This window comes from Williamwhitmania taraxaci (assembly GCF_900096565.1).
GTDB classification, from domain to species: Bacteria; Bacteroidota; Bacteroidia; order Bacteroidales; family Williamwhitmaniaceae; genus Williamwhitmania; species Williamwhitmania taraxaci.
Genome location: NZ_FMYP01000019.1, coordinates 1 through 56366, shown reverse-complemented (window position 1 = coordinate 56366; position 56366 = coordinate 1). Strand labels below are relative to the sequence as shown.

The following is a 56366-nucleotide window of genomic DNA, read 5'->3' as shown; positions in this document are numbered from 1 at the left end:
AGCTCTGAGCGCAGGTGTTCGGTAATATCCTCGGCGCATTCGCCGCCGCATAAAACCAGCATGAGGTAGGATCGAAACAAATCACTGTAGGAATACTGTGCCTTAACTCCCCGAATGCCAAGCGTTTGGTCTATGGTGTCGTAAATAGAGGCCTCCCGGATAATTTTGTCTGCAAAATTTATTCCGCCAAAAGAGTTGATGGTGTCGCTAGAATATGTAATTTTCATCCGCTACGATGTTTTCACCTAAGTAGGTGAAAATATTTTAATCGGGAAAGCCTTGTGATGATTATTATTACAGGGGTTCCCGATTATTTTATGCTTTTATGTTGCGGATATAAGGTTATACAAGATGACTTTGCATACCGTGGATAACAATTTACGTCATAAAATTTTAAGATCATTTCATCTGACGAATTTGTATCGCTAATTAATCTGATACAAACATAACCCTAGATGCTGCTCAATGCAAAAGCGATCAATGAATAGGAGGGTTGTCTAATCTAAATGGGTGATTTTATCTGTGAAAAAATGGAGGCGGTTGGGTAATATGTCAAAGAGCAGATGCTATAATGAGAGTTGTGCGGTTTTATCGATTTGCCTGAATCCCTGCATCGGTGGGGAGGCGATACTTTTGCCTACAAATAAAATTGTAAGAATGGAATTGTATTTTGCCATTAATTGCCTTCGCGCTATCTTTGAAACTTATAAATCCGAGATGTTCAATAAGCTCAGGCAACAATTAGAGTGTGAAATTACTGTGTCGGCTGAACTTATGCTGCAGTTAGAGGCGCGTGGGGTTATTCTAAGGTTTCATAAAAACGAATACGTCTTGCAGGCAGGTGAGGTATGCGATTTTAGTTGTTTTATCCAGTATGGTTGTTTTATTCATTTGCACATAAATGCTGATGGGAAGGAAAGTATTATTGGCTTTGCTGTCGATGAGGCATATAGTTTTTTTTCCTCGCCAGAGAGCTATTTTACGCGACAGCCCTCTGTTTGTGGTATTCGTGCACTGGAGGATAGTATGGTGATTCGCTATTCTCGAACCGATTTGGACGAGCTGTGTATTACCTTTCCCGAGTTTAGTACTTTTTACTACAAAATTATTGCCGATGGATTTCTTACTCTATACAAGTTCAATACGCTGCGCCTTACGCTTACCTCTACGGAGTTTCTTAAATATTTGCTTACAAAGCAGCCCATTTATCTGCAGCGTATTCCTGATAAATATATCGCCCTCTTTATGGGGATAAGTAAGGAATGGCTTTGCAAGCTAAAAACGAAGATCTTACGAAGTTGAACTAATTCAACTTTCTTTCGATGATGAGCTCGTAGCTTTGCTTTATCAATCGTTCGTCTTACTGAGATGGAGGAGGTGATCATCTTCCTGTTCTTCATTCAGTAAATGTATACACCGAATAGTTGCTCAGCAAAATATTGTTTCATTAATCAAAAGATAGGAGATTTCGCTATGTTTTTCTTTGAACAGATTACTTGGTATTCGGGTCTTATGTGGTTTGTGGTTGTCGCAGGCTTAATACTCGTGAATGAGTTGACACGGGCCAATAAATGGTTTTCCCTTTTTGTTTATCTAGCATTGCCGCTTACCCTTACTTACACTGTGTGGGTATATACTGCAGTTCCTGGTACAAGTGTAGGAACTTGGTTTGCGTGGACAAAGGTTTATTCAGCGTTAGCTGGGTGTTTAGGCTTCATGGCCTTACGCTATTTTAAAGGTTGGGCTCAGAATAAGTATTTACTTCTTTTTCCGCCACTAATTCTGTCTGTAAATATACTAGAAGCCGTTGTTCGCGATTTTCAATGCTACAGCTATAATGGTTTTGTCGATGGCATGATGATCGTAGGTGGCTCATGGAATATTATGAACGGAATAGCTGGGATTTTGAATATTATCACCATTTCAGGTTGGATTGGGATTTTTATTGGTAAGGATAAATACAAGGATATGCTTTGGCCCGATATGCTTTGGTTCTGGATTATTGCCTACGATCTGTGGAACTTTGCCTATGTCTATAATTGTGTTCCCGACCATGCCTTTTATGCGGGTGCAGCCCTGCTGGTATCCTGTACCATCCCGGCATTTTTCATCAAGAAGGGAGCCTGGCTCCAGCACCGCGCTCAAACATTGGCCATATGGGTGATGTTCGCCATGTCGTTCCCGGCATTTATCGACACCTCTCGATTTGCTGTAAAATCGTCGCACAACACTACGGCCTTATGGATGCTTAGTTTCATAGCTTTAGCTGCCAACATCGGCGTGTTTGTTTATAACATCTATAAGATTCGTAAATACAAGCGTAATCCGCTTAGAGATGAATTGCATTCCGATTTATCTGGTTATAACGAAGTGGCGGCAAACAAATAGTTGCGTTCACTGATAATACTTATGCAAAATGGGGCTCTCTGAATGCCCCATTTTGCTTTATAAGCATTTCACTCGTTTATTTCCCTCCGCGAAGCTTAATTTCAGTGGTTTTGCCGTTGTAGGTAATGGTGGCTAAGTTGTCACAAGTGCCAGAGCCGTAATCGAGTATAACTGTTTTCTCATTTACAAGCATCTCAACTGTTCCCGAAACAATGAATCGGCAAGCTCTTTCAACGCGTAGCGGGTTCATTATAGTGTGGGTATATACATATCCGTTTCGGTTGATTCCGGTTGCGCCACCTGTAACTTCAAACACATCGTCCCAGACGTTGTATGGGGTGTCAAAACCATCAACCCAAGTGCGGGTGCGGGTAAAGGTGCGGGTGTATGTTTTACCGTCGGTGAAGGTAATCTTGCCATTGTCACAGGTTGCAGTGAATTGGTTTGCAGCGGTCTTGGTAATCATCTTGGTTCCCTCAATGCGGTTGCCGTTTATCGTGAAGTTCTCGAAGGTTATGGTGCGCATGAAGACGTCTTCTATTGGGCGACCCACAACATTGATGATGATCTTACCATTCTTTACTATGTTTTGGTTGCCTTTAGGATTGGTCCAATTAGTGAATGTGATCGTCTTGGTTATGGAGTTGTCGGCATTCACTATCGTAGTTACTGTCCGCCCGTTGTCTGCTACAATATCCATTTCGCTGGAAGCAAGGGAACGAGTAGGAGCCTCCATGGTTACTTCATCGGCTTCGTTATCAACATCGTCGTAGTAGTTCGTGGCCAAATCATCTTCCTGAATGGTGGTAACCATCGGATCGGTAGTTTCATCGTCTTTTTGGCAGGAAGCGAAAAGCATTGCACCGGCGGCAAACATTAAAATTGAAATTCTTTTCATGGCTGTAATTATTAAGTTAAACGTGTAAATGTTTTTATTTTTTTATACACCTAATACCCTTAACAAAAAAAATACCCTACTGTTTTTTGAATTATTTCTATTTGGACGGTGTTTTTAGTTGTTGATTATTGTAAATGAGAAAGTTGTATGATGTGCCGGTAGGGCTGCCTTTACCGCGATTCTTCAACGTTTTAAATACGATCGGTTATCAAATGCAAAGGCCGTCTTCGGAGGGGGAGACGGCCTTTAGGTGTTTATGTTTCGTGAAAGTTTATTCTGAAAGTACAATCTTATGCTCTTCAATTAGTTTGCGGAGATTTATTAGAGCGTAGCGCATACGGCCAAGTGCAGTGTTTATACTTACGTTAGTGGTTTCAGCAATCTCCTTAAAGCTAAGGTCCATATAGTGTCGCATCATTACCACTTCGCGCTGCTCTTCAGGTAGGTAAGCGAGAAGCCCTTTTACATCCTTAAGAATTTGGTCGTAAACCATATCTTGCTCAATGGTCTGTTCCGAGAAGCGATGAGAGTTAAATACATCCCACTCGAACGACCCAGCATTGGTTGTGCCGAGCTGCTTCTCCCTTCGGTAGTGATCGATGATGAGGTTATGAGCAATACGAACCACCCAGGAAACAAACTTCCCGTTCTCAAAGTATTTACCCTCTTTTAGCGATTTGATTACCTTGATAAAAGTCTCCTGAAAAATATCGTCGGCTAGGGCTTTATCCCTAACGGATACCATGATGTAGGAGTAAACTTTTTGTTTGTGTCTTTTTAGAAGTACTTCAAACGAAGCGTGACTGCCATCCACGAACTGTGTAACCAATTCCTGGTCCGAAACGATTAATTGTTCCAATTCTACCTCCTTTTTTAGTTCAGTGTAGAATACAATCTATAGGCAGTAGGATTTTTAGGTTTGTTTGGGACCAAAAGTAGGAATATTTCTGAATATGGTTCATTTTCAATGGTCAAAAAGTGTTAAAAGAGAAAAAATAGAAGTTCAACGGTAGTTAGTATGATGTTATACTGTAGTTAATCGGAAGAGGAAAATGCCTGAATACACAAGGAGTTTCACTAACCTTATTGTTGACTAGTATGAAGGACTCAGAAGAAAAATGTCAGAAGACAGAAAACAAGATATGCGAAAGCCGTTAACGCCTTGATACTTCATTTTTTTCTGTCTTTTAACATTTCACCTTTAACTGCTATTTACAACGTTTGCGGAGAATTCCGATGCAAAGAATATGTGTAATGTACCATGGCCTTGCTTGTTTGGGTATATTTGCTAAAACGAATGGCACTAATTATTTTTGTTATGAGATATAATGTCCATAAACTCTTACTTACCATACTGTTTGGCGTAGGAGTTCTTTCTGTCATGGCTTCTGTGAAAAAGTTGGAGGTTACCTCTCCATCGGGAGGCATTAAGGTTGAGTTCTTCCTTCAGGGAAAGGGCGAGGCGGCCTACCGGGTGCTCTATAACGCCAAGCCGGTAATTGAAACCTCCACCCTTGGTTTCGATTTTCAGGGAGAGCCTTCGATAAAGGAGGGGCTCGCAATTACGAGCAGCGCCATTACCGAGTTTAACGAAACCTGGGAGATGCCCTGGGGTGAGCAACTAAAGGTGGTGAACCACTACAAACAGCTAAAGGTTACCCTTGCCGAGAAAGCAGGAAAGAAGCGAACATTTAGCCTAGTCTTTCGCGTTTTCGACGATGGCATTGGCTTTCGATACGAGTTCCCCAAGCAGGCATCCATGGGCAAGGTGGTAATCACCGATGAGAACACACAGTTTAAGCTAACCGGCAACCACCTAGTTTGGTGGCAACCCGGCGATTGGGATATTTACGAGCACCTCTACAATACTACCCGCTTTACCGATATTGATGCTATCAGCAAGCGTAACCATCCAAACTTAGCGCAAACATATATTCCAGAAAACGCTGTGAACACGCCGGTTACCATGAAAACCGACGATGGGGTTTACCTTAGCTTTCACGAGGCGGCACTCTACAACTATGCAGGCATTACGCTGAAGGTGGATACCACGAATTTAATGATGCAGAGCGAGTTGGTAGGAAATAGCAAAAACATAAAGGTGGTTACCGCTACCCCTTTTAACACGCCTTGGCGCACCATTCAAATTACCGATAGGGCAGGCGAACTTATTGAGTCGAAGTTGATTTTAAACCTGAACGAGCCCAATAAACTGGGCGATGTCTCCTATGTGAAGCCTACCAAGTATGTGGGTATTTGGTGGGAGATGCACCTTGGTAAAGCCAGCTGGGATATGGCCAGCGGTAAGCACGGCGCTACTACCGAAAACGCTAAGAAGTATATCGATTTTGCTGCCAAGAACAACATTCATGGACTATTGGTCGAAGGTTGGAATGCCGGATGGGAGCACTGGATTGGCTTTGAGGATAGGGAAGGGGTCTTCGATTTTGTTACCCCATACCCCGATTACGACATTAATGAAGTTATTCGTTATGGTAAGGAGAAAGGTGTTGCGCTAATTATGCACCACGAAACTTCTGCGGCCACTCAAACCTACGATAAGCAGCTCGACACGGCCTTTGCGTTTATGCAGAAGTTGGATGTTCATGCCGTGAAGACGGGATACGTGGGCAAGATTCTTCCCAAGGGCGAATACCATCACGGACAGTATATGGTGAACCACTACCAGCGGGTTCTTGATATGGGAGCTAAGTATAAGGTGGCCATCAATGCACATGAGCCAATTATGGCAACAGGCATTCGTCGCACCTATCCAAACTTTATTGCCCGTGAGGGGTTGCGCGGACAGGAGTTCAACGCTTGGGCTTCCGATGGAGGAAATATGCCGGAGCACCTTACCATTGTTCCGTTTACCCGCATGCTGGCCGGACCCATCGATTACACTCCCGGTATATTCGATATCAAGTTAAAGCCTTGGAAACCCAACAACCAGGTAAATAATACCTTGGCTCAGCAGCTGGCGCTCTACGTTGTTTTGTATAGTCCGGTTCAAATGGCGGCCGATCTTCCCGAGAACTACGAGGGCAACCCTGCTTTTCAATTTATTCGCGATGTGGCAGTAGATTGGCAGGAATCGAAGGTGTTGAATGGCGAAATTGGCGACTATGTAACCATTGCCCGCAAGGAGCGCAATGGCAATCGCTGGTTTGTGGGTAGCGTAACCGACGAGAACGCGCGAACCTTAACCATTAATCTCGACTTTTTGGATGCCGGGAAAAAGTATACGGCTACGGTTTATGCCGATGGCAAGGATGCCGATTGGGATAAAAACCCCATCTCCTTCAAAATCGAAAACTTTACTGTAGATAGTTCATCGGTGCTGAATTTGAACCTCGCTCCTGGCGGTGGTGCAGCGATAAGCATAGTGCCGGTAAAATAGCGGTAAGATATTTATTATGGAACGGGGCTGCTCTGAAAGGGCAGCCTTTTTTGTGCAGTAATATCTTGTTTTATGTTAAGCGACAGGAAATTGCTTAAGATGCAATGTAAACGCTAATGGCCTCTTTGATGTTGTCTGTATTTAATTTCTTGACAATATTTTTCTTGTAATACTTCACCGTATTGGATGAAATAAAGAGCAATTCGGCAATGTGACTTTCTGTAAATCCCGATGCCAACATTTGGAGTATTTCTACCTCTCTGGAGTTGAGGTTTGGCTTCAACTTCTTTTCAAATGTTTTGCTGCTTTGGTTATACTCGTAATCGCAAGCCTGTTTGGTATTTCTAAGTAAATGTGCCTCTTTTTTGTAGCCTACGGCTGGGCGTATGGTGCATAGCGATAGCCATATGTCACCTATATTTGTAATAACAATAGGCGTTTGGCTATGCTTTACCAATAGGTTCGCTCCTTTTTGGGTTAGCATTTTAAAGCAGCACTCTAGGGTGTAGTCACTTCGTTGTTCTAGTGCAATATTCTTATAGAATTCGAAGGCTGCTCGATTAACTGTTTGAAATTCTTCGAATGCAGCGGCATCCATTATTGACTGATAGTGTGCCCAGCCTCGCTTGATTACCTCTACCTTAGAATAGCCACTTAAAAAGGGTGAGCCATTGGGGATGTATGCAAATGTTTTCTTTTGGTAGTCGAAGAGGTAGCAACTACAGCCGAGGTTGCTCTCCATTGCACTAATTAGTTGAGCGTAGTGGGCAATTTGGGCAACGTGCAACTCTCCTGTTATGGTTGGAAATTGGGAATTGAAAAGGTTAGTCATTGCTTTGGCTTTTTTGGTCAGCAACTTTGACGGTTTGTCAAATGTAAGAATTTTTTAATTGCACGGAACTACTCAAATAGGTAGTTGAAGAAAGTTGTTTTGCGGTTTTGAGTTTGGATGTGTTACTTTTTTTGTTGCAATACCTTGAATTTATTCATTTCTTTTTTTTTTGAAAAACTACCTGATTGGGTAGGTCCGGGGTTGAATGTGTATTTGTTATATTGTGATTGACTTTATTAAACCCGTTGTCAACGAATGAAACATCTGATTTTATTGATTTTTTTACTTCCTGTCCTTGCAGTATCTGTGATAGGCCAAGAAATAGATACGCAAACCTTACGCTGCCAGTATAAGCTAACATACGTAGAGGATAGTTTACACCCTCAAGATGTATCTGTAGACTTAATGGTGCTAGAACAGGGCAAGCGTTGCTCTAAGTTTTATAGTTATTATGCCCATGTTCGGGACTCTGTATCAAAGGCCGATATTAAAGCGGGTTTGTCTCCAATGGAGCGCGTTACAAACTTAAAGAAATTAGGAATAAGGGGAACTGATGTTGTGATTTATAAGAACTATCCAGTGGGCAAAATCACTACGGTTAATAAGATTGCTCGTGATTACTACTGTTTTGATGAGCCGCTTGACGTGCCGCAGTGGGAGGTAAAGGCGGAGTATGATTCCATTCTTTCCTACCGTTGCCAAAAGGCCGTTTGCACTTTTCTGGGGCGAACCTATGTGGCTTGGTTTGCACCTGGTGTGCCCGTGAATGGTGGGCCTTGGTGTTTTTCTGGGTTGCCGGGGCTAATACTTAAGGTTGCCGATACAAGGAATCACTATATCTTTCAATGTGTGGGCATACAGGCCTTTTCTTCTCCAATTACATTCGTTCAGCAGAAATGGTTTAAGGTTTCGAAGAAGGAGCATGGTAAGGTTTTGCGTCGGCACTATTCTGATGTATTAAGTTCTTTTGCGGAATCGTATGGTGTAACAATTTCTATGACAGACGAAACTGGAAATGCGTTTAAACCTGAACTACCTTACAATCCCATTGATCTTACCCAATGATTTGCTTATAAATATTCTACTCTATGAAATTGTTTTTTTTCTTGTGTTTTCTTTATTTTGTTTTAACTTTTTCTGCTTACTCTCAAGAGATTGATACGCAAACCTTACGCTGCCAGTATAAGCTAACCTATGTAAAGGATAGCACAAACATGGGGAAAACTTCGGAGGATTTAATGATTCTTGAGCTGGGGCGGAAGTGCTCTAAGTTTTACAGTTACTACACCTTTCATTCTGATTCATTGGTCGATGCCGATACAAAGGCCGGCGTTTCTGTCATGGAAATGATTGGTAACATGGCAAAATATGGAGGAAAGCGCTCTAGTTATACGGTTTATCGTGATTACCCGGAGGGCGATGTTACCGTAGTAGATAAGATTATTGATAGCCACTATTGCTATGCAGAGCCGATTGTTCTACCGCAATGGCAGGTAAAGGCGGAGTATGATACCATTCTTGGCTATCGTTGCCAAATGGCTGTATGCAATTTTAAGGGGCGCAGCTATGTGGCATGGTTTGCACCGGGAATACCAGTTAATGGTGGCCCATGGCAACTTTCCGGCTTGCCCGGGCTAATACTTAAGGTTGCCGATACCCGAAATCACTATACCTTTCAGTGCGTTGGGCTTAAGGCATCTTCGCTGCCTATTGTTTTTAACAAGGTGGAGTTGACAAAGGTTTCTAAAAAGGAGTATAGTAAAGTTGTAAGGCGCTACTATGCCGATGCCATTGGACTTATCGAGTCTACATTTGGAGCGACAATTACTCCACTTGATGGGGGTGGAAAGCCATCAAAGCCATATAACCCTATTGACCTTACCTTATGACCATTCACCGAATAGTTGCAATCATTTTCCTATATTTTCTTTTTTTTTCTGTTGCATTTGGCCAAGTAGCGTTTACCGGCGTGGTAACCGATAAAAGCAACGGGAGCCCTGTGAGCAATGCTTCCATCACCCTGCACCGAAAACTTGCTGGCGATATGGTGGCCTTCGGAATCACCAACAGCCAGGGTCAGTATTCCATCACGCTTGACGAATCGCTCGATTCGGTCTTCGTGTGCTTTTCGTGTCTGGGGTATGCCACCCAGCAGTTGTATGTGGCAACGAAAGTTGGCTCAAGGAATGTGGCGCTGATGCCCGAGGCAATTTCAATAAACGAGGTTTCCGTGAAAGCCGATAAGATTTGGGCCAAGCGCGATACCATTAACTATTCGGTGGCGGGCTTTGCCAGCAAGTCGGATAGAACCATTGGTGATGTGCTAAAAAAGTTGCCGGGGATTGATGTGAACAAGGACGGGGCAATCTCCTACGGGGGAAAACCTATCAACGCTTTCTATATTGAAGGGATGGATTCTATGGATGGGAAGTATTCCCTTGCCACCGAGAATATACCGGTTGATGCCATTGCTAACGTTCAAATATTCGAAAATCATCAGAAAATAAAAGTTCTTGAGAATTCCTCGTTTTCCGACAGGGCCGCGCTTAACCTAACCTTGCGGGAAGCCTCTAAGTATAGGTGGGTAGGAAGCGCCCAGCTGGGCACTGGGCTACCTGTGGAGCTATGGGATGCCAACCTGTTTTTGATGAATATTGCCAAGCGAAATCAGGGTATCAATCTGGCCAAGAGTAATAATGCCGGAATCAATATTGCTAAGCAGCTAAAGGTTTTTACGCTGGAAGATTTTCTTAATGGGAGTAGTAGTAATAGCGATGTCGACCTGTTCGACATCCCCACCATCTCAATCCCATTGGTAAACGATGAGCGTTTTTTGTTTAATAAAACCTTCATGGCCAGCAGCAATAACCTTTGGATGTTGAGCAAGGACTGGCAGCTCCGGCTCAACGTTAGCTGCCTGAAGGATCGCGTTGCGCAAAATAGCCTACTGGTTGACACCTACCTGTTTCCCAACGATAGCGCACTGGTTGTTGTCGATGATCGTGATTTAGTAAATGAGCAATTCTACTTCGATGCCATGCTGACGCTTTCGGCAAATACGTCAAAGTTCTACTTCAATAACGCACTAAAGCTTACCGGTAATTGGAGCAGCAGCAGCGTTGATGGTCGTGGTTCGAGCGTCAATACGCAGCGGTATAAAACCCCTTCGCGGGCTATCCAAAACGATTTTAGGGTGATAAAACGCATTAGGGGCGTGAATGTAACCTTTGCCAGCTTCAATCGGCTTGCCAGGCTTCCTCAGAGTTTGGAGGTAAGGCAAGAGTCGCCCGATACCATTTTTAACGGTAGGCTCAACTATCTCCAACTGGTTCAGGATATAACACACTTAAGTGCCGTGTCCAACAGCAGTGCCTCGTTTACACTGGCCAAGGGTAAGTGGTATTTGGAGAACAAGTTTGGTTTAAACCTTCAGCATCAGGAATACACATCCACTCTTGCACCTGCGCCCCAAGTCGATAGCGAGTTCTCCAACCGCTGGGATTGTAACTATTTTCGCTACTCGGCTACTCCTAAATTGGGGTTTGTAAGCGAAAAGTTCAGGATGGAACTGTCGCTCCCGCTCGAGGTTGTTAGCATGAATTTTAACGATAAAGTTTTAGACAAAACACTGAATTGGAATACAATCTATTTTACCCCTAAACTTAGTGTGAGGTATAAGTTCAGCACTAAGTTGGAACTCTCTTCCAGCGTTAGCCAGAACCAGAGTATTGGCGATCCTATGGAACTATCATCGGGGTATGTGCTGAGTAGCTATAGGTATATCAATCGGGGGCATGCGGTAGTGTCGGAGCAGAAGAGCCAAAGTTATACAGTGGGATTTGCGTATCGGAATCCGGTTACAGCGCTGTTCGTAAATGCAATGGTTAGCTTTACTCCATCGCTGTCGGATGCCAGCTACGTGCAATCGATACGGGGTATATATGTCATAAACTCGGCGATACAGCGGAGTAATAGCCGCGATTTTTGGATGGCAAGTAGCCGCATTAGCAAGTCCGTCGATCTTTTTAAATCGACAGCAGGAGTGGTGTTTAGCTACAGTAGCATAGCCACTACTATGCTTCAGGATGCGTCACCCATTCGCTACAGGAACCACGCTTTTACCATTAGTCCGAAATTTAATGCTCGGCCAACCAGCTGGGTTGAGTTGAATTACAACGGACAAATAACCATGAGCCAGCTGCAAATTGACTTTGCAAATAGTAGTAAACAACCCTATTTGCATCAAGTTTATCAGCAGTTATCGCTAGGTTTTAATCTGTGGGAGTCTTTTCAAATCCAGGTCAAAGGCGAACATTTCTATAACGAGCTTATTGCCGGAAACGCTCCAGTCGTTTTCTTTTGCGACTTAGGTTTTCGATATAAGCTGAAGCGGGTTGAGTTTACTGCCGATTGGAATAATATTCTCAACAAGAAGACCTATGCCTACTCTTCCTATGGAGGGTTGAATACCGCGTCGAGTAGCTACGAAATTCGTCCAACCAATGTTATGTTTGGCGTTTCCTTTAGGTTTTAAACGCTAGGCTTATTTTCACTAAAAAGGAGAACGAGCAAATTGGGCTGCTCTGAAAAGGGTAGCTTTTTTTGTGCATACACATTATTCACATTGAACGGGTTGTGGCGTAGTAAAAAAATAGTGACTCGGTTAAAATATGTTAAGGGTTAATACCGTTTCTTTATAAATTAAATGGTTTACACTTGCCTATGACAAAACATTCTACACACCTATTTATTTACGAGCAATATCCCAATTCCCAACGATTTTCGCTAGAAGATCCTCGTAGACTATTTGCTAGAATTGATGCCGAACTTTTAACGTTGTTTGGAGCAAAGAAATTACCACCTACTCCTTCGCAGGAGAGTATCAGCAAGATTTTAGCCTTCGCTCAAAAAGGAAACTCGTGACGATTTCCTGTTTTGTTGGTGAAACTAGAATACGGAGAACTGAAAAGCACTAAGACGCACATAGAATTGGAAATTGACTCCGAGTTTCCAAATTCTATATGCGTTTTTTTCAGCATCTATGTTTATTACCGGTTGCCTGTTCTATGTTTTTCTGGCAGATACTGAGTTACGTGATACATTTTCTATTTGCTCATTCCCTTGGCTTGTTTACCTTTGCCAAAAAGCACCTCATTGACTACCTATTTGCTAAAACGATTACTGAACAGTATTGCAATACTCTGGGGTGTTGTAACTCTGCTATTTGTGCTGTTCAGTCTTATTCCTGGAGATGCGTCGCGGTTGCTCGTTGGCCAGCGTTCGGACAAGAAGTCGATGGAACTTATCCAGAAAGATTTGGGTCTTGACCAGCCTAAGTCAATTCAGTACCTTGCCTTCTTAAACGACCTTTCGCCAATATCTATTCATTCTACCGATTCGCTCAGCCTTTTCTTTCTGGCTAAGGCCAAGTATGGAGAGCCTGCGACTGTCAATGTAGGTAATATGGTTGTGGCATTTAAGGCTCCATACCTTCGTCGTAGCTATCAAAACCAAAAAAACGTTTCTGAAATAATTGCAGAGACCTTTCCCAATACCATGGTCTTGGCTATTGCGGCAATGGTATTTGCCAGCGCGCTTGGCATCTTTCTAGGACTGGTGTGCGGGTTGCATAAAGACAGCTGGTTCGATAAAGGAGCGCTGGTTTTCACTTCATTCGGAATGTCTTTGCCTTCCTTCTTTGCAGCAATCCTGATCGCTTGGTTGTTTGCCTATAAACTGGGAGACTATACAGGGCTGTCGCTCACAGGCAATTTGTGGGAAATCGATGATTTTGGTAATGGCCCCTACCTGAAACTTCAAAATCTTATTCTTCCAGCGCTCACCTTGGGAATTCGACCCTTAGCGGTTGTGCTGCAGCTAACCAGAAGTTCGCTACTTGATGTCCTCTCGCAGGATTATATTCGCACCGCAAGGGCAAAAGGATTGAATATGCGACAAATAGTGTGGCGTCATGGGCTTAAGAATTCACTTAATCCGGTTGTAACGGGTATATCCGGTTGGTTTGCCTCGATGATGGCCGGCGTGATTTTTATCGAGTATATTTTTGGTTGGAAGGGGCTAGGCTATGTTGTTGTTGATGCCCTTAATTCGTATGATATGCCTGTGGTGGCGGGCTGCGTTCTCACCATTTCCCTCGTCTTTATAGTCGTAAATCTCTTCGTGGATTTTGCCTACACTCTCATCGACCCAAGGATTCAACTTAGCTAGGGTGGCTGTTTTATTTCCTGTTGCACGGTAACAATAGTGGCCCAAACACCTTTAGGGTGCCAACGTTTCCGTTAATTATCTTGCAGATATTCGCACCAATATCTAGCGTGGCATCGGTTTTTTCGGTAATTTTGGACGACTAAAAATGTGAACATGAGAAAGAAAATTGCAGCAGGAAACTGGAAGATGAATACAACTCCAGCAGAGGGTGTTAAACTTGTTTCTGAAATACTTGGAAAAGTTTCAGAGGTGGAAGGTGATGTTGAACTTATCGTTTGCCCCCCTTATACTCACCTTGCAACTATTCTTGACAAGGTAAAGGGAAGCCGCATAATGGTTGGTGCCCAGAATTGTGCATGGGAACTTAGCGGTGCATTTACCGGCGAAATCTCTATTACCACGCTTAAGGAAATGGGCGTTACCCACGTAATTATTGGTCATTCGGAGCGTCGTGAATTTTTTCATGAGAGCGATGAAATGATGCTGAAGAAGGTTCGCTTAACCTTAAGCCATGGCCTTATCCCAATTTTTTGTATTGGCGAAAAACTTGCTGAGCGCGAGAAAGGAATTCAGTTCGAGGTTGTTGTAAAGCAGATGGAGAAGGTTGTTTACCAACTTTCGGAAGATGATCTCAAGAAAGTAATAATTGCTTACGAACCAGTTTGGGCCATTGGTACCGGAAAGACTGCAACACCTGAGCAGGCACAAGACATGCATGGCTTTATCCGTAATTCTATTTCGAAGCAATATAGTAGCGCGGTGGCTAATACTATCCCAATTCTTTATGGTGGTAGCGTTAAGGGAGCCAATGCAAAGGAGATATTTTCCATGCCCGATGTAGACGGTGGTCTGATTGGTGGCGCATCGCTATCGGTTTCGGAATACATCGAAATTGCAAAATCTTTTTAGTATCAACAACAAGATTTTTTATTCTTGTCGGGTCGATCGAAAGTGTAGTCAATTAACTTAAACACAATATTGTGAAGTACGTAGAGTTTTGCTGCGTTGTCAGCAACCCCACCGAAGATATACTCGATATTTTAGTAGCTGAGCTCGCCGAGCTTGGCTACGACTCTTTTAATACCGAAGGATCAACACTGAAAGCATATATTCCGGAGGTGGCATTTGATGGCAACTCTTCAGCGGCAATCGTAAATAAATATTTGTCGGCCGATGGGGTAACCATTTCGTGGGAACCGATGCCTGATAAGAACTGGAATGAGGTATGGGAATCGAACTTCGAGCCAATTATTATTGAGGATAAGTGTACCATTAGGGCGCCATTCCATACCAACTTGCCCAAGACCACCTACGAAATTGTTATTGAGCCAAAGATGTCGTTTGGCACCGGACACCACGCCACTACTTACCAAATGGTGGAGTTTGTTCTTGCCAACGAATTTAAGGGATTGCGGGTGTTGGATATGGGCTGTGGTACGGGCATTCTTGCAATTCTTGCCGCAATGAGAGGCGCTTCCGATGTGTTAGCTATCGATAACGACGACTGGGCTTTTCAGAATGCTGAAGAAAATGTTCAGCGCAACGCTTCCGGAAAGGTTCGGGTTGCCTTAGGCGATGCCAATCTGTTAGGGGCAGAAACGTTTGATGTGATTTTGGCAAATATCAATCGAAATATTCTGCTTGCCGATATGTCGCGCTATGTGGATGTGTTGAAAAACGATGGATTACTATTCTTGAGTGGTATTCTTATCGTGGATATTCCAATAATTTCCGAGTGCGCTATTGGGTTAGGACTAACTCTTTTGGAGCAAAAAGATCGGAGTGGATGGGTTGCCCTCTCTTTTAAAAAGTAAACGGTATGGCATTTCTTAAAAACAATAAACGGATATTCTTCTCCCTTCTCCTTGTTGCTTCTCTTTTTCTTGTGAGGGGCGAAAAGCAGGGATTCGATAAGTTTTCCGGCGATCCAGTCGCATTTCCGCTTGAACTACTAACCTATTTTGGTCAGGATTTACCTAAGGAGGTAAAGAGTCAGGTAGATAACTTTATTGTTTTTTGGAATACCGGCAGCTATCTGAGCGATGCCCATAAAAAATTAATTATTGCGGAGTGCAATCAGCTAGTCGAGAAAAAGTGTTTGGCTGTTCCCCACATGTCTACATTCTTGAAAATTATTGGCGCTTTTGGTCAAACCAATCACCCCGTTGGCGATTTTGAGACTTGGCTTAGGGGTATTAGTGGCTCCACGGAACTAAAAGCAGCTAGTGCATCACAGCTCTTTAAGGTATTATCGAATACACAGGTACTACTCGATTCTTCAAGTATTGTTTATCGGGCTGCAGGGCACGTATGGAGTGCTCAGCCACGAGCATTTAAATTTGTGGCAGGGGCGGAGTTGGTTGTGTCGTTCCATGAGGTTGAGTTGGAGTGCAATTCAAGCACCGACAGTATTGCTGTAAAAAAAACATCGGGACAAATCAACCTACTTACCGGTCAGTGGAAGGGCCAGGGTGGTATTGTAACATGGGAAAAAAATGGGTTGTCCCAGAGCGTAACCAATGCTAAGTTGCGCAATTATGCCATTGCACTCGATCAGAACGGGTTCAATGCCGATTCGGTGGAATACGTCAATACCGCATACTTAAAGGAGAAAATTCTAGGTACACTTTCCAGTAAACTGGAGATTGGCATACCTACGAATCTGCTCACCTATCCTCGTTTTAAATCGTATAAGCAGCGGTATGTAATAAAGAATATATTCGAAAATGTTGATTTTGATGGTGGCCTCGAAGTAAAGGGATCAAGTGTTATTGGTTATGGCTCGAGCGAGGATCCGGTAACTATTACTATTCGGCGCCCTAATTCCAATGGGAAAACCTATGATTTCATTCGCACCACGTCGCGATTAGTGATCCTTAAAGAGTCCGAGTTGCGTGCCTCAAAGGCTCAGGTGTCTCTTTTTATTGAACAGGATTCCATCTTTCACTCCAATGTCGACTTGATTTACAAACAAAAACAGGGAGAAGTTTTCCTTGTTCATAACAATCGAATCCTTTCGCAGAGCCCTTACTACGATTCCTACCATAAAATGTCGTTTACCTGTGAACAGCTCTACTGGAAAACGGGAACGGATGAACTTCTTTTTTCCGGTGCTTTTGGAAGTGCGCTGAATCGATCGAACTTTGAGTCTCAAAACTTCTTCAATATCGACCGCTTTGACGGACTAATGGGCACTGATGAACAGCATCCTGTTTATGCTTTACGGAATTTTGCTAAGAAGCATCCCGGAGCGCAACTCACGGCCCAGGGGTTTGCTAATTACCTTCGCAAGAATGTAACCGATACAAGAGTCTATTTGATGAGAATGGCCCAGCTTGGTTATGTTTTTTACGATGTGGAAACCGAAGAAATTCGCTTTGCCCCCAAACTTATGGAGGCACTAAAGGCTCGCAGTAGCCAAATAGATTACGATGTTTTGCAGTTTGTGTCGGAAACAAATGGTGGTAAGGGGAACGCTAAAATGAGTCTTTCTACAAACGACATGTTTATTTATGGTATTGATAATATTTCCGTTAGCGATTCCCAAAACGTTTATATCGCACCGCGTGGAGGAAATATTATTATGAAGAAGAATCGAAATTTCTCCTTCGATGGTGGGGTTCGTGCCGGTCTCTTTACTTTTTATGGGGATAGTTTTGCCTTCGATTATGCCAACTTTAAATTTTCCATGAATAAGGTCGATTCACTCCATATCGACATACAGACTAATCAGCGCGACGCATATGGGCAGCGTGTTCTTGCGAGGGTTAATAGCACCCTTGAATCTATTTCGGGCGATTTACTTATCGACAAACCGAATAACAAGTCGGGTTTAGAACTGAATCCGGAGTATCCAATTTTTCGAAGCACCAAGGAGTCATACGTTTACTACGATTCACCCGAAATATTCGATGGTATTTATAAACGTAAGAAATTCTTCTTTAGAGTAGACCCGTATACCATAGATAGCTTAAATCAGTTTGAGAAGGCTGACCTGAAGTTTCAAGGTCAATTCGAATCGGATGATATTTTTCCACCTTTCGAAGAGACACTCTCGGTTCGTCCCGACAATTCGCTGGGATTTGTTCATAAGACTACGGATGCTGGCCTACGAGCCTATAAAGGGAAGGGTGTTTTCTACAACAATGTTGATTTAAGTAATCAAGGGTTGATAGGTAAGGGGGCACTAACTTACCTCACTTCTCGCACTACCTCACCGGGGTTCTTCTTCTTTCCCGACTCCGCTTTAGCAATTACCGATAAGTTTGTGCTTGGCGAGCAATTGGCTGGGATTGAATTTCCTGACGTAGTGGGCGAGGGCAATCGTTGGAAGTGGCTGCCTCGAAAAGATACCATGAAGATTTCTTACGGCGAGAAACCGTTCCTAATGTTCAACAGCAAGAGTTCCTTAATGGGCGATTTGATTCTTACGCCTGTTGGACTTATTGGCAATGGCACTACGGTGGTGGAGAATGCGCAGCTGGTGTCAAAAAAATATCGCTACGATGCCCGTCGGTTCAAATCGGATACCACCTCATTTAACCTCTTCAGTAGAGAGCAGAATCTTGCCTTTGCCGCCGATAGCGTAAAGGCTTTGGTCGATATGGACAAGCGCGAGGGAACTATTTCGAAAAACGGCGCCTTTATACGCGCGTCGCTGCCCGAAGTGAAGTATAGCTCTTTCCTCGATGCCTTAGTGTGGCACATGGATAAGTATGACTTTACCATGACTGCAACCCGCTCGATGCCTGTGGAGAAAATCAACATTGTGAAACGCAGACAAATCACGGTTAATGATACCATTCCCACCGGAGCAATTTTTGTTTCGACTCGGGCCGATCAGGATACTCTTAACTTTGTATCTCCGCTTGCGGACTACAGTATCGATTCTGCCACCATTCGAGCCAAGAAGGTGAAATACCTCTTGGTTGCCGACGCTCAAGTAAAACTTGGTGATGGAAATATTGATGTAGCGCGTGGTGGCTTGTTACGACCATTTAAGAAGGCCGAGATATTTGTCGATAAAGTGGGTAAGTTTCATCGACTCTACGATGCAGATGTTGCCGTGTTGAGGGGAATGGATTATAAGGCTAGTGGAAAGTATGACTATATCGATTATCAGAAGAATGTTCAGACCTTCTTTTTCAAGGATATTAGTGTTGATAAATCGCGGATAGAAACTTATGCCAATGCTACGCTTACCGAGCCCGATAGCTTTAAACTGAGCCCTGAGTTCGACTTTATGGGTGATATAAATCTTAAAGGGAGCAAGCACTTTCTTGAGTTTTATGGTGGTGTAAGACCAATTCATAGTTGCCCCGGAGTTGTTCGTAGCTGGTTGAGATTCCAGACGGAGATAAACCCCGATAGCGTAGTAATACCATTTCGGGAGCCGGTGTTTGATGTCAATCAATCGCCCCTTTTCACCGGAACGTTTATTGCTTCCGATTCGATCCATATTTTCCCGGGATTCTTAAGTTATCATAAGTTTTTCCTTGGCGATCCAGTGGCAACTTCTGTCGGTTACCTCTACTTTCAGAAGAATCAGGGGAAGTTTGTTGTGAGTAGCCCCGCTCTTTACGGACACTCCGATACTACCGGAAACAGAGTTACCCTTAACCGGGATTTTTGCATGCTCGAAGCGGAGGGCAAGCTAAGCCTCGCCTCCAAGTTTGGCCGTATGGAGATAAACATTGCGGGAACCCATACCTATATGCTGGAGGAGGAGAAGGCAAAACTCGATGTAGTAATGGATATGGACTTCTTCTTTAATCAGCTGTCGCTACAAGCAATGGCAGCCGATTTGAATACTATGAAGGAGTTAGCTCCAGTGGATATGGGGCGGATTAGTTTTGTAAAGGGGATTCAGAATATTGTTGGGTATACTCAGGGTAAGCAATTGCTCAATGAGCTAAACTTATATGGAAAAATAACAACGTTACCACCGCAGCTCATGCACTCTATTGTCCTTACCGATTTGGTATTGGTGTGGAATCAGGAAACAAAATCCTTTGTTTCGAAAGGCGATATCGGTATTGGAATGCTTGGTGGTGTTCAGGTTCATAAAAAAGTGAAAGGGTTTGTAGAGGTAGTAAAACGGCGTTCGGGCGATTTGATCACCCTATACCTCGAACCTGCTCCAGGAAAGTATTACCTGTTTGCCTACATCCGAGGAACAATGCATATTGCAGGCTACTCTGATGCTTTTGTAGTACCCATTAGCGGGCTGAGCGGTAGTAAGCGAACCCAACCCGGAAAGCGTGGTCAGCCTCACTTTAACTATGTAATTACCGACCGCAATGTGCTTGGAGCAGCGCGTAAGCGGTTTGCCGAGATCAACGCGGGGGCAACCCCTGATGAGGTCCCCGACGACGTGCCTAGCGGACAGTAGACGGGAAATAGGCTATGGGCTATGGGCTATAGACTGCTGACTGCTGACTGCCGACTGTGGACTGAAGACTGCCGACTGAAGACTGTGGACTGCCGACTGTGGACTGCCGACTGTGGACTGCCGACTGCCAACTGCACCATTCACTTTCTCTGCCATTCGGCTACCTCAAGGTCTTTAATTTTATCGCCATCAATGGTTAGGCGAATGGCTGTTCTAACCAAATGAAAGCCGCTAATCCCAGCAGCACCGGGGTTGATGAAAAGCAGATCGTTTTTCCTGTCGGGGATAACCTTGAGGATGTGCGAATGACCAGCCAAAAAAATCTTGGGCTTATACTTTTCGATGAGTATTCTAGCCTCGGGGCTATATTTGCCGGGGTAGCCGCCAATGTGGGTAATCAGAACAGAGACTTCCTCTATCTTGAAACTCTGGAAAAGTGGATTGTTCCAGCGCGTTTCGGTCCCATCGATGTTTCCATGAACGGCAATTACCGGCGCCACGGTTTCCAGCGCGGCAATCACCGCCACCGTTCCTATATCGCCGCAGTGCCATATCTGGCCGCAGCCTTCAAAAAACTTGAGTAGCTTATCGTCGGTGTGGCCGTGGGTGTCCGAAACTATGCCAACTTTAATCATTCGTAATGTTTTACTAAATTTGCCGCAAGATACTCAATAACGACATGCATATTTTCTATTCAAATCAAATAACCGACAATATTGCTACCCTTCCCGAGGAGGAATCGATGCACTGCGCTAAGGTGCTGCGGCTGAATGTTGGCGATAAGGTGAATATTATCGACGGGGTAGGCGGGTTTTATCTTGGCGAGTTGCTCTTCTCGCATCCCAAGCACTGCCACATTACCATACTGGAGAGCACGCTGGAGCATGGTAAGCGGCCTTACCATTTGCACATTGCCCTAGCACCAACCAAGAATATCGACCGGTTTGAGTGGTTCCTCGAAAAGGCCACCGAAATGGGGGTGGACGAGATTACCCCGCTGCTGTGCGACCGCTCCGAGCGCAAGGAGATTAAGCTCGACCGCAGCGAGCGCGTGGTGGTGGCTGCGGCCAAGCAATCCATCCATGCCTACATGCCCAAGGTAAATCCCATGATGCCCCTCAAGCAGTTCCTATCGCGTGAGTTTGATGGGCGCAAGGCGCTTGCCTACTGCGAGGGCGATACTCAGGCACAGCTGCACCATTGGGTTATGCCTGGCGAATCGTGCATTGTGATGGTGGGCCCCGAGGGCGACTTCTCGCCCGCTGAGGTGGCGCTGGCTATGGGGAAGGGATTTACTCCCGTAAGCCTTGGCAACAGCCGCCTCCGTACCGAAACCGCTGGGGTTATGGCCGCTGCCGCGCTAAGCTTGATGAACTGCTAAGTATTTTTTTATTGATTACTTACCTACGGTTCTGTAAGAGCCAAACGTTGGTAGAAATAATGTATCGCAATCCGTTTTTTTGCGCCCCGTAGGTGGCGCCACTATTCATTGCATCGCATTTGATAATCAATATTGCGCACCTACAGCGAATCAATTGTTGTCTTTGTTAAATTTCAAGAGCGAGGTTATGCCTCGCTCTTGTATTTCTATCCGTTTTGCTAAACAGCTTCCTCTCCGGTTGTGGGATGCTCTGTGGTTCCTGTCTTCTTTTTCTTTCTCCCGGATTCTTTCAAAGCCTTGTCGATAAGCCACTCCAAATGACCGTTGGTGCTGCGGAACTCGTCCGCAGCCCATTTTTCCACGGCTTTCATGGTCTCCTCTTCAATTCTTAAAACAAATGCTTTTTTAGCCATTTTTCTAGTAGAGTGATCCTGCATTTATTACTGGTTTTGCACCTTCGTCGGAGCATAGCACCACCATTAGGTTGCTAACCATGGTTGCCTTCTTATCGTCGTCTAAGTCAAGAATTTTTTTCTCGGAGAGCTGCTTGAGCGCGAGTTCCACCATGCCTACAGCACCCTCTACAATCTTTTCGCGTGCCGCAACAATTGCGGTAGCTTGCTGGCGGCGGAGCATGGCTCCGGCAATCTCGGACGCGTAGGCAATATAGTTTATCCTTGCCTCAATTACACAAATCCCTGCAATATCGAGACGTTCTCGAAGCTCTATCTCCAGCTGCTCGTTTACCGCCTCGCCTCCGGCCCGTAGGGTAATCTCTGTATTCTCAGCTTCGAAGTTGTCGTAGGGGTAGTGGCCGGCAAGTTTCCGCAATGCCGCTTCGCTTTGCACCACTACAAAATGTTGATAATCGTCTACCTGGAATGCCGATCGGTAGGTCTCCTCAACTTTCCAAACAAGCACTAAGCCAATCATGATAGGATTGCCTACCTTGTCGTTTACCTTAATGGGTTCGCCGTTAAAGTTGCGCGCTCGCAGGGAGATGTTTCGCTTAAGGTTAAGCGGGTTCACCCAGTAAAATCCATTCTCTTTGATAGTGCCCACGTAGCGCCCAAAGAATACCAACACGTTCGATTCGTTGGGGGCTACAATTACAAATCCAATGATGAGGAATACGGCCAGGGCAAGAAAGAATATTGCTGGGATAAATTCTAATATTAATCCTGCAATTCCTAACCCCAACGAAGTGATTACCATTGTTACCCCAACCCATCCGGCTGTAGGTTTAATTACCTTTTCTGCGTTCATAGTGTAGATATTAAAATGATATCAATGCGATGGCAATATACAACAGTTTTTAGATTGATGTCAAGGTTTTGGAGATATATTTTCGAACTAAAATAAAAAACGCCTGAAAGTTTTAAACTTTCAGGCGTTTTTTATGGGAAAAGTAAACAGCTATTTTCTGTTGGCTAGCCAACTCCCTCCAATTAACAGGAGTATTAGCGATAAGATGAGGGTGGTTACAAGGTAGGTATTCGATCGCGATTCGGATTCCCGAAGTGCCATCGTTATTGGGTTACTCTCTGCCGAGGCAAAGTGCGGCATCTCCCGCCAAGCCCATTTGCCTACAATGGTGCCGTTGTGGATAAGCAGTAGGCCCGGGTTCGATCGAACAATGGTTTTGAGCATAGTTTCGTCGGCTTGGGCAATGGTTACCGGAAGTTCAATGGTTGTGGCAACTTCCTTAATTCTCGCCCAATCGGAGGAGGAAACGATTATAAACTTATGCTTGTTGGTTAAGCATAAGCCCGCCAGGTTTTGGATGTAGTTTATTCTGGAAAGATTGGCCGTTTCCAGCTTGGGCGCAATCAGTAGAAAGGTGTAGCCCTGCCCCTCGGTAACCATTGAGGTAATGTCCTCGTTGTTTTCGCCGGTTAGGCTGAAGTTGGAAATAGTGGGGGTATACCCTTTTTTCACGAGCACCGATTTGCTATCTACAAATACCCAAGTGCTGTCCTGCCATGGGTAGTTGGACTCGTCAAACGATTTTTCAATACCATCTTTCTTGTAAACGAGCGTTGTTTTGTACTCGTCGGCAGGCGCTCCGGCAGGAATAGCCATTGCTTCTTTCAGGTTTACACCAATTTTAAACGGGCGGAAGTCGATAACGGGCTTGTAGGCCAAGGAGTGGAGCGATATGCCCACGGCAATGGCGGCAAGCACAAACGTGGCAGACCAGTTGAGGAGGCATTTGCCAAACATCTCTTGCCTGCTCTTGCTTCCGTAGAAAGCGAGTATGGCAATGGGCAGAAATACTAGATTTTTATAGAAGGTAGCCCAGTTGGATAGCTTAATGGCATCGCCAAAGCATCCGCAGTCGGTAACCGGATTGAATAGTGCCGAAAAGAAGGTGAGCACCGTAAACCCTACCATGAAGATAAGCGCTCCCCATGCGGCTACGCGGTTCTTAACCCTAAATAGGAGCATGAGTCCAATGAGCATCTCGGTTGCCGATAGTGCAATGGAAAGCGGCAGCGCAATGGGGTTGAAGAAGGGCATGCCGAAGGCTTCAAAGTAGTCTACCAGCTTGTAGGTTGTTCCCATGGGGTCGATGCCCTTAACAAAACCGGAGAAGATAAACAGGACTGCAATGGCAATAGCAGCAATCCTGCTTGCAACGATTATACTTTTTTTCATTTTATGTCGTGTTTTTTTATTTCAACCAAAATCTTGCTGAAGATGTTCTCGGGGCTATCCATACCTCCGGTATTGTTGGAGCAATCTACTCGGTCGAGGTTGTAGTTGAGGTTGCACATTTCGCGGTATTCGCGCCTAACTTTTTCCTGAAAATCAATGCTCGCCTCGTGGATGTCGGCCTTACCCTGGAGGTAGTCCCTCTCGGGCCCGGTGCGCTCCTCGGTCAGCTTCTTTTCGGTAAAGCTGAGCGGCACATCGAGGAATAGGTTTATGGTGGGTTGTGGTATTTTGTAGAAATCGAACTCCATGTCGATAATCCACTGCCGGAGCTTTTCCCGCTCCGAATTGTCGGATAGCTTTGCGCACTGGAATGCAATGTTGGAGTACACGTAGCGATCGAGAATCACCGCCTTGCCCTCCTTGAGCCACCCTTGCAGCTGTGCTGCCGCATTGTGCCTGTCGCCGGCATAAATAAGGGCAATGAGGTATGGGTTTACCGAATCAATATTGCCCAAATCGCCACGTAGAAAACGGGCAATGAGGTCGCCAAAGAGTGGTGAGTCGGTGCGGGGGAAGTGGAGGAATTCGCTGTTTATCCCCTGGCGTAAAAGGTAATCCTTAAGCATGCTAACTTGGGTTGATTTCCCGGCGCCATCGAGCCCTTCAAAAACAATAAGCATTGTAACGTATGTTTTTCTTAAAAAATGCTTGGGTTACGAAAGCTGAAACATTATGTTTGCTACCTTTGAACCTCTAATGAAATTTGATGCAAGATAGCAAAAATGGAAAATATTGCTTCTTACTTTCTTAAAAAAGTAACCATCACCTGTGGCGGAAAGCTTTTAGATTTAAGCAATCCTGTGGTCATGGGGATTATTAATGTCACGCCCGATTCATTCTATATTGGGAGTCGTTTCAGCAGCGCAGGTAGAGCGGTGCGCGAAGTGGGCAAAATGCTACAGGAGGGCGCGCGCATTATTGATGTGGGGGCATACTCGTCGCGGCCGGGGGCCAAAGATATATCGAGCAAAGAAGAGTTGGCGCGGTTATCTCCAGTCATTAAAGCTATTAGGAAGAGTTTTCCGGAGGCTATTCTCTCGGTTGATACTTTCCGGTCGGAAGTGGCTCGGCGCATGGTGGAGGATTTTGGTGTAGCCATGGTTAACGATATTTCGGGCGGCGAACTTGATCCTGCTATGTTTCAAACGGTGGCCGATTTGAATGTGCCCTACATACTGATGCACATGAAGGGCAATCCACTCACCATGCAAAACCGCCCCACCTACGAGAATCTCGAACAGGAGCTTATACTCTACTTTTCGGAAAAACTGAAGGCGTTGAATTTGCTAGGAGTGAAGGATGTGATTCTAGATCCTGGTTTTGGATTTGGGAAAACTGTTGATCACAATTTTGAACTCTTGGCTAGGCTAAATGATTTTCGGGTTTTCGACCTACCTATCTTGGCTGGTTTTTCTCGAAAATCGATGGTTTATAAGACGATTGATACTACACCAGAGGGGTCGCTTAACGGCACAACTGTTCTGAACACCATTGCTTTGCTGAAAGGGGTTTCAATCCTTAGGGTTCATGATGTAAAAGAGGCTATTGAAACCATTCAACTTCTCGACAGGTATAAAAAATTTAGGCACTTTTAATTAATTGGTAGCGATGATGGAGTTAGCCTTTATAACCCTTAAAATCCTTGATGTTGTAGATATTCTTCTGGTGGCAATATTGCTTTACCAAATCTACATGCTCGTTCGAGGCACCGTGGCCATTAACATCTTTGTTGGTGTGTTTGCCCTCTACTTGGTTTGGCTTATAGTGAAGGCACTAAATATGGAACTTCTCAGTTCCATTCTCGATAAGGTTATCGGGTTAGGGGTTATTGCCCTCATCATTGTGTTTCAGCAAGAAATTCGTCGGTTCCTTCTATACATTGGTAATCGCTATTTTTCCCGCTATAACTTCTCCATTGAGCGGTTGTTCTTTCCGGGTCGCACCGAAAAAGATAATTTGCTAAACGTAGAGTCGATAGTAAAGGCAGCGCGGAATATGAGCGAAACAAAAACTGGCGCTCTCATCGTGCTTGCTCGACGGTCGGAACTGGAAGTGTATGCCGAAACGGGTGACTTAATTGATGCGGTGATTAGCTCCCGATTGCTGGAGAATCTCTTCTTTAAGAATAGCCCATTGCACGATGGTGCGGTAATTATTTGCAACAACAGGATTCACGCCGCTAGATGCGTATTACCGGTAACCGACAACATGAGTTTGCCCGCTCACTACGGTATGCGCCATAGGGCTGCCGTAGGAATCACTGAACACACCGATGCGGTAGTGGTAATCGTTTCGGAAGAGACTGGGAGGATTTCATTTGTCAAGGATGGTGCCGTAAAATCGCGCCTTACCCCAGCGGAATTGCAGGCTGAAATTGAATCGGCTTTTGCTGCTCTCGATTAAATTTATTTGCTTTTACCGAATGTAAAACGATGTTCTTCGCCCTCACGGAGTCGCTTGATGTTTTTTCGATGGGAGAGAATAATCATTATGGCCACCGAGAACGAGAAGGCCGCAATGGAAAGGGTGGTATGTCCAAAGGAAAAGTTTACTAGAATAGGAAAGGCAATTGCGGCAACGAGCGATCCTACGCTTACATAACCCGAAAGAAGGAACGTGATGAGGAAGATGCCTACTGCAAATATGGTGGCAAACGGATGTATGGCCATGCCCACGCCAGTCAATGTTGCAACGCCCTTTCCACCCTTGAAATTTGCAAAAACGGGGAATACATGGCCTAGGAATGCAAATAATCCTAGAACAAGTTGGAATAGAGCAAAATATTCTGTGCTTGGTTTAAAACCTGAGTAACTTGCTAGCGTTAAGGCGAACCACCCTTTAGCCACATCAACTAGAAACACAGGCACTCCAGCTTTAGCACCGAGAACACGAAATGTGTTTGACGCACCTGCATTTCCGCTGCCGTGTTCGCGTATATCAATTCCATAGAACGCCTTACCAACCCATAGTGAGGTTGGTATTGAACCTAGTATGTAGGCACCTGCAAGGCAATATACGGAATGAATTATATCCATTTATCATGTTTGGTGGGTGCAAGTTTAAAGAAATAAAGCGAGAACAACGACATCATTTTTCATAATGATGATTCTGTCCCAATTTGGTCGCTGGCTCGTTGGTCCTAGCATGTGGATAATTCTTATACTATTACCTTCAATATTTTCGGATTCACTTGACCAATATTCTCAATTGTCTTATCTTACTTTCGATTTTGAGTAATACTTAATAGCTGGCCCTATGTCTCGATTGATATTTTTTGCAGGATTCTTACTTTCATTGAGTTCTGTATTTGTCGTTGGGTCTGCAAATGCCCAGTCAGACACTACGCTGCTCGAAGGCAGTCGTTTCTTTGATCTCACCCTTGAGCAGCTCATGAATGTTCAGGTTGATGTTGCCACGCGCAGCTCCGAGAATATTCGAGAAGCGGCGGGTGTAGTTACGGTGGTTACAAATGCGGAGATGCTCAAGGCTGGAACTCGCGATTTAAAGGAAGTGCTCTCCACTTTTGTTCCAGGTATGGATTTTGGGATTGATGTTGAAGGGGTTGTAGGTGTTGGGTTTCGGGGTATTTGGGGGAACGAAGGGAAAGTCCTCTTGCTTGTAGATGGATTGGAGGTAAATGAGGACTTGTTTGCGACACTTCAGTGGGGTAATCATTATCCTGTAGATATGATTGAAAGGGTTGAAGTTATACGTGGACCGGGCAGCGCGATTTATGGAGGGTACGCAGGTTTAGCGGTAATCAATGTAATCACCAAAGCGTCGGGGCAAGGTAATGGCAGTTATGGCGCGTTTCTCAACTCCTATTCAAAAGATGCAGCCACTCATCGAAATATGTCGTTTGGGCATACTCAAGAATTGGGACCAGTAAAGTTTAGCTTTGCCGGCACGGAAGGGGAGGGGACTCGAGCCACAAGAACGTGGATCGACGCACAGGGCGTTCCCGTTAAGCTATCGGATAAATCGGAAATAAGGGTAAGCAATTACAATGCATTTGTTCAATACAAGGGGCTTTCGGTTCGTGGAATGATCGATTTGTATCGGTTGTCTACTGCTACGCTTTGGGGGCAGTCGTTTGGTGGGAACAATTATAAACAAAAGTTTGATAGCTATTTTGGGGATGTAAGATACACCTATAGTGTAAACTCACGGTTAAAGATTATTCCATCGGTTCAAATTAAGCAACAGTATCCTTGGCAACTTGAGGTTCCGACTTCTTCGTATAAGAATAGAAGATACAGCAATAAGGTTGCTTTTGATGTGAATATGGTGTATGATTTACGGGAGAATTCTCGCCTAATGGTTGGCGGGCAAACCTCCCAGTGTCGTATTCTGGGTGATGCTTCGGATTTGATTGTTGATAAGTCTGATTTCTCAATCATTAACTATGCGGGCTATGGTCAATTGACCTATTCTACAAATTGGGCTAACTTTACTATTGGTTGTCGATTTGATAGCTATAACCATTATGGTTCGTCATTTGTACCTCGATTGAGCATAACAAAAGCCTGGTCCGACTTTAGTTTCAAAGCCATGGCGAGCCAATCGTTTCGAGTTCCCGGAGGGGTTATCCCCAAGCGCAATATGGCGTTAGGTATTGCTACTGATCCCGAAAAGGCTACTAACTATGAGTTGGAGATCGGTTACCGATTTGGTAAACACATATGGTTTACGGTAAACGGTTATCGTGTGGTTTTCGATAAGGTAATTGTGTATACTTCAGATCCAGTTTCAGGTTTCGGTAACTATTCCAATGGTGGAACTCAAGGAACCTACGGAACGGAAGCCGATTTTCGGATTACGTACGACTACGTCGATTTTAGGTTGAACTATGCCTACTATGTGCCCGATGGAAATGAAACTGGGAGTTACACAATCCCTAATCATGATGAGGTTTATCCCGCTCTTGCCAACCATCGGCTTAATGCAATAATGGGCTTCAAGGTATCGAAGAAAATATCAGTTACCCCATCACTCTCATGGTACAGCGAACGCTATGGGTTTAATGTGAATTCCTCCTCGCCACAAAAGTTCGGAGCCCAAGCGTTGGTTAACGTTTCCGTTTCCTTTACTAGCGTATTGGTCGATGGCCTCGACTTTTACTGTGGGGCACACAATATTACCGATAGAAATGTAGCTCTTATTCAGCCATACAACGGCGGTCATCCAGCAATACCTAGCGAATCGGCATCGGTATTCGCACGGTTGGTGTTTAATTTTTAGATTAACTTAGGTTCCATTCTCGAAAAAACTGATCAAGATACCGTTCCATGAAATCGTGGCGCTCTTGGGCTATTGCTTTGGCCGAGGGTGTGGTCATTCTATCCTTGAGCAAAAGCAATTTCTCGTAAAAATGGTTGATGGTATGCGATTGGTTTGTTTGGTATTCTTGGAATGAGCCATGCAATATAGGGTTTACTCCTGGTTCGTATAGGCTCCGGTTCTTCGAGCCTCCGTAGGTGAATGCTCGTGCTATACCAATAGCTCCAATTGCATCAAGCCTGTCGGCATCTTGAACGCATTGACTTTCAATTGTATTTGCAGGTGTATCTACTCCTGCACCCTTGAAACTTACTTCCGATATAATGGTGAGTATATCTGTCACTTCTGAAGGTGGTAAGCCAGTGCTATCCAAAAATAATTCGGTTTTGCTCGTTCCGCTATTTCCTAACTTCCAATCGTCGATGTCGTGCAATAGGGCAGCCATTTCAACGAGGAAAAGGTCTGCTTTCTCTTTGATTGCGATTTGGAGGGCAAGCTGAGTAACTCTATTTACATGCCACCAATCGTGGCCTGATGTATCGTTTGCATGAAAATGCATTACAAATTGACGCGTATTGATCAGTGTCTCTTCTTTCATGTCAAAATTGATGTGGGTTAATCATTACTCAATATATCTGATTTGCAGCTTGGCTATCGAATAGTTCTGACGGTATGTTATTAAGCTAAGATTAGCGCAAGATAATGACTTTGTAATTGTCTAATTGAAACTTCTAATAACTTTGTGAAATTATAATTGATACCTTCCTGTAAAGGTGTAATTGGTTCCTTTTGCTTATTAACTATTGGTATGAATAAAAAAATAGTAGGGAAAGTTGTACGGATTAGTTTGCTTGTTTTGGTTATTGTTGTCATTGCAATTCAGCAGCGTAAGACTATTGATCCAGTCATCAAAGAGGATAGTAAGAAAGATACCAGTGTAAGTAGTTATTTCTCACTTGGCGATGTTCAGCGATTATTTGATGCAGCGGCGATGCTAAAGGTGGGAGAGGCTGACTCTTCAATAACCTTTGTATATGATAGCCACCGAGAATTGTTGGGACAAGTTGTTTGTTCCGGCCCCTATGCCGATAGTATTATTGGTTATTCTGGGCCAACACCATTGCTTATTGGTATTTCTAATTGCGACACGATTGTTGGGATCAATTTGCTCCGCAATACAGAGTCACCTGGATACATTCGAAGACTCGAAGGAAAAGATTTCTTTAAGCGATGGAATGGTTTGTCTGTGAAGGATGCACTGGCATCGAACGTTGACGCTATTGCAGGGGCTACCTATAGCTCCGATGCTATAATTCAAAATATGAGAATACGGTTGAGCAAATATGCTGCAGTTGTACCGGAGCACCTTCCTAATGATTGGAATTCCTTTGCAAAACTTATTGCTTCCTTTCTTGTGCTTGCGTTAGCGTTGCTTAGTTTCTTTTTCACTATTAGGATGAAACGATTTCGGATGTCTCTTCTCGTATCGAGCATTCTCGTTCTCGGATTTTGGGGCGGCACTTTCATCTCCTCTGCTCTTCTGTATGGATGGCTTGTAAATGGAATTCCGTGGTTTTCCAAAATACTGTTATCGCTCTTATTCCTGTTGACAGTTGCATTGCCGTTACTTACCAACAAGTCGTTTTATTGTTCATTTGTTTGCCCTTTTGGGGCTTGTCAAGAGTTGGCAGGCAAAATATCACCAACGAAGATTGCTATCAATCAGAAGGTATCAAAAATATTAAGGTGGATTCCTATAATATTCCTAGGAACTATAGCCTTAGTGTTATTACTTGGAATTTCAGTTGATCTTACCAATGTTGAGCCATTCAGCGCGTTTACTTATCAAACGGCTTCGGCGGTGGTGCTTGTGTTGGCAATATTTTTCCTTCTAGTTTCGATATTTGTTCCTAAACCGTGGTGCAACTATTTTTGTCCTACAGGTGCTTTGTTGGAGCTGATTCGGAAGCCTGGGAAACCTTTGAACGGCTATTTTAAACGGAAGAAGTAAGAACTGAAAACATAAAACCCCGGATTCGAAAGAATTCGGGGTTTTATGTTTTAGATAGTTTTATTTCTGATCTAGATATTTCTTTGTTGTAACTATCGTAGCATAGTTTTTAAGTGTGGCGAGGGTGGATGCTTGGACCTGCTTCGCTTTAATTTTTATTCCATTATAGACGAGATCCTTTGTTGCACATGCATCTTCAACCAGAAATACTTCATACCCTTTATCTGCCGCCGTTCTTACTGCCGCCTCCACACACATATGGGTTTGCATGCCGCAAATTACAATCTTTCCAGCATTTAGTTCAATAAGCAACCGTTCAAGATCGGTTCCCTTAAAGCTGCTAACATCTGTTTTCGTTATTACCCTTTCGTCTTCAACAGGTTTTACTAGGTAGTATATGTTACCTCCAGATTCAACCTTGTGCTTGATATGGATTACGGGTTTGTTTGCTTTTCTGAACTTTTCTAGGATTAGTTCAGCGTTTTTTGCAGCTGGAATCGGCTGAACTAATGCACTTTTTCCTCCAGGAAAGTAAAAATCTTGAATGTCGATTAGGAGCAAAACTTCTGTTTTCGGTTTTTCTTGCGAAAATCCGACGAGCGATAGCAGTATCGCCGCGATCAGAAGAGTCAGTTTTTTTCTCATAGTATTGGGTTTAAGGATTGTTAGTGCTTTTCTGTAAATTCAGAGATAGAGTGTCCTTTGTAGTAACAAATGTATTTAAGTAATGACATGCTGTCGGTGTTGTATTTCACTTGTTTTGTCTAATGCTACTGGTTTTGCTCTCCTCCAGTTGCCCTAGTATCGAAACTACTCTCGCTATGCAAGGATTGCATCGAATTTTTGTGAGGTTTTGTTCTCCTACTTTTTCCCTGTCGTATGGCGTTTCGAGCGAAGCTCCAAGCACATGTCGACAGGTTAGCCCTCCAAATTCTTTTTCCATTTTGGTGAGAAATTGTTGGGCTAAGACGCTAGTTTGCTCTTTTGATTCTTTGTCGTTGGGTGATTGGTTTCCATACATTAATCCTAACACTCCTGCATTGATTGCGCCACAAATTTCTTGTTTGCGCCCTATTCCCCCGCCTAGGGTTGAGGTTAACTTTAAGGCTACAGATAGATCGAGGCCATGGTCGTTTGCAAAAACAGAAATTACCGATTGTGCACAGTTCATGCCATTTTCGAAATTTTCGATGGCAAGTAATGCCTTGGGATTATTCATAATCGTTGTCTCTATTCAAGCGTTTTTTAGAGTGTGTAATATATTGTTTTTTGCCTACCAGTATTCTCTCTGGATAGATAAAAAATTGAACTTCGATTGATTTTATAGTGTATCACGTCGACTCGTAGGGTGTACTATGAAGTGATGAACAATGGACTTTGCTCTAGATAAACCCCAACTGGAAGATTCAAATCGATCAAGAGCAATCGTGATATCAAATTAATCCAGCAGATCGACCTTAAAGATCAAACCTGAATTGGGTGATATATGCACCTTTACATGCTCACCTATTTCCACCTGTTGATAAACGTCTTTCTCTACTTCAATCAGATCTTCCCCGATTAGAAAGTAGTGCTTTTGCGATCCAATTTCGGCGGCAATAAAGGCGGGGTTTTCTGCAAAACTACCAGTTTCCGAAAGGTTGGCGATTGGCTCATCTACCTGTTCTTTGTTGGTGATGATCTCCTCTTTAATCTCCTTCTGTCCTAATTTGAGGTCCATATTTACCTTTCGGTTTATCCACATGGACAGGAAGTAACCAATAATTAAGGCTACGAAAATAGCAATGATGATGAAGGCAATCCATTGAGGATTTTTTTCGGTGAGGACAAATGCGATGGCTGCAATGCCTATTAACAGGCCTACCGAGCCGCCAAAAATCTTTCCTGTTCTCTTTTCCTTTTTGAGGGCTTCAATTTCTGTGGGTAGTAGTGGTGTCTTCATATCTTTTTTGATACAAGTTACTACCATATTTTGTGCAGATCAAGTTTTTTGGCAAAAAAAGTTGCCCCATTTGGGGCAACTCTATTATAAATGCGGATTTATAGTTGAGGGCCAGCGGCAATGAGCTTTTTTCCTGCGTCGTTGTCGGTGAAATTATCGAAATTTTTGATGAATTTGGCAGCAAGATTTCTTGCTGTTTCGTCATACTCGGCTGCATTAGCCCAAGCCTGACGTGGGTTTAGCATTTTGCTATCTACACCCTTAACTGTTTTTGGAACCTGCAGGTTGAATATGGGAAGTGTTACAAATTCAGCATCTTCAATCGAGCCATCCAGAATGGCATTAATGATTGCACGGGTTGAGGGAAGATCAATACGCTTGCCTACTCCATATTTTCCACCAATCCATCCAGTATTAACCAGGTATGCTTGCGATCCATTTAATTTCATTTTCTTAATCAATTCACGGGCATATACCGTTGGGTGAAGAAGAAGGAATGCTTGACCAAAGCAGCTGCTGAATGTTGGTTGTGGTTCGGTTACTCCGAGTTCCGTTCCGGCAAGTTTTGCAGTAAATCCACTCAAAAAATGATACTGGGTTTGGTCGGGTGTCAACCTCGATACAGGAGGGAGAACTCCGAAAGAATCGGCTGTTAGGAAGATTACCTTTTTTGCATGTCCTGCCTTCGAAACGGGTTTAACAATATTCTCGATATGGTAAATGGGATAGGAAACGCGGGTATTTTCGGTTTTCTTTTTCGAGGAAAAGTCAATGTTTCCTTGGGCATCAACGTCTAAATTTTCCAAAAGGGCATTGCGGCGAATGGCGGCATAAATATCTGGCTCTTTTTTGGGGTCGAGGTCGATACATTTTGCATAACAACCACCTTCGAAGTTAAACACTCCATTATCGTCCCAGCCATGCTCGTCGTCTCCAATCAGCATTCGATGTGGATCGGCAGAGAGGGTGGTTTTTCCGGTTCCAGAAAGCCCGAAGAAAATAGCAACATCACCGGCCTTGCCCACATTGGCAGAGCAGTGCATGGCTGCAATTCCCTTTAGTGGAAGGAAGTAATTCATCACAGAGAAAATACCTTTCTTGTTTTCGCCACCATACCAAGTTCCGCCCATGACGGCCATCTTTGTGCCAAGATTGAATACTACATATACTTCCGAATTCATCCCCATCTCTTTCCAGTTGGGGTTGGTGGTCTTTGATGCGTTCAAGAAAACAAAATCGGCTTCAAAGGTTTTCAACTCCTCTTCGGTAGGCCGAATAAACATGTTCTTTACAAAATGTGCCTGCCAAGCTACCTCCAAAACGAAGCGCACTTTTAATCTTGTGTCAGGGTTGGCACCGCAATAGCAGTCAACCACGTAAAGGTCCTTGTTCGAGAGTTGTTCGGCCGATAAATTTCTAAGTCTATCCCAGTTTTCCGCAGAAAGAGGTTTGTTGTCGGAACTCTTTTTATTTTGTTCGGCCCACCACACATTTGCTTCGGAGGAAGACTCTTTCACAATATACTTATCTTTGGGGCTTCGACCCGTAAAAATCCCGGTATCAACATTTACGGCTCCAAGATTTGTTACAATTCCCTTTTCATATCCTTCCAATTTTGGATCTGTTTCGTGCTTGAAAAGAAGATCGTAACTAGGGTTATAAAAAAGTTCTTTTACTCCTGTAATGCCATAGCTTTCTAAAGCCTTCTTTAATTTCTCCATAACTGTCAAAAGTTTCTTTAAATACGTATTGATTAACACGAACCATTATACAAAGTTCGGTTTGTTTATCTCTTTTTCCTAATTTTAAATCGATTGCGGTGCAAAACTAATTTAGTTTTTTTATTTGTGTCTTTCGAAATTCCATTTTTCAGACTCCACTAAAACAAAGAATTTTTCCATCGAATAGTTGCCTCCTTGATTGGATGCGCATTCGATGGGAAATGGATATTTACCAAGCAGAGGGTTTCTCTATGTGGAATATTCTAAAGTCTAACTATTACATCTTTTTTTCCCAGGTGGATCATGCTATTGTTGATATCTTGCAGCCTGTTTGTGCCGTTTTCGGGCTGGCCGGTAGCGATAAACTTCTTTACTTTGGCGTTTTCATGCATGCGTAATTGGTCATTATTGTGTTCTTTTGTCAACCTAAAGGTAGTGCTTTTCGCGTGTCGTTATTTCATTAGTTACAAGTTGTTCAACATATGAATCACATAATGAGTTCTAATTTGTCAGGCGAATGGGTTTTTTCTGAGGATTTTGGCGTAGGTTATGATTCCGGTCGCTTGAAGTTAACGGATACGAATGGGCTTCTTGAGGGGGAATTGGCGTTTACGGAGACTATTGAGGGGGATTCCCCTTTCTCTATTCTGTTGAAAATTAAGGGAACGCACAAAGGGAGTGAGGTAAAGTTTAAGGCAATATCAATTTCGTGGCTCAAAACAGATGAACCTATGACCTACAACCTCGACAAATGGGAAGGAATTATCAACCAACAGGGTATCATTGTTGGGCATAGCATAGATGCGGAAGGGGTTTGCGGTGTATTTACTCTTTGCCGTGAAGATTGAAAAAAAGCCGAGCAATCGCCCGGCCTTCATCTGTTTTGTTAATTATCGTTTGCTTTTAGGGTAATGTTTCCCATTTTGACGCAAAACTACATGTGAATTACCTCGCCATAGGCTGCCGCTGCGGCCTCCATAATGGCTTCGCTCATGGTTGGATGAGGGTGAATGCTCTTAATTATCTCGTGGCCGGTAGTTTCAAGGTTTCTGGCCACCACCAATTCGGCAATCATTTCGGTAACGTTAGCCCCAATCATGTGTGCACCTAGTAGTTCACCATACTTAGCATCGAATATGAGTTTGATGAATCCATCCTTTGTTCCTGCAGCACTTGCTTTTCCCGATGCGGTGAAAGGGAATTTACCCACTTTAATTTCAAATCCTGCTTCGGTGGCGGCTTTTTCTGTCATGCCTAAGGAAGCAACCTCTGGATTGGTGTAGGTGCAACCTGGAATATTCTTGTAGTTGATGGGGTGTGGATTAAGTCCTGCAATTTTCTCGACGCAGGTGATACCCTCTGCCGAAGCAACGTGGGCAAGCGCAGGGCCAGGAACTATATCGCCAATGGCGTAAACGCCTTCAACGTTGGTTCGGTAATACTCGTCTACCTTTACTTTTCCCTTATCCATTTCGATGCCTAATTCTTCAAGGCCGATACCCTCTACGTTTGGTGCAATACCCACTGCCGAAAGGACAACCTCTGCTTCCTCTTCAACAAGGCCCTTTTTGGTTTGTATCTTTACCTTACAGAGATCGCCTGATGTATCAACCGATTCAACTGATGCATTAGTCATTACGGTAATGCCCGATTTTTTAAAGGCGCGTTCCAGTGTTTTTGAAACTTCTTCGTCTTCAACAGGGACTACGTTTGGAAGGAATTCTACAAGGGTAACTTTTGTTCCGATGGCGTTATAGAAATAGGCAAACTCCGAACCAATGGCACCAGAACCAACTACTACCATTGATTTTGGTTGTTTTGTAAGGGTTAACGCTTGGCGGTAACCAATAATCTTCACTCCATCCTGAGGCAGGTTGGGGAGCGTACGGGAGCGAGCTCCGGTTGCAAGTATGATGTGCTTGCCGGTAACGGTGCTTTTGCTACCATCGGATGCAGAAACCTCAACCGTGTGGCCGTCTTTTAATTTTCCAAATCCGGAAATCGTTTCAACTTTATTCTTTTTTAGCAAGAACTGAACCCCTTTACTCATACCGGAGGCAACTTCTCTGCTTCGAGCCACCATCTTCGAGAAATCTGCTTTAGGCTGTCCATCTAAAGTAACGCCGTAATCGGCAGCATGCATAGCATACTCAAAAACGCTTGCACTTTTCAATAGGGCTTTGGTTGGAATGCAGCCCCAGTTGAGGCAAATCCCACCAACATTTTCGTTTTCTACAACGGCTACGGTCATCCCGAGCTGGCTGGCCCTAATTGCAGCAACATATCCGCCGGGTCCGCCTCCTATAACTATTAGATCGTATTTCATCAGAAGGTATTTTATGTTTAGTTGTTGACTGTATAAGTGTCTCGAATGTGTTTCGTGTTACTTTCGGTGCGTGATTATTGGACTCTTTTTTGCGCCAATGATGTTTTTTCCATAAATCGGTCAAGTATCACAGTTGTTAATTTTGCGAGGGCAAAGAGTATAACTTGCACAAATACAACCGACGCACCACTGGGAATGTTCATTTTGTAGGCCAGAATTAATCCTATCGTTATTCCTATCATGTTCAGAATTACCGAGGCAATGGCAATAGTCTTAAAGTTTCGAGAGAAAAGGTTTGCTGTGCTGGGTGGTATGGTAAGCAAGGAGAGGAGTAGGATTATTCCCACAATGCGAATTCCTGAAACAATGGTTACCGCCACAAGAATGGTCATAAGCATATTGATGAGGCCAACGGGTATGCGTTGCGTTTTTGCAAATTCTGGGTCGAAGGCGCTATAGATAATCCATCGGTAGAAGCGGAGAAAGAATAGCAGCACAATCAGGTTTACAATGCATACGGTTATTAAATCGAGGGAAGTCACCGTTACAATGCTGCCAAAGAGGTAGCCCATTAGGTTGGGCGCATACCCTGGGGTGATGGCAATGAAGATTATTCCAATGGCCATTCCGAAGGACCACAGGATACCAATGGCTGAGTCTTCGCGTAGTTTACCCTTCGTTGTAGTCCATTCGATTCCCATGGCCGAGAGAATGCTAAAAACAAAGGCTCCAAAAATTGGATTTATTCCGGCAAAGTAGGCTATTCCAATTCCACCGAAAGAGGCATGGGTGATGCCGCCGGTTAAGAATACGAGCCTACGAGCAACGATGTAAGTGCCAATTATTCCTGCTGCAATCGACAGCAAAATTCCTGCTATAAATGCTCTGTAGAGAAATGGGAAATTGACAATATCTTGGAAGAGTTGGATCATTGCTGGGTGTGTGTTTTTAAAACGGTATGCGGAACTTGGCCGTGTGTTATCAGCTGTATAGGGCAGTCGTAGACTTTTAGTTGTTCTTGGGTTATAGTGTTTGAGTTATGATAATGCAGCTGACGGTTGACGCAGGCAATGGTTTTTACATAAGACGTAATGGTGCCAATGTCGTGCGAAACCATGATAATGGCCATCCGTTCGTTGATTTCGCGCAAAAGATTGTATAGTTCTTTCTCGAAGCGATTGTCGACAAAGGTGTTGGGCTCATCCAGAATGAGTAGGAATGGGTTGGAAATGAGCGCACGGCAAAGAAATGCCCGTTGCAGCTGTCCTCCCGAAAGTTCACCAATAGTTTTATTGCGGTAATCGTAAATACCTGTTTTTCGGAGAATTGCTTCGGCCGATTCTTTTTCCAATTTGCTAAATCGGTTGCGCATACCTTTGCTGCTCATCAGTCCAGAAAGAACAACGTCAATCACGGTGATGGGAAATTTTCTGTCGATGGTGCTAACCTGCGGCAGATAACCCACGGCGCCGCGCAGTTTCGTTGGTTGTATGTGGTTGATTACACTTCCCTCGATTGGGGAAATCTGCCCTAGTATGAGCTTAAGCAGGGTCGTTTTTCCGCCGCCGTTGGGGCCAATAATTCCAATGAAATCGTTATCGTTTACGGTGATGTTTATATTGTGAAGAATAACCGAATCGCCATATCCAGCAGAAGCATTCTTGACTTCAATGAGTGGTTCTTTCATCGGTTATTGCTTTTTTGGAGAAAGATGGTTGATTATATTGGTGATGTTTTGATCCCAACGATACCCTAATGGATCTAAGATAACAACTTCAGCCCCTATTTCTTTCGCCACTATTTTGGCGCGTTCGACATCAAACTCTTGTTGGACAAAAATTATGTTGATTTTTGCTTCCCTAGCCTTCTCAATTACACTCTTAAGCTGCTGTGGAGAGGGTTCCTTGCCTTCCTCTTCAATAGCATACTGCTTAAATCCATAATCTCGAGCCATGTAGGAGAGTATGGGATGGAAAAGCATAACTCCTTTTGTACCTGATTTCGAGATGGCATCCCGGAGAACTCGGTCCATGCTATCGATCTGTTTAGATACCTTTTCGTAACCAATCTTTAGGGAGTCGGAAAAATCGGGGTCTATTTTCGAAAGCGTTGCTACCATCTGATTTACCATTTCTTTAACGGTGGTTGGCGAAATCCAAGTATGCGGATCGATTCCGTGGTTGTGTTCCTCCCCGTGCTCATGGTTGCATGCACCTTGGAGTAGTTCTACGTTGGCGGAACAATCGATAAACTCTAATTGGGTATTGCTCTCTCTTATCCCTTGTAGAAGTGTTTGCTCAAAGGCCAAATGTCCTAGATAAAAGTATACCGAAGCTTTCGATAGTTCGATGAGTTGAACAGCTGTGGGCTCAAACGTTTCATGATTTGCTCCGGGCGGTAGCATTACAATGGTGTTGTAATGATTGCCGGAAAGTTGGTCGATAAAGTATTTTTGTGGCAGAATGCTTACTGCAATAGTTTTCTGAAGCGATTGTGGTTGCGTTTTTTGTTGGGAGCATCCACCAAATATGGTGAGGGCGATTATGGCAACTGATAAGTATTGAACTGGTTTCAAATACATGTTTTCTCTTTTATTTAGCAAAGTTAGGGAAATATTGGTGATCATTGACCTACGTTACCCTTGAAAAAGCGATTCTTTAACATAGAATATGGTTTTTTGTTCTGCATGTCAAACGTTAGTATTTGACTCATTTTAGAAAAATGATGCAAACTAATTGCAATACCTCATTTTTGTAACGCTCAATTTGTTAAATTTGCTTCTAAGCTAAATACCCTATTTTGATGTGCAAGTTCTTCCTCAAATCGATTCCTTTACTATTTTTACTTCTCGCTACCCATTTGGTCGGAGCACAGGATATCCGTGTCGATAGTTTAAAGAGCTTGCTGAAAACTGCAAAGGATAAGCAACGTCTTGAAATTCTTAATGAGATTGTTCCTGAACTTTCCAATAGCGATGAGGCATATAACTATGCAAAGGAGGCATCTAGCTTAGCGCGTAAGTTCGACCTTCCGGAGGCAGAGGTAAAAGCCCTAAATAATTTGGGCTTTATTTATAACGACAAGGGGAACGCTGATGAGGCTTTTAAGAGTTTTAGAAAAGCGCTTGAGTTGGCCAAATCAACAGGATATTTTAAAGGAGAGATGGAGTCATTGCTTAATATAGGCAAGATGTATTCCATTCAGAACAATATCGAACAAGCTGAAAAGTCAGCTAGGGAAGTGTTGGCTAAATCGCAAAAAAACAACGACCAATCTCTTATTGCGGATGCCTTTCATGAACTTGGTCAGTATAGTTTTGATCGAGGCAATCTTGATCAAGCTACGCTAATGTGGAAGTCGGCCTATTCTATTAGGATAAAGTTAGGCGATGCTGGTAAAATATCTAGAACCGCTAATGTTTTAGGAGATATTTACTACCAACGGGGTAAGTATGATAGTTCAAAGGCTTATTATACACAGAACTTGACCATCCAACAAAAGCTTAATAATACGTTTCAGATAGCCATTGCCCTTTATAATATTGGCAATTGCGATGCAAAACATGGTGATTATCAAGTGGCAATCAAATCATTTCAAGATGCTTCTAAGTATTTTGAAATAATTAAGGAGCATGATGGAATTGCCAACTGTTTATTCAGTATTGGCACTGTTTATGAAAACCAGCTGCAGAGTGAAATGTCTATTGAAAACAATAAAGTAAACTTCAATAAGGCATTGGAATACTATAATAATGCTCTTAAAATTTTTAGGGATACGGATAATAAAAAGGGTGTGGCTAATAGCATGATGGCTATCGCCAATATTTACACTCGAATCGCATACTCTGAATATACCAGCAGATTTATGGCGAGTTGGGAGGATTCGATTCTTCGGATACCTGCCAGAGAGATTGAAAAGAAATTCGTTAAAGGCAAAGATTTTTATAAGCAAGCACTTGATATTTCCAAGGCGATTGGGGATACACAAAATGAAATGGTTGTATTTCTAAATTTGGCGCAAATTGCAGTTTATGAGCGACAGTATAATCGAGCAATTGAGTATAACACTAATGCATTAAAAACCAGCCAAGCATTGGGTTTAACTTACCAAGTTGCTGTGGCCCATAACGGATTGGGTGATGTAAACTACCGAAAGGGCAATTATGTTGAAGCTATTGCATCATACAAACGGGGCTTAAAGTTAGCGCTTAAGAGTGGCCATCGCGAACTTACCCGCTCCATATACCAGCGACTCTTTCAGGTTTACGAAAAAACAGGTGATGCACAGGAAGCCCTCAACTATCATAAACTATTCGTAGTTGTCAAGGATTCAATATTTTCTGATGCAAGTCAGAAAACCTTATTGCTGATGCAGACTAGGTTTGAAACGGAAAAGAAGGAGCAATCCATAAAGCAGTTAAATACCGAAACGGAACTTCAGAATAGCGTTATCCAGCGCCAGAAATGGATGATCTTCACATTCATCGTTGGCTTCTTAATAATATTAGTATTTGTTATTCTGCTTTTTAAACTTTATCATAAAATCAAATCGAACAACGTTCAGTTGAATGAGAAGAATGATCTTATTTCGCATCAAAAGCAGGAGATTACGGATTCTATTCGCTATGCCAGCCGTATTCAAACTTCAGTTTTGCCTCCCCTTGAACGATTTGATAAACTTTTGCCGGAGAGTTTCGTGCTTTTTTTACCGCGCGATATCGTTAGCGGTGATTTTTACTGGATCACATCTACCGATAGTAAGATAATTGTTGTGGCTGCCGATTGTACTGGTCACGGTGTCCCCGGTGCGTTTATGAGTATGCTTGGGGTCTCTTTCCTTGACGAAATCGTTACAAAGGAGGGCGTTTGTGCCTCAAACTGTATTCTTGATAAACTGAGGGAGAATATTAAACGAACCCTTTCCCAAACCGGAAAACAAGATGAGCAAAAGGATGGTATGGATATAGCCCTTTGCGTAATAGATAAAGAGTTGGGCACGGTGGATTTTTCTGGTGCATACAATCCGCTCTATCTTATTCGCGAAGGTGAACTGCAAGAGTTTAAGGGAAATAAAATGCCAATTGGTATCCACATAACCGACAATGAACCTTTCAAATGTACCAGTATGAACTATAAGCCCGGTGATACTTTCTTTATATTCTCCGATGGATATGGCGATCAATTTGGTGGGGATCAAGGTCGAAAGTTCATGTCGAAGCCTTTTAAACGGTTGCTAACGGATATTGCAATCCTTCCTGCAGCGGAGCAACGCCAGCGGTTGTATGATGCGCACATTGAGTGGAAGGGTAATCACGATCAGGTGGATGATATACTGGTTATCGGGTTTCGCCTATAGAAGGGAAATGAGCCAAAAATGACAAAAAAGAAAAGCACGAATGTTTGGTTCGTGCTTTTTTCTTAATATGCTGATATCCTATATTGCTAAAGTCTTATGCAAATTCATTCTTCAGAATATCGAGTAAATACTACTCTTCGCCCAATTCTTCCGCTACTTTCACGGTACGAGGATAGTTCGTCATCCAGTAGGAGTAATCCGAAACGATTAGGTAGTTAGGATAGTTAAACTCGGTGGTTTTTAGATCCCACAATGGAAGCGAAAATTGTTGGTTATCCGACACCCTGTTTACGTTTGCCATAACCCCTTTCTTTTCGTCGAGTAGATCAGTAATTTCGATATACTCAAATTCGTCTTGGTAGGAGGGATTGGTTGCTCTCATCTTTTCGTATTCGCTCTTCTTTCCTTTCCCAAAGAGGAATGGCTCTTCCCAATCGAAATCCTCAATGCCGGTAAGTATGCAAGGTTTTTTGATTGAGGTTTTCAAGTAGTTCAAATACTTCTGATGGTTTTCTTCGTGTACCGAATTGTCTTCGGCATCAAGGATTTGCGCAATGCGTTTGTCCGCATCCTTGAGCGAATATTTGAGGTTGATGTCTTGCTGCTTTTTTGCTGTAGCACGTCGCGTGTCACGGGGAACGGTAAGTTCAACTTCGTTCATTCCCAGATAAATGAAAGCAAAATCTCTTTCATCTGCAAAACAATCAATAAGGTAACCTTCGGTTAAACGTGCGAGGGTTAGGCTATCCAACTCAATGGTAAGTATATCTTTACTAAAATTAACAATTCTGCCTTCCCAACCACCAATTTTTAGGTTGTCAAAATCGGGGGACATAATCCCATCCTGAACTCTAGCACTGTTCCCAATCTCCATTGTTTCCCCTTTTTTATATTTACTACCTGAAATATTGTTGTCGTTATTGATTTATGCTATTGTGAATCAGTGATGTTGTTTAAATTCACAGGCAGAATTCACACTGCGAAAATAGTAAAAGGATGTGGCAAATTCTATGGTATGAACTTATTTTTCATTTCAATTTGTTTTAATTCTCGCTATCAATCGATAAGGACGTTGGATTACTTCACAGTTTTTCTTCTTTTTGGGTTCGATTCGAAAAGTGCTTGAAACCCGCATGGCATTTTATTCAATTTGCTTTGTTGTTTTTGGGTATTGCTTCTTTTCTATTTAGAACTTACCTACGTATGGGTAACGTTTGTTCGCTTCAAATTTTATCTTTGTATTGTAAATTTACGAAGCGATGTTGTTTTTAGGCAAAAGAGTGTTGAGTGGTTATACTAGTGGCAATACGGTGGAATTGTTGCGCAGTGGTAGTCCGTTTTTTGATGCAATGGAACGGAGCATTGATGCTGCTGTGGAATATATCCACTTTCAAACCTACATTGTAGTTGAGGATGAAACGGGCATTCGGATAGTAAATGCGCTTGTGAGGGCTGTTCAAAGGGGTGTTCGGGTGTATATGGTGCTGGATGCTTTTGGCTCAAATAGTTTCTCACGCCGATCCATTTTAAGGGTTATAAATGCAGGTATACTTTTCAGAAAATTTGCACCTGTTTTTACATCAAAAGGATTTCAGGTAAGCTTAAGGCTGCATCATAAGGTGCTTTTGGTCGATGGTTCTACAGCTATTGTTGGTGGGATCAATATTGCGAATAAATACCTTGGGAGTCCAGGAAGGAAGGAGTGGCTCGATTTTGCAATACTTGTAAAAGGTCCAGTGTGTGTGCCCATTTTGAACATAACAAAGAAGGTGTGGAACAAGCAGTTTATTTCGCCGAAGGAGCGTTCGCGGGAACGCATTCCCAATCCTCGTTCATACGATCCAGGCGTGATGGTGCGGATGGTTCAGAACAACTGGTTTAGGCGGAAGATAGAGGTGCTGATGAGTTATCGCAGGGCAATACAAATGGCAAAGGAGCGAGTAGTTGTAGTCGCTAGTTACTTTCTTCCCGGACGAAAAGATCGGAAACTTTTAAAGAATGCTAGGTTGAGGGGGGTGGAGATATCCATTATTCTTCCCGGTATATCGGATGTCCCGATGTTTAAGCGGGCTACCAACTTTCTTTATGGTTTTATCCTTCGGAATAATATTAAAATTTACGAGTATTTGCCTTCGAATATCCATGCAAAAGTGGCTACTGTTGATGGTGTATGGAGCACCATTGGAAGTTATAATTTTAATCACCTTAGCGATTACGGAAGCATTGAACTCAATCTCAACATCCTTGATTCAACTTTTACTCTTGAGTTTGAAAAGTTGCTGCAAGAAATCATTCTAACCGATTGCAGGCAAATTACTTTCGAAGATTACCTTCGAAGGCGCACTTTACTGTCTCGGTTGGCCGATTGGTTTGCCTATCAGTTAATAAGAGTTATGTTCCGCCTTATGTTTTATCTCACTCGAAAGAGCGAGTAGGCTTTAACTGATTCGATTGGTCTGTTACTGCTTAGGTAAGTGTTTGTATATGGCTTTTAGCAGGTCGTCTTTTCGAACGGGTTTTGAGAGGTAATCGTTGCATCCTGCGTCAAGGCTCTTTTCCTTGTCGCTCAATTGGGCAAATGCTGTAATGGCAATAATTGGGATTGTGGAGTTCCGTGTCCTGATCTGACGAGTAGCTTCATACCCATCCATTGCAGGCATTCTGATGTCCATTAGAATTATAGATATTTCGGGATGTTGGTCAAAGAGTGCGATTGCTTCGACTCCATTCTTTGCCCAAAGAACAGTAAGCCCTTCCAACTCCATCACAATATCAATATAGTTGAAGTTTAGGTCGTCGTCTTCAACTACTAATATGGTTCTTGGCATTGTTTCTTTAATATTTGGATTATCTAGGGGTTGTTTCATCAGCGTTATTCCTTTTAAAGTTGACTTATAGGTAGCGAAATGGTGAATTTGGATCCCTGCCCTTTTGCAGAAACTACATAGATATTTCCACCTAGCAAGTTTATTACCCCTTTCGCAATGGAAAGACCCAATCCGCTGCCTTCGTATTCTTTTGTATGAGAAAAATTCTCTTGGATAAAGTGACCGAATATATTTTTCTGTGCCTGCTCTTCAATTCCAATTCCAGTATCGATTACAGATATGTGAAGGCTACCATCTGCTATCCTGCCGTCGAGTGTAATAGTTCCATCCTCTGTAAACTTGATGGCATTATTCAGCAGATGCGTTAAGGCTTTTTCGATTAGGGATCGATCGGTTTCCATCACCAACAATTCTACCGATTCCGAAATGACAACTTTCATATCTAAACCTCTCTCTGTACATTTTGGAGCAAACAACTCGTAAATGTCGTTGAGAATACTGCCTATATTGATTCTGTTTAAGTGTTTTTCCTGGTTCCCGGAGACCAGAAGCGAAATGTCTATATAGCTAGTTATGGTATTTAGCAATCGGTCGCTGCTTCTATTAAGAATATTCAGGTAACGTTCTTTCGTATCTTCGTCGATATCTGGTTCGCTAATAAGCGTTGCAAATCCCAAGATTCCGTTTAAAGGGGTTCTCACTTCGTGAGAGATATTGTGCATAAACGCAGTTTTTAGTCTATCGCTAGCCTCTGCTTTATCTTTTGATATTATGAGGTCTTCCGTTAATTTTTTCTTGTCAGTCACGTCCTGTTTGATGTCGAGGAAGTGGGTTATCTTTCCCTCCTCATCAAAGATGGGGGAGATGGTGGCCGATTCCCAGTATGGGTCACCACTCTTCTTCTTATTATAGAACTCTCCAGACCATTTATCGCCCCTATTTATGGTGTCCCAAAGTTTGGTGGACTCTTCTTTCGAAATATTTTCCGATCGGAGAATACTCGGGCTTTTCCCAATTAATTCGGCTCTAGTATATCCTGTTATTTCCTCAGTTTTATTGTTGATATACTCAATCTTCCCGTTGATCCCTGTAAGGATAATTGAAACGGGACTTTGTTGAACCGCTTCAGAGAGTATTTTTACTTCTTTTTCGGCTGTTATACGTTCTGTTATATCAATAGAAACTATAAGTCTTGCTTTTTTACCATGGAAATTAATGCTGTGGGAGAATATTTCAACGTCAATTATATCCTGATTTTTGAGCTTGTGGCGCCATCCTCGTGAGAACTGAGTATCTCCGGCTTCGTCGGTTAGATTTTCGTTCAATCGTGCGATGTCTTCTTTGGGGCGTATGTCTCTAATGGTCATTGCATAAAACTCCTCTTCGGAATAACCATATTTCATTATGGCCATTTGGTTTACCGAAAGGAATTTGAGCGATTCAATTTCATAAACCCACATAGATAGAGGGTTGTCTTGAAAAAGGAAGCGAAATGTTTGTTCACTCTCTTTAATGGCTTGTTCGGTCTGTTTTTTACCTGTAATATCTTCACTTATGGCTAAATAATGAGAAATTTCTTCGTTTGAATCGAAGATTGGAGAGATAGTAGTGTGCTCCCAGAATAGTTCGCCATTACTTCGTTTGCTAAGATATTCTCCTTGCCAGATATGCCCTGCAGTTATGGTGCTCCATATTTCGGCGTGTATATTATCGTAGGTTCTTCCTTTTTTGAGTATACGCAAAGGTTTTCCAATGATCTCATCAACAGTGTAACCGGAGATTTCAGTAAATTTTGGATTCGTATAAATGATGATGCCTGACGTGTTGGTAATGATTACCGACGAGGGGCTTTGTTGCACTGTGCGGGAAAGGATACGCAACTCTGATTCGGCATTTTTTAAGGCCCGCCTTTGCTGAACTTCTCCAAGGGCTCTGTTTATGGCTAAGGGTAACTTTCCCATCTTATCCTTCAGAACATAATCGGCAGCACCCTCCTGTAGTAGTTCAACAACTAAGTCCTCGCCAATGGTTCCGGAGATGCAAATAAAGGGAGTTTGAGGGCAGATGAGTTTTACTTTTTTTAAGGCAGCCATGCCCGTATAGCCAGGAAGGTTATAGTCCGAAAGGATAAGGTCGTAAGTGTCTGTATGCAATTTCTCGAGAAAATCGTTTTCGTTGGCAACATGGCTAATGATCGTTGTAAATCCTTCTTGATAAAGGAATTGTTTTAAAAGAACAACATCCGTCAGGTTGTCTTCGAGTACGAGTATAGATAAGACCTGTTGGTTAGGTTTTTCATTTTTCATTGGAGAGAAAATTGAAACGGTAAAACAATGCCGATTCGAAGTCTTATTTTTTTTAGTCTTGCTTTATTGATCACTTTTTTCGCTTTTAGACCTTTTACGGTTTGAGAAGCAATATTTCCATTGTCTTCTGTTGCGCTACAATATAGTCATTAACGATTCAACTTGGAGGTTGTTCGTTAATAAGAACCCAAAAAACACCTAAGGATTTTACGGCCTCTACAAATTGCTTGAAGTCGACTGGTTTTACCACGTAGCCATTAACTCCCAGCGCATAGGAGCGTATTAAGTCTTGCTCTTCGCGCGATGAACTCAAGATAACCACTGGTATCATTTTTAGCTTTGGATCGGTTCGGATAACTTGAAGAGTTTCGATACCGTCTAATCTTGGCATTTTTATGTCGAGAAGGATAACGGCAGGATTGCCATGCTCCCTATCTTTAAACTTTCCTTCATAACGTAAATAATCCAATACTTCAACTCCGTCGCTTACCGTAACTAGATTGTTGGCAAGGTTAGACTCTGCAAGAGCTTTTTGTGTTAATTCAGCATCAAATTTATTATCCTCAGCGAGCAATATTGTTTTAATTTTCATAATTACACCTAATTTAAAAGAACCATTTGCCTCTATTTATCAGTATGAGTAACTCTTGTTTATAATTAAAATCAACATTATGTTACCTTTCTCACTTCTTCAATATCACCCTGCAATGCTGATGTATTTAATTCTATTCTGCTTGGTGTTCGATAAACTTTGGAAGTAAAAAGGAGAAGGTTGCCCCTTTATTCGGTTCCGCTTCGGCCCAAATTTTGCCGCCATGACGGGTAATAATTCTATGAACGTTGGCCAGACCAATTCCGGTCCCCTCAAACTCTGTTTCGGAGTGCATCCGCTGGAATACTCCAAAAAGTTTTTGTGCATACTGCATATCGAATCCAACTCCATTATCTCGTATGTAGAATATAGTTTCCGACTGTTTTGTGATGGTTCCAATTTCAATTTTTGGGTTACTGCAATTCCGCGAATACTTTACAGCATTTTCGACGAGGTTCACCCACGCCAACTGCAGTAGGTTTTCATCGCCGAATGCTTCGGGTAGAGGGTTTGTGATCCAATCAATTGGATTTGTAGGCGGTATTTGCATTACCTGATTGATTGCATTGGCAACCACTCGATCCATACTGAACGTTTTCTTGTTCATCTCCAAACGACCAGTTCTGGAAAACTTGAGCAGATCGTCAATAAGGGTACCCATTTGCTTGGCCGAGGCGATAATAGTATTCAGGTATCGCTTTGCTTCCTGTGGCAAGTCCTCTTGGAAATCGTTTAAAAGAATACTCACAAACCCATCGATATGCCGAAGTGGCGCGCGTAAGTCGTGCGAGACGGAGTAGGAAAAGGACTCCAAATCCTTGTTGGCCGCTTCCAGTTGTTGTGTCCGTTCAATTACTTTGTGCTCTAAAGATTCATTTAGGTGTAAAATTTCCTGTTCGCTCTCTTTCTTTTTTGTAATATCGGTATAGGTGCCTACCATACGCGTAGGACCAGTTAGATCGTTGTTGCTTACCACTTTCCCGCGAGTTAATATCCATTTTAACTCTCCCTGCTTAGTCCTTAATCGCTGCTCAAGGCTAAAGTAGCCTGCATTTGCTGCAAAATAGTTGTCGAGGGCTACTTGCATGGCGGGTAAATCCGGTGGGTAAATTAAGTCGGTCCACACTTTTACGGTGTTGTGAATGTTCTCCTGGGTATATCCCAAAATTTCGCAGGCACGTGGACTTAAATAAACCGATCCTGTTTTCATTTGGACATCCCATAGACCATCATTAGCACCATCGAGGGCAAATGCTAGCCGCTCACGGCTTTCCAAAAGTTCCTTTTCCGCTTTTCGCTCCTTGGTTTGGTCGTGTAGCACTAGGATTGCTCCTTGGTGGATACCTCCTTCGTTTACAATAGGCGCAATGCTTATACTTATGGGAACCCGATTGCCGTTCCTCGATTGGATAACCATTTTCTCGCCAAATTCCCGAGATTGTTCAGAATTGAATCTGTTTTCGGAAAAAGGGATGAAGCGCTTATGACTATTTTCAAATTGGATATGTACCACCAATTCAATGGTTTTTCCTTTAGCATCTATTTCAACATATCCCGTTAGATGCTCTGCAATTTGGTTCATATGTCTGATGATTCCCTCCTTGCTTACTGTTATTACCGCATCTCCAATCGAGTAGAGTGTTGTCCGAAATTCATTTTCGGCATTCAATAACTTCTTGTATATATTCTGCTGCCGAAAGTGGTATAGCCAAGCAATAAAAAAAGTGATCAATAGGGATGCCATTAGAACTATGATAATAAGTATGGTAGCCCTAAAGTGAAGTTCCGAAAGGATCTCTTCCTGATCTACTTTAGTAACCATAAACCATGGTGTGCCGGTAATGGGGCGTATGTCGGCAATGACGGGAACGTTACGATAGTCGACCCCACTAGTTATACCCGTGACGCCCAATACCGCTTTAACGGCTGGCACATCGATTGAAGAAAGAGGGATATATTCCGATAGTGCGGTGTTCTTTTTATGTCGAAGTTCATTCAGAAATAGTATGCCGTTGGATTCGCGTCGAACAATTACCGTTTCGGCAGTTTTGCTTGGAGTTGGCCACGACTGTATTAGCGGGTAGAGATATTTGTTGGGGTCAATCCGCAAAATCAAGACGCCCAATGGAGTGCTGTCGGCCTTAAAAACGGGGGCAATGACGTCAATTTTGATCTTGTTGTTATTCTTTATGCGGTAAAAATCGGTAAGAATATTTCTTCGCTGTTGAATGGCCTCCTTTATTCTTTCACGTAGGGAAGAGTCTACGGTAGGCTGCTCATCTGAAAGGAATACTGACGGGATTGCTTCTTCGTTGGTGATATATATTTCGTCGTAGTTGTAGGTTTTTTGTAATAATTTCAGCCTTCTATGCATATTGTTTCGCAATAGTTCGCTTGATGGCTGATTCAGATAGCGTGTCAATGCCTCATTGAAAAGGGGACTTTCCGTAGCCATGGTGGCATCATTCAGTCGGGCATTACACCACGTTACGATTTGATTCTGTTTCGAATCGGCAATAATCTTAAGCTCCTCATATTTTTGTGTGCGCATGGAGTTGCTCTCGTAACTATAGTAAAGAAATGCCGATATCGCAAGTAGGGATACTAACGTAGTTAGTAATATAATTATCCGTGTTTTGGTTAACTCAAAAAAATGGGTTTTTGTATTCATGGTAACAGCGGATGAGTTGGTTTTTGATTACCCTTCTTGCTGATTGTAATCGGCTGATGTCACTATTCCAACAATGCTAAATATACAAAAAAATCATTACTGTTGATAAACGTTTGTTGATCCAATTAGGGCGTAAACCAATAAATTATTGGTTTTAATCTACAACACTTTTTCCGCTATGCGGGAATTTTTCCAGGACTCAGATGTGGATAATATATTGAACTATAATCCACTGCTGATTGCGGGGTTTTATGTTGTGTTCCTGTTCAAATCGATTAGATGTTTTATCGGATTCACGAAAGGGAAGCAGTGGGTAAGGTGAAGAAAAACGTAGCCCCTTTATTCGGTTCCGCTTCGGCCCAAATTTTGCCGCCATGACGGGTAATAATTCTATGAACGTTGGCCAGACCAATTCCGGTCCCCTCAAACTCTTTTTCGGAGTGCATCCGCTGGAATACTCCAAAAAGTTTTTGTGCATACTGCATATCGAATCCAACTCCATTATCTCGTATGTAGAATATAGTTTCCGACTGTTTTGTGATGGTTCCAATTTCAATTTTTGGGTTACTGCAATTCCGCGAATACTTTACAGCATTTTCGACGAGGTTCACCCACGCCAACTGCAACAGATTCTCGTCGCCGAATGCTTCAGGTAGTGGATTTATAATCCATTCGATGGGATGTGTAGCCTGTATTTGCATTACCTGATTGATAGCATTGGCAACCACTCGATCCATACTGAACGTTTTCTTGTTCATCTCCAAACGACCAGTTCTGGAAAACTTGAGCAGATCGTCGATAAGGGTACCCATTTGCTTGGCCGAGGCGATAATAGTATTCAGGTATCGCTTTGCTTCCTGTGGCAAGTCCTCTTGGAAATCGTTTAAAAGAATACTCACAAACCCATCGATATGCCGAAGTGGCGCGCGTAAGTCGTGCGAGACGGAGTAGGAAAAGGACTCCAAATCCTTGTTGGCCGCTTCCAACTGTTGAGTGCGATCAATTACTTTGCGTTCAAGTGTCTCATTTAGTTTTAGTATCTCTTGCTGGGCAATCTTTTGTTCGGTAATATCTCTTATAACCCCAAAAGTGCCAATGAATTTATCATTGTTTTCATATCGGGGTACGGCGGTAACCAATAAATTTCGAATATTACCGTCGGCGCGCATAATCTCTAATTCATAAACGCTCTTAATGTTTTGCCTCCTTTGTTCGGTTTCTTTCAGAATATTTTGATAGGTTTTATCTGAGACAAACTTTGTAAGGGATAGTCCAACTAATCCACCATGTACCACACCGAAAATATTCTCGGCAGCTGTGTTTGCATATTCAAATTGTTCTGTGGTATTTGCCACTACAATTCCCTCTCCCACATTTTCGAATAGGGTACGAAAAAGCAGTTCGCTCTTGGTGAGTGCATCTTCAAACTCTTTACGGCTGGAAATGTTGGTTATGGTTCCAATATAGCCGGTTACTTCATTTCCACTATATTCTGGTACTGCGTTACCTAATACCCATATGGAGGTGCCGTCGGGTCGCAAAAAACGGTATTCAGTTATTGAACTATCGCTCCCTTGCAAAGCACTGCCCCATTTCTGAGTTAGCCGAGCCCTGTCATCTGGATGGACCGCCTTTAGCCAGTCGAAACCTAATGCTTCATCGAAGGATAGCCCTGTCAAACTTGTCCATGTGGGATTTACATAGGTCGTGCAGCCATCGATGCGAGTACGGAAGATACCTACCGGTGATACCTGTGCTAGGGTTTCAAATAGTTGCTGACTTTCACGTAATGCTTTTTCTGACACCTTTCGTTGCGAAATGTCATTGATCACCGCAAGGAATAGTTTTTTTCCATCCTGATCGTGTAACTGCAGGTGTTCCTCCACGGGATAAGTTGTTCCGTCTTTTCGCTGGTGAATGGTTTCGAATACTATTTGCTTCTCTTCTTTTGCTATCAAGGGAAGTAGCCGCAATCGAAACTCCTCGAGAGAGAATTCGGGCTTTATATCTATTGGGGTTAAGTTAGTGATCTCTTCGAGGCTGTAGCCAATATTCTCAAGGGCACCGTGATTTAAATATTCAAATTTAAGCGATTCTAAATTGAATAGATATATTTCGTTTACGCTTTTTTCGATGATATCTAATAGTTTGAATCGTTCTTGCTCAGTTTGGCGCGCGGCAGTTATTTCACGAGCAATACCCATTACCCCTATTAATTTTTTGTTGTTACCAATTAAAGGCATTTTCGTGGTTTCAAGCAGTGCCTTATGGCCATCGTCGGCAAAGGTTACCCACTCCTCGTTTTTGGTCGGGAATCCTGCAGCCATTGCCATGCTGTCGTTTTTCCTAAAGAATTCAGCGAGGTCGGCAGGGACAAAATCGAAGTCGGTCTTACCAATTATTTCTTCTTCCTTGGCTCCAACGAATCGTTCGAACATCCAGTTGCAGGCCAAGTAAACACCATTATTATCCTTAAGCCAAACCAAGTCGGGAATTGTCTGAACCAAGGTATGTAATTGGTTTTCATTTTTCTCGAGCTCCTGCGTAATTCTTTTTTGTTCAGTAATGTCAATTATGGTCGAAATGAGGTAAAGCGGATTTTCTTCTTCATCGCGCATGATGCTGGTGGTGATATCTACCCAAACAATTGATTTGTTATTGTGTATGTAGCGCTTTTCAAATCGAACAGAGGTTCCGTTACCTTCAAATAGTTTCTTGAGAAGGTTTGCGTTATACTCCACATCATCAGGGTGGGTAATTGTTTGCCAATTTAGCGCGGCCAACTGCTCTTTCGTATAGCCCAACATTTGGGCAAATGCGTTGTTAGGGCTAATGTTACCCTCTTTGGTTGTTATCGACTTGCCTACCCCTGCATGCTCAAATACACTCCTAAATCGCTCCTCGCTAATGCGCAGATTCTCTAATTCTGCTTTACGCTGGGTAATATCGGTTCTAATCCCAATGACTCTATTGACTTTATTGTTGCTGTCCCACTCAATTGAATGGCCTGTAACGGACTGCCAACGATAGTTTCCATTCGCGTGAAGCATTCTTGCTTCGTAATGAAAGTTGGATGTCTGCCCCGCAATACATTTTACTATTATCTCGCTTACCGCTCCAATATCGTTTGGGTGGATTTTTGTTCGCCAACCTGCACTGTTCAATGGACCCTCCTCATCGGTATATCCAAGCATAGTATGATAAATTGGCGATTCATACCATTTATCGTTGATCAAATCCCAGTCCCAAACTCCAATTTGCATCTCTTTCAAGGTAATCTGGAGGCGTTCCTCATTCTTGCGAAGGGCCTCCTGTAGGGTATATTCCTCCTTTATATTTTGAAAGATCAATACAACACCAAGCATTTCTCCTGAACTGTTTATGATAGGAGCTCCGCTATTCATAATTGGGGTTTCGCGTCCATCCTTTGCTACAAGTATTGTGTGGCTTGCATTTCCAACTATATTTCCAGTTTTCAAAACCTGTTGAACTGGGTTTTTTACAGATTTCTGCGTTTTATTGTTTACAATATTAACGATTTTGGAAAATGGTTCTCCAATGGCTTGGTCCTCGGTATAACCGGTCAACGATTCGGCTACTTTATTCATTTGGGTAATTCTACCATCAATATTCGTGGATATAACGGCATCGCCAATACTATAAAGGGTGGTGCGGAATTCCTCTTCCTTTTCGTGTAGATTCTTTTCAGCAAAAAACAGCTGCTGGTAAATGTTTCGCTGGCGGTAATGGTAGCCCCAGGTTACCGCGAATACAATAATCAGAGTAAGTAATGCTCCAAAAAGTGTAATCATCATTGCTCGATAGTAGAGTTCGTCATATACCTCCTCTGCATCAATCTTTGCTACCATATACCAAGGGACTCCTTGGATGGGACAGAGGAAGGCTAATACTTCTTTTCCGCGATAGTCAAATCCGTTAACAATGCCGATCTTCCCTTGAACGGCTTGAATTGCTGGTATGGTAGTTTCGGAAAGGGAAATGCGAAATTTTAGAGCCGAATTGGTTCGGAACTTTAGTGTATTTAAAAACAGAACGCTATCGATATCCTTTTGAATAATAAGCGTTTCTGCTGTTTTGCTAGGTAGCGGCCAGTTTTGTATGAGAGGATAGAGATATGTGTTGGGATCGATCCGAAATATGATTGCGGCTATTGCAACGCCTTTGGAATTTATGACAGGTGCCATAAAATCGATATGAATTTTTTTATGGTTCTTACAGAAGTAAAGGGCAGGTGGACATATACCTTTTGCACTAAGCGCTGAGTCTACCATTAACAAAGTGTAGTCGTCTGCCGTAAGTGAATCGGCATATAGTGCAAATATTTGGTGGTATTTGCGATCAATGATCAGGATGTTTTCGTATCCATGATTTTTTTGGATTCCGGAGAGTGCTTCTGTTAAACTCTTTTTTGACTGGACAATAGTCTGTTTGCCCAGCAATGAAATGATATCCGTTTTAACATCATGAGCGGTAGAAAAAAACTCTGCCTCTGATCTTCTTTCTGTAATCCATTGCTCTATTTGAACAACTTTAAGTTTGGCGACGGCAGCAAGTTCGTCTTGCTTATTTGTTCGAATGGCAATCTCTTCGGAGCGATAGTAGAGATAACTACTTACTCCGATGGCGATAAGAGAAATGGCTGCGATAGCTGCGATATGCCATTTTCGTATGAACATATTTTTGCGAATTTTTTCCATCTGACAAAGCAATTACCTCGTTTGTTACATCACGCTGCTTTTAGGAATTAAAATACTCCCTTAAATCCGCAGGTCGATTGCTAGGTTTTAAATCTTAGCGTATTTAGGTTTGCTTGGTGGATATTTTGCCATTTTTTTGGTTCGACATAGCCCTTCTTTGCGTCACTTCTTCCGTTTTTCGCTCCCCCTATGGTTTGCAACTTCCTTTTTTGGAAGCCTGCAACAATAAAAACCGTAACGAACCGTAAGTGTCAGGTATTCAATTACTAGCTATTGAGGCGCGGGCATACCTTTCCCATTGGGCACAGCAGCGTGGCCGCTTCACTCCAGCAGCAGGTGGTATTTCTTGGCCGAAAAGAGCTTTAGGATGCGCTGTCGTC

At 43.0% G+C, this 56366-nt stretch carries 43 protein-coding genes and 1 pseudogene; 19 read left to right on the top strand and 25 right to left on the bottom strand.

Going from position 1 to position 56366, the window contains the following annotated elements:
• Positions 1-227, bottom strand: a pseudogene (locus BLS65_RS06900) (hypothetical protein); the annotation flags it as partial.
• Between the two features lie 430 nt (positions 228-657).
• Between BLS65_RS06900 and BLS65_RS06895 the strand changes: the two are divergent.
• A complete protein-coding gene (locus BLS65_RS06895) occupies positions 658-1302 on the top strand; it encodes a Crp/Fnr family transcriptional regulator (protein WP_170830022.1) in 645 nt (214 codons plus the stop codon).
• Positions 1303-1473: 171 nt separating this feature from the next.
• Positions 1474-2388, top strand: a complete 915-nt coding sequence (locus tag BLS65_RS06890; RefSeq protein WP_092437300.1) for a DUF5692 family protein — start codon at positions 1474-1476, stop codon at positions 2386-2388.
• A 76-nt stretch (positions 2389-2464) separates the two neighbouring features.
• Here the strand turns inward: BLS65_RS06890 and BLS65_RS06885 are convergent, their stop codons facing one another.
• Both BLS65_RS06885 and BLS65_RS06880 read right to left on the bottom strand, forming a co-directional pair.
• Positions 2465-3286 carry a hypothetical protein gene (locus BLS65_RS06885; RefSeq protein WP_092437298.1) on the bottom strand — a complete coding sequence of 274 codons (822 nt, stop codon included), beginning with the start codon at positions 3284-3286 and terminating at the stop codon, positions 2465-2467.
• Positions 3287-3557: 271 nt separating this feature from the next.
• Positions 3558-4145 carry a sigma-70 family RNA polymerase sigma factor gene (locus BLS65_RS06880; RefSeq protein WP_092437296.1) on the bottom strand — a complete coding sequence of 196 codons (588 nt, stop codon included), beginning with the start codon at positions 4143-4145 and terminating at the stop codon, positions 3558-3560.
• Between the two features lie 459 nt (positions 4146-4604).
• Here BLS65_RS06880 and BLS65_RS06875 point away from each other — a divergent pair, with 459 nt between their 5' ends.
• Positions 4605-6686, top strand: a complete 2082-nt coding sequence (locus BLS65_RS06875; RefSeq protein ID WP_092437308.1) for a glycoside hydrolase family 97 protein — start codon at positions 4605-4607, stop codon at positions 6684-6686.
• A gap of 94 nt (positions 6687-6780) precedes the next feature.
• Here the strand turns inward: BLS65_RS06875 and BLS65_RS06870 are convergent, their stop codons facing one another.
• Complete coding sequence (locus tag BLS65_RS06870) at positions 6781-7518, bottom strand: helix-turn-helix domain-containing protein (RefSeq protein ID WP_092437294.1); 738 nt, start codon at positions 7516-7518, stop codon at positions 6781-6783.
• A 255-nt stretch (positions 7519-7773) separates the two neighbouring features.
• Between BLS65_RS06870 and BLS65_RS06865 the strand changes: the two genes are divergently transcribed.
• The 8 genes from BLS65_RS06865 to BLS65_RS06830 all read left to right on the top strand — a co-directional run bounded on the left by BLS65_RS06865 (position 7774) and on the right by BLS65_RS06830 (position 20137).
• Positions 7774-8583, top strand: a complete 810-nt coding sequence (locus tag BLS65_RS06865; protein ID WP_092437292.1) for a GLPGLI family protein — start codon at positions 7774-7776, stop codon at positions 8581-8583.
• A 23-nt stretch (positions 8584-8606) separates the two neighbouring features.
• The gene (locus tag BLS65_RS06860; RefSeq protein ID WP_092437289.1) at positions 8607-9407 is read left to right on the top strand and encodes a GLPGLI family protein; all 801 of its coding nucleotides are present in this window, start codon (positions 8607-8609) and stop codon (positions 9405-9407) included.
• Positions 9404-12052: a carboxypeptidase-like regulatory domain-containing protein gene (locus BLS65_RS06855; RefSeq protein WP_092437287.1), complete on the top strand. Its 2649-nt coding sequence runs from the start codon at positions 9404-9406 to the stop codon at positions 12050-12052. Before BLS65_RS06860 ends, BLS65_RS06855 begins: the two co-directional genes overlap by 4 nt.
• Positions 12053-12240: 188 nt before the next feature.
• A complete protein-coding gene (locus BLS65_RS06850) occupies positions 12241-12441 on the top strand; it encodes a hypothetical protein (RefSeq protein ID WP_092437285.1) in 201 nt (66 codons plus the stop codon).
• A 231-nt stretch (positions 12442-12672) separates the two neighbouring features.
• Positions 12673-13746: an ABC transporter permease gene (locus BLS65_RS06845; RefSeq protein WP_092437306.1), complete on the top strand. Its 1074-nt coding sequence runs from the start codon at positions 12673-12675 to the stop codon at positions 13744-13746.
• Between the two features lie 153 nt (positions 13747-13899).
• Positions 13900-14655: a triose-phosphate isomerase gene (gene tpiA, locus BLS65_RS06840; RefSeq protein ID WP_092437283.1), complete on the top strand. Its 756-nt coding sequence runs from the start codon at positions 13900-13902 to the stop codon at positions 14653-14655.
• A 71-nt stretch (positions 14656-14726) separates the two neighbouring features.
• Complete coding sequence (gene prmA / locus BLS65_RS06835) at positions 14727-15560, top strand: 50S ribosomal protein L11 methyltransferase (protein WP_092437281.1); 834 nt, start codon at positions 14727-14729, stop codon at positions 15558-15560.
• A 5-nt stretch (positions 15561-15565) separates the two neighbouring features.
• Positions 15566-20137, top strand: a complete 4572-nt coding sequence (locus tag BLS65_RS06830) for a hypothetical protein (protein WP_092437279.1) — start codon at positions 15566-15568, stop codon at positions 20135-20137.
• Between the two features lie 140 nt (positions 20138-20277).
• Here the strand turns inward: BLS65_RS06830 and BLS65_RS06825 are convergent, their stop codons facing one another.
• On the bottom strand, positions 20278-20772 hold the full coding sequence (locus tag BLS65_RS06825; RefSeq protein ID WP_092437277.1) for a metallophosphoesterase family protein: 495 nt from the start codon (positions 20770-20772) through the stop codon (positions 20278-20280).
• Positions 20773-20816: 44 nt separating this feature from the next.
• Here BLS65_RS06825 and BLS65_RS06820 point away from each other — a divergent pair, with 44 nt between their 5' ends.
• Complete coding sequence (locus BLS65_RS06820; RefSeq protein ID WP_092437275.1) at positions 20817-21518, top strand: 16S rRNA (uracil(1498)-N(3))-methyltransferase; 702 nt, start codon at positions 20817-20819, stop codon at positions 21516-21518.
• Between the two features lie 218 nt (positions 21519-21736).
• Here the strand turns inward: BLS65_RS06820 and BLS65_RS06815 are convergent, their stop codons facing one another.
• From BLS65_RS06815 to tmk, 4 genes are all read right to left on the bottom strand, one after another.
• Positions 21737-21955: a type II toxin-antitoxin system antitoxin gene (locus BLS65_RS06815; protein ID WP_394331454.1), complete on the bottom strand. Its 219-nt coding sequence runs from the start codon at positions 21953-21955 to the stop codon at positions 21737-21739.
• Complete coding sequence (locus BLS65_RS06810; RefSeq protein ID WP_092437271.1) at positions 21936-22784, bottom strand: SPFH domain-containing protein; 849 nt, start codon at positions 22782-22784, stop codon at positions 21936-21938. Before BLS65_RS06810 ends, BLS65_RS06815 begins: the two co-directional genes overlap by 20 nt.
• A gap of 150 nt (positions 22785-22934) precedes the next feature.
• Positions 22935-24176 carry a BT_3928 family protein gene (locus BLS65_RS06805; RefSeq protein ID WP_092437269.1) on the bottom strand — a complete coding sequence of 414 codons (1242 nt, stop codon included), beginning with the start codon at positions 24174-24176 and terminating at the stop codon, positions 22935-22937.
• The gene (gene tmk, locus BLS65_RS06800; protein ID WP_092437267.1) at positions 24173-24856 is read right to left on the bottom strand and encodes a dTMP kinase; all 684 of its coding nucleotides are present in this window, start codon (positions 24854-24856) and stop codon (positions 24173-24175) included. The genes BLS65_RS06805 and tmk overlap by 4 nt, the downstream gene beginning before the upstream one ends.
• A gap of 102 nt (positions 24857-24958) precedes the next feature.
• Between tmk and folP the strand changes: the two genes are divergently transcribed.
• Both folP and cdaA read left to right on the top strand, forming a co-directional pair.
• On the top strand, positions 24959-25831 hold the full coding sequence (folP, locus tag BLS65_RS06795) for a dihydropteroate synthase (protein ID WP_092437265.1): 873 nt from the start codon (positions 24959-24961) through the stop codon (positions 25829-25831).
• 13 nt (positions 25832-25844) lie between these two features.
• Positions 25845-26639, top strand: a complete 795-nt coding sequence (gene cdaA / locus BLS65_RS06790; RefSeq protein ID WP_244500669.1) for a diadenylate cyclase CdaA — start codon at positions 25845-25847, stop codon at positions 26637-26639.
• A gap of 2 nt (positions 26640-26641) precedes the next feature.
• On the opposite strand, the gene plsY is transcribed toward cdaA, so the two are convergent.
• Positions 26642-27271: a glycerol-3-phosphate 1-O-acyltransferase PlsY gene (gene plsY, locus BLS65_RS06785; RefSeq protein WP_092437263.1), complete on the bottom strand. Its 630-nt coding sequence runs from the start codon at positions 27269-27271 to the stop codon at positions 26642-26644.
• Positions 27272-27491: 220 nt separating this feature from the next.
• Between plsY and BLS65_RS06780 the strand changes: the two genes are divergently transcribed.
• Entirely contained in the window at positions 27492-29477 is a 1986-nt protein-coding gene (locus BLS65_RS06780; protein ID WP_092437261.1) for a TonB-dependent receptor plug domain-containing protein, read from the top strand.
• Position 29478: 1 nt separating this feature from the next.
• Here BLS65_RS06780 and BLS65_RS06775 read toward each other — a convergent pair whose 3' ends face one another.
• The gene (locus BLS65_RS06775) at positions 29479-30114 is read right to left on the bottom strand and encodes an HD domain-containing protein (protein ID WP_092437259.1); all 636 of its coding nucleotides are present in this window, start codon (positions 30112-30114) and stop codon (positions 29479-29481) included.
• Positions 30115-30324: 210 nt separating this feature from the next.
• Here BLS65_RS06775 and BLS65_RS06770 point away from each other — a divergent pair, with 210 nt between their 5' ends.
• On the top strand, positions 30325-31527 hold the full coding sequence (locus BLS65_RS06770) for a 4Fe-4S binding protein (protein ID WP_092437257.1): 1203 nt from the start codon (positions 30325-30327) through the stop codon (positions 31525-31527).
• Between the two features lie 60 nt (positions 31528-31587).
• Here the strand turns inward: BLS65_RS06770 and BLS65_RS06765 are convergent, their stop codons facing one another.
• From BLS65_RS06765 to pckA, 4 genes are all read right to left on the bottom strand, one after another.
• Entirely contained in the window at positions 31588-32172 is a 585-nt protein-coding gene (locus BLS65_RS06765) for a cysteine hydrolase family protein (protein WP_092437255.1), read from the bottom strand.
• 106 nt (positions 32173-32278) lie between these two features.
• Positions 32279-32746 (bottom strand): C-GCAxxG-C-C family protein, encoded by a 468-nt coding sequence (locus tag BLS65_RS06760; protein WP_092437253.1) that lies wholly within the window; start codon positions 32744-32746, stop codon positions 32279-32281.
• Between the two features lie 219 nt (positions 32747-32965).
• Positions 32966-33469, bottom strand: coding sequence for a hypothetical protein (locus BLS65_RS06755; RefSeq protein WP_125869795.1), 504 nt, complete (start codon positions 33467-33469; stop codon positions 32966-32968).
• A gap of 98 nt (positions 33470-33567) precedes the next feature.
• The gene (pckA, locus tag BLS65_RS06750; protein WP_092437249.1) at positions 33568-35190 is read right to left on the bottom strand and encodes a phosphoenolpyruvate carboxykinase (ATP); all 1623 of its coding nucleotides are present in this window, start codon (positions 35188-35190) and stop codon (positions 33568-33570) included.
• Between the two features lie 482 nt (positions 35191-35672).
• Between pckA and BLS65_RS06740 the strand changes: the two genes are divergently transcribed.
• Positions 35673-36038, top strand: coding sequence for a hypothetical protein (locus tag BLS65_RS06740; protein WP_125869794.1), 366 nt, complete (start codon positions 35673-35675; stop codon positions 36036-36038).
• Positions 36039-36124: 86 nt separating this feature from the next.
• Here the strand turns inward: BLS65_RS06740 and lpdA are convergent, their stop codons facing one another.
• The 4 genes from lpdA to BLS65_RS06720 form a co-directional block, all read right to left on the bottom strand.
• Positions 36125-37516 (bottom strand): dihydrolipoyl dehydrogenase, encoded by a 1392-nt coding sequence (gene lpdA, locus BLS65_RS06735; RefSeq protein ID WP_092437243.1) that lies wholly within the window; start codon positions 37514-37516, stop codon positions 36125-36127.
• A gap of 74 nt (positions 37517-37590) precedes the next feature.
• Entirely contained in the window at positions 37591-38448 is an 858-nt protein-coding gene (locus BLS65_RS06730) for a metal ABC transporter permease (protein WP_092437241.1), read from the bottom strand.
• Entirely contained in the window at positions 38445-39203 is a 759-nt protein-coding gene (locus tag BLS65_RS06725) for a metal ABC transporter ATP-binding protein (RefSeq protein WP_092437239.1), read from the bottom strand. Before BLS65_RS06725 ends, BLS65_RS06730 begins: the two co-directional genes overlap by 4 nt.
• A gap of 3 nt (positions 39204-39206) precedes the next feature.
• Positions 39207-40097: a metal ABC transporter solute-binding protein, Zn/Mn family gene (locus BLS65_RS06720; protein ID WP_170830021.1), complete on the bottom strand. Its 891-nt coding sequence runs from the start codon at positions 40095-40097 to the stop codon at positions 39207-39209.
• Positions 40098-40318: 221 nt separating this feature from the next.
• Here BLS65_RS06720 and BLS65_RS06715 point away from each other — a divergent pair, with 221 nt between their 5' ends.
• Positions 40319-42871 carry a tetratricopeptide repeat protein gene (locus BLS65_RS06715; protein ID WP_092437235.1) on the top strand — a complete coding sequence of 851 codons (2553 nt, stop codon included), beginning with the start codon at positions 40319-40321 and terminating at the stop codon, positions 42869-42871.
• A gap of 130 nt (positions 42872-43001) precedes the next feature.
• On the opposite strand, the gene BLS65_RS06710 is transcribed toward BLS65_RS06715, so the two are convergent.
• Positions 43002-43745 (bottom strand): hypothetical protein, encoded by a 744-nt coding sequence (locus BLS65_RS06710; protein WP_092437233.1) that lies wholly within the window; start codon positions 43743-43745, stop codon positions 43002-43004.
• Positions 43746-44130: 385 nt separating this feature from the next.
• Here BLS65_RS06710 and BLS65_RS06705 point away from each other — a divergent pair, with 385 nt between their 5' ends.
• A complete protein-coding gene (locus BLS65_RS06705; RefSeq protein ID WP_092437231.1) occupies positions 44131-45306 on the top strand; it encodes a phospholipase D-like domain-containing protein in 1176 nt (391 codons plus the stop codon).
• A gap of 24 nt (positions 45307-45330) precedes the next feature.
• Here BLS65_RS06705 and BLS65_RS06700 read toward each other — a convergent pair whose 3' ends face one another.
• From BLS65_RS06700 to BLS65_RS06680, 5 genes are all read right to left on the bottom strand, one after another.
• Entirely contained in the window at positions 45331-45738 is a 408-nt protein-coding gene (locus BLS65_RS06700; RefSeq protein WP_092437229.1) for a response regulator, read from the bottom strand.
• A 14-nt stretch (positions 45739-45752) separates the two neighbouring features.
• Positions 45753-48005, bottom strand: coding sequence for a PAS domain S-box protein (locus BLS65_RS06695; RefSeq protein WP_092437227.1), 2253 nt, complete (start codon positions 48003-48005; stop codon positions 45753-45755).
• 157 nt (positions 48006-48162) lie between these two features.
• On the bottom strand, positions 48163-48597 hold the full coding sequence (locus BLS65_RS06690) for a response regulator (RefSeq protein WP_212590511.1): 435 nt from the start codon (positions 48595-48597) through the stop codon (positions 48163-48165).
• A gap of 133 nt (positions 48598-48730) precedes the next feature.
• Complete coding sequence (locus BLS65_RS06685; RefSeq protein WP_092437223.1) at positions 48731-51268, bottom strand: sensor histidine kinase; 2538 nt, start codon at positions 51266-51268, stop codon at positions 48731-48733.
• A 293-nt stretch (positions 51269-51561) separates the two neighbouring features.
• Positions 51562-55965 (bottom strand): PAS domain S-box protein, encoded by a 4404-nt coding sequence (locus BLS65_RS06680; RefSeq protein WP_170830020.1) that lies wholly within the window; start codon positions 55963-55965, stop codon positions 51562-51564.
• Positions 55966-56366: the final 401 nt, after the last annotated feature.

Coding starts and splice junctions, on each gene's coding strand:
- BLS65_RS06685 (WP_092437223.1), bottom strand. CDS start 51,268: ATGAATACAAAAACCCATTTTTTTGAGTTAACCAAAACACGGATAATT.
- BLS65_RS06730 (WP_092437241.1), bottom strand. CDS start 38,448: ATGATCCAACTCTTCCAAGATATTGTCAATTTCCCATTTCTCTACAGA.
- BLS65_RS06760 (WP_092437253.1), bottom strand. CDS start 32,746: ATGAATAATCCCAAGGCATTACTTGCCATCGAAAATTTCGAAAATGGC.
- BLS65_RS06720 (WP_170830021.1), bottom strand. CDS start 40,097: ATGTATTTGAAACCAGTTCAATACTTATCAGTTGCCATAATCGCCCTC.
- tpiA (WP_092437283.1), top strand. CDS start 13,900: ATGAGAAAGAAAATTGCAGCAGGAAACTGGAAGATGAATACAACTCCA.
- BLS65_RS06710 (WP_092437233.1), bottom strand. CDS start 43,745: ATGGAGATTGGGAACAGTGCTAGAGTTCAGGATGGGATTATGTCCCCC.
- BLS65_RS06890 (WP_092437300.1), top strand. CDS start 1,474: ATGTTTTTCTTTGAACAGATTACTTGGTATTCGGGTCTTATGTGGTTT.
- BLS65_RS06875 (WP_092437308.1), top strand. CDS start 4,605: ATGAGATATAATGTCCATAAACTCTTACTTACCATACTGTTTGGCGTA.
- BLS65_RS06725 (WP_092437239.1), bottom strand. CDS start 39,203: ATGAAAGAACCACTCATTGAAGTCAAGAATGCTTCTGCTGGATATGGC.
- cdaA (WP_244500669.1), top strand. CDS start 25,845: ATGATGGAGTTAGCCTTTATAACCCTTAAAATCCTTGATGTTGTAGAT.
- BLS65_RS06705 (WP_092437231.1), top strand. CDS start 44,131: ATGTTGTTTTTAGGCAAAAGAGTGTTGAGTGGTTATACTAGTGGCAAT.
- tmk (WP_092437267.1), bottom strand. CDS start 24,856: ATGCTTATTGTTTTTGAAGGGCTCGATGGCGCCGGGAAATCAACCCAA.
- BLS65_RS06895 (WP_170830022.1), top strand. CDS start 658: ATGGAATTGTATTTTGCCATTAATTGCCTTCGCGCTATCTTTGAAACT.
- BLS65_RS06885 (WP_092437298.1), bottom strand. CDS start 3,286: ATGAAAAGAATTTCAATTTTAATGTTTGCCGCCGGTGCAATGCTTTTC.
- BLS65_RS06715 (WP_092437235.1), top strand. CDS start 40,319: ATGTGCAAGTTCTTCCTCAAATCGATTCCTTTACTATTTTTACTTCTC.
- BLS65_RS06770 (WP_092437257.1), top strand. CDS start 30,325: ATGAATAAAAAAATAGTAGGGAAAGTTGTACGGATTAGTTTGCTTGTT.
- BLS65_RS06850 (WP_092437285.1), top strand. CDS start 12,241: ATGACAAAACATTCTACACACCTATTTATTTACGAGCAATATCCCAAT.
- BLS65_RS06695 (WP_092437227.1), bottom strand. CDS start 48,005: ATGAAAAATGAAAAACCTAACCAACAGGTCTTATCTATACTCGTACTC.
- BLS65_RS06870 (WP_092437294.1), bottom strand. CDS start 7,518: ATGACTAACCTTTTCAATTCCCAATTTCCAACCATAACAGGAGAGTTG.
- lpdA (WP_092437243.1), bottom strand. CDS start 37,516: ATGAAATACGATCTAATAGTTATAGGAGGCGGACCCGGCGGATATGTT.
- BLS65_RS06825 (WP_092437277.1), bottom strand. CDS start 20,772: ATGATTAAAGTTGGCATAGTTTCGGACACCCACGGCCACACCGACGAT.
- BLS65_RS06815 (WP_394331454.1), bottom strand. CDS start 21,955: ATGCAGGATCACTCTACTAGAAAAATGGCTAAAAAAGCATTTGTTTTA.
- pckA (WP_092437249.1), bottom strand. CDS start 35,190: ATGGAGAAATTAAAGAAGGCTTTAGAAAGCTATGGCATTACAGGAGTA.
- plsY (WP_092437263.1), bottom strand. CDS start 27,271: ATGGATATAATTCATTCCGTATATTGCCTTGCAGGTGCCTACATACTA.
- BLS65_RS06755 (WP_125869795.1), bottom strand. CDS start 33,469: ATGAAGACACCACTACTACCCACAGAAATTGAAGCCCTCAAAAAGGAA.
- BLS65_RS06805 (WP_092437269.1), bottom strand. CDS start 24,176: ATGAAAAAAAGTATAATCGTTGCAAGCAGGATTGCTGCTATTGCCATT.
- BLS65_RS06775 (WP_092437259.1), bottom strand. CDS start 30,114: ATGAAAGAAGAGACACTGATCAATACGCGTCAATTTGTAATGCATTTT.
- BLS65_RS06690 (WP_212590511.1), bottom strand. CDS start 48,597: ATGAAAATTAAAACAATATTGCTCGCTGAGGATAATAAATTTGATGCT.
- BLS65_RS06865 (WP_092437292.1), top strand. CDS start 7,774: ATGAAACATCTGATTTTATTGATTTTTTTACTTCCTGTCCTTGCAGTA.
- BLS65_RS06820 (WP_092437275.1), top strand. CDS start 20,817: ATGCATATTTTCTATTCAAATCAAATAACCGACAATATTGCTACCCTT.
- BLS65_RS06740 (WP_125869794.1), top strand. CDS start 35,673: ATGAATCACATAATGAGTTCTAATTTGTCAGGCGAATGGGTTTTTTCT.
- BLS65_RS06855 (WP_092437287.1), top strand. CDS start 9,404: ATGACCATTCACCGAATAGTTGCAATCATTTTCCTATATTTTCTTTTT.
- BLS65_RS06860 (WP_092437289.1), top strand. CDS start 8,607: ATGAAATTGTTTTTTTTCTTGTGTTTTCTTTATTTTGTTTTAACTTTT.
- BLS65_RS06830 (WP_092437279.1), top strand. CDS start 15,566: ATGGCATTTCTTAAAAACAATAAACGGATATTCTTCTCCCTTCTCCTT.
- BLS65_RS06700 (WP_092437229.1), bottom strand. CDS start 45,738: ATGAAACAACCCCTAGATAATCCAAATATTAAAGAAACAATGCCAAGA.
- BLS65_RS06780 (WP_092437261.1), top strand. CDS start 27,492: ATGTCTCGATTGATATTTTTTGCAGGATTCTTACTTTCATTGAGTTCT.
- BLS65_RS06765 (WP_092437255.1), bottom strand. CDS start 32,172: ATGAGAAAAAAACTGACTCTTCTGATCGCGGCGATACTGCTATCGCTC.
- folP (WP_092437265.1), top strand. CDS start 24,959: ATGGAAAATATTGCTTCTTACTTTCTTAAAAAAGTAACCATCACCTGT.
- BLS65_RS06810 (WP_092437271.1), bottom strand. CDS start 22,784: ATGAACGCAGAAAAGGTAATTAAACCTACAGCCGGATGGGTTGGGGTA.
- BLS65_RS06680 (WP_170830020.1), bottom strand. CDS start 55,965: ATGTTCATACGAAAATGGCATATCGCAGCTATCGCAGCCATTTCTCTT.